Annotated in this window: 54 protein-coding genes and 3 tRNA genes; 38 read left to right on the top strand and 19 right to left on the bottom strand. The window is 70.2% G+C overall.

Going from position 1 to position 49,689, the window contains the following annotated elements; genetic code table 11:
• The coding region (locus C470_RS13470; protein ID WP_008367896.1) for an MATE family efflux transporter at positions 1-1,390 on the bottom strand (1,390 nt) is incomplete at its 3' end.
• Positions 1,391-1,754: 364 nt separating this feature from the next.
• On the opposite strand from C470_RS13470, the gene C470_RS13465 reads away from it, so the two are divergent.
• From C470_RS13465 to C470_RS13445, 5 genes are all read left to right on the top strand, one after another.
• Positions 1,755-2,594, top strand: coding sequence for a COX15/CtaA family protein (locus tag C470_RS13465; protein WP_008367893.1), 840 nt, complete (start codon positions 1,755-1,757; stop codon positions 2,592-2,594).
• 122 nt (positions 2,595-2,716) lie between these two features.
• The gene (locus tag C470_RS13460) at positions 2,717-3,514 is read left to right on the top strand and encodes a basic amino acid ABC transporter substrate-binding protein (RefSeq protein WP_008367891.1); all 798 of its coding nucleotides are present in this window, start codon (positions 2,717-2,719) and stop codon (positions 3,512-3,514) included.
• A 1-nt stretch (position 3,515) separates the two neighbouring features.
• Complete coding sequence (locus C470_RS13455; RefSeq protein WP_008367890.1) at positions 3,516-4,346, top strand: amino acid ABC transporter permease; 831 nt, start codon at positions 3,516-3,518, stop codon at positions 4,344-4,346.
• Positions 4,343-5,089 carry an amino acid ABC transporter ATP-binding protein gene (locus C470_RS13450; RefSeq protein WP_007345895.1) on the top strand — a complete coding sequence of 249 codons (747 nt, stop codon included), beginning with the start codon at positions 4,343-4,345 and terminating at the stop codon, positions 5,087-5,089. The genes C470_RS13455 and C470_RS13450 overlap by 4 nt, the downstream gene beginning before the upstream one ends.
• Positions 5,089-6,015: an amino acid ABC transporter permease gene (locus tag C470_RS13445; protein ID WP_008367887.1), complete on the top strand. Its 927-nt coding sequence runs from the start codon at positions 5,089-5,091 to the stop codon at positions 6,013-6,015. Before C470_RS13450 ends, C470_RS13445 begins: the two co-directional genes overlap by 1 nt.
• 3 nt (positions 6,016-6,018) lie before the next feature.
• Here the strand turns inward: C470_RS13445 and C470_RS13440 are convergent, their stop codons facing one another.
• Positions 6,019-7,098 carry a zinc-dependent alcohol dehydrogenase family protein gene (locus C470_RS13440; protein ID WP_008367885.1) on the bottom strand — a complete coding sequence of 360 codons (1,080 nt, stop codon included), beginning with the start codon at positions 7,096-7,098 and terminating at the stop codon, positions 6,019-6,021.
• A 144-nt stretch (positions 7,099-7,242) separates the two neighbouring features.
• Here C470_RS13440 and C470_RS13435 point away from each other — a divergent pair, with 144 nt between their 5' ends.
• The gene (locus C470_RS13435) at positions 7,243-8,379 is read left to right on the top strand and encodes a sensor histidine kinase (protein WP_008367883.1); all 1,137 of its coding nucleotides are present in this window, start codon (positions 7,243-7,245) and stop codon (positions 8,377-8,379) included.
• Between the two features lie 144 nt (positions 8,380-8,523).
• On the opposite strand, the gene C470_RS13430 is transcribed toward C470_RS13435, so the two are convergent.
• Positions 8,524-10,035, bottom strand: a complete 1,512-nt coding sequence (locus tag C470_RS13430; RefSeq protein ID WP_008367881.1) for a replication factor C large subunit — start codon at positions 10,033-10,035, stop codon at positions 8,524-8,526.
• Positions 10,036-10,341: 306 nt separating this feature from the next.
• Between C470_RS13430 and C470_RS13425 the strand changes: the two genes are divergently transcribed.
• Positions 10,342-10,749 carry a type IV pilin gene (locus tag C470_RS13425; protein ID WP_049908745.1) on the top strand — a complete coding sequence of 136 codons (408 nt, stop codon included), beginning with the start codon at positions 10,342-10,344 and terminating at the stop codon, positions 10,747-10,749.
• Positions 10,750-10,928: 179 nt separating this feature from the next.
• Here C470_RS13425 and C470_RS13420 read toward each other — a convergent pair.
• From C470_RS13420 to C470_RS13395, 6 genes are all read right to left on the bottom strand, one after another.
• Positions 10,929-10,999, bottom strand: a tRNA-Pro gene (locus C470_RS13420).
• A 46-nt stretch (positions 11,000-11,045) separates the two neighbouring features.
• Positions 11,046-12,254 carry a succinylglutamate desuccinylase/aspartoacylase family protein gene (locus C470_RS13415; protein ID WP_008367876.1) on the bottom strand — a complete coding sequence of 403 codons (1,209 nt, stop codon included), beginning with the start codon at positions 12,252-12,254 and terminating at the stop codon, positions 11,046-11,048.
• Positions 12,255-12,277: 23 nt separating this feature from the next.
• Complete coding sequence (locus C470_RS13410) at positions 12,278-13,258, bottom strand: RNA-guided pseudouridylation complex pseudouridine synthase subunit Cbf5 (RefSeq protein ID WP_008367874.1); 981 nt, start codon at positions 13,256-13,258, stop codon at positions 12,278-12,280.
• A 21-nt stretch (positions 13,259-13,279) separates the two neighbouring features.
• Positions 13,280-13,858 (bottom strand): (d)CMP kinase, encoded by a 579-nt coding sequence (gene cmk / locus C470_RS13405; RefSeq protein WP_004595249.1) that lies wholly within the window; start codon positions 13,856-13,858, stop codon positions 13,280-13,282.
• Between the two features lie 84 nt (positions 13,859-13,942).
• Positions 13,943-14,308, bottom strand: coding sequence for a hypothetical protein (locus tag C470_RS13400; RefSeq protein WP_008367872.1), 366 nt, complete (start codon positions 14,306-14,308; stop codon positions 13,943-13,945).
• Positions 14,298-15,338, bottom strand: coding sequence for a zinc-binding dehydrogenase (locus tag C470_RS13395; protein WP_007345846.1), 1,041 nt, complete (start codon positions 15,336-15,338; stop codon positions 14,298-14,300). Before C470_RS13395 ends, C470_RS13400 begins: the two co-directional genes overlap by 11 nt.
• 813 nt (positions 15,339-16,151) lie before the next feature.
• On the opposite strand from C470_RS13395, the gene C470_RS13390 reads away from it, so the two are divergent.
• The 13 genes from C470_RS13390 to rpsB all read left to right on the top strand — a co-directional run bounded on the left by C470_RS13390 (position 16,152) and on the right by rpsB (position 22,389).
• Positions 16,152-16,237 (top strand) — tRNA-Ser (locus tag C470_RS13390).
• 56 nt (positions 16,238-16,293) lie between these two features.
• Positions 16,294-16,815, top strand: a complete 522-nt coding sequence (locus tag C470_RS13385) for a 30S ribosomal protein S13 (protein WP_004595252.1) — start codon at positions 16,294-16,296, stop codon at positions 16,813-16,815.
• Entirely contained in the window at positions 16,812-17,339 is a 528-nt protein-coding gene (locus C470_RS13380) for a 30S ribosomal protein S4 (protein ID WP_004595253.1), read from the top strand. Before C470_RS13385 ends, C470_RS13380 begins: the two co-directional genes overlap by 4 nt.
• A gap of 6 nt (positions 17,340-17,345) precedes the next feature.
• Entirely contained in the window at positions 17,346-17,738 is a 393-nt protein-coding gene (locus tag C470_RS13375; RefSeq protein WP_004595254.1) for a 30S ribosomal protein S11, read from the top strand.
• A gap of 1 nt (position 17,739) precedes the next feature.
• Positions 17,740-18,492: a DNA-directed RNA polymerase subunit D gene (locus C470_RS13370; RefSeq protein ID WP_004595255.1), complete on the top strand. Its 753-nt coding sequence runs from the start codon at positions 17,740-17,742 to the stop codon at positions 18,490-18,492.
• Between the two features lie 149 nt (positions 18,493-18,641).
• A tRNA-Leu gene (locus tag C470_RS13365) sits at positions 18,642-18,726 on the top strand.
• 39 nt (positions 18,727-18,765) lie between these two features.
• Entirely contained in the window at positions 18,766-19,119 is a 354-nt protein-coding gene (locus C470_RS13360) for a 50S ribosomal protein L18e (protein ID WP_004595256.1), read from the top strand.
• Positions 19,116-19,565, top strand: a complete 450-nt coding sequence (locus C470_RS13355; protein ID WP_008367868.1) for a 50S ribosomal protein L13 — start codon at positions 19,116-19,118, stop codon at positions 19,563-19,565. The genes C470_RS13360 and C470_RS13355 overlap by 4 nt, the downstream gene beginning before the upstream one ends.
• Entirely contained in the window at positions 19,559-19,957 is a 399-nt protein-coding gene (locus C470_RS13350; RefSeq protein ID WP_004595258.1) for a 30S ribosomal protein S9, read from the top strand. Before C470_RS13355 ends, C470_RS13350 begins: the two co-directional genes overlap by 7 nt.
• 12 nt (positions 19,958-19,969) lie before the next feature.
• Entirely contained in the window at positions 19,970-20,164 is a 195-nt protein-coding gene (locus C470_RS13345; protein WP_006628058.1) for a DNA-directed RNA polymerase subunit N, read from the top strand.
• 2 nt (positions 20,165-20,166) lie between these two features.
• Positions 20,167-20,343, top strand: a complete 177-nt coding sequence (locus C470_RS13340) for a DNA-directed RNA polymerase subunit K (RefSeq protein ID WP_004595260.1) — start codon at positions 20,167-20,169, stop codon at positions 20,341-20,343.
• Positions 20,343-21,545: a phosphopyruvate hydratase gene (gene eno, locus C470_RS13335; protein WP_004595261.1), complete on the top strand. Its 1,203-nt coding sequence runs from the start codon at positions 20,343-20,345 to the stop codon at positions 21,543-21,545. Before C470_RS13340 ends, eno begins: the two co-directional genes overlap by 1 nt.
• A gap of 16 nt (positions 21,546-21,561) precedes the next feature.
• A complete protein-coding gene (rpsB, locus tag C470_RS13330; protein ID WP_004595262.1) occupies positions 21,562-22,389 on the top strand; it encodes a 30S ribosomal protein S2 in 828 nt (275 codons plus the stop codon).
• Positions 22,390-22,475: 86 nt separating this feature from the next.
• On the opposite strand, the gene C470_RS13325 is transcribed toward rpsB, so the two are convergent.
• The gene (locus C470_RS13325; protein WP_008367865.1) at positions 22,476-22,826 is read right to left on the bottom strand and encodes a DUF4870 domain-containing protein; all 351 of its coding nucleotides are present in this window, start codon (positions 22,824-22,826) and stop codon (positions 22,476-22,478) included.
• A gap of 85 nt (positions 22,827-22,911) precedes the next feature.
• Positions 22,912-23,499, bottom strand: coding sequence for a mechanosensitive ion channel domain-containing protein (locus tag C470_RS13320; protein ID WP_004595264.1), 588 nt, complete (start codon positions 23,497-23,499; stop codon positions 22,912-22,914).
• 126 nt (positions 23,500-23,625) lie between these two features.
• On the opposite strand from C470_RS13320, the gene mvk reads away from it, so the two are divergent.
• From mvk to C470_RS13300, 4 genes are all read left to right on the top strand, one after another.
• Complete coding sequence (gene mvk / locus C470_RS13315; protein WP_008367863.1) at positions 23,626-24,642, top strand: mevalonate kinase; 1,017 nt, start codon at positions 23,626-23,628, stop codon at positions 24,640-24,642.
• Positions 24,639-25,442, top strand: coding sequence for an isopentenyl phosphate kinase (locus tag C470_RS13310; RefSeq protein WP_008367861.1), 804 nt, complete (start codon positions 24,639-24,641; stop codon positions 25,440-25,442). Before mvk ends, C470_RS13310 begins: the two co-directional genes overlap by 4 nt.
• Before the next feature lie 64 nt (positions 25,443-25,506).
• On the top strand, positions 25,507-26,550 hold the full coding sequence (locus C470_RS13305) for an Mrp/NBP35 family ATP-binding protein (protein WP_004595267.1): 1,044 nt from the start codon (positions 25,507-25,509) through the stop codon (positions 26,548-26,550).
• Entirely contained in the window at positions 26,547-26,888 is a 342-nt protein-coding gene (locus tag C470_RS13300) for a hypothetical protein (RefSeq protein WP_008367859.1), read from the top strand. Before C470_RS13305 ends, C470_RS13300 begins: the two co-directional genes overlap by 4 nt.
• 39 nt (positions 26,889-26,927) lie before the next feature.
• On the opposite strand, the gene C470_RS13295 is transcribed toward C470_RS13300, so the two are convergent.
• Entirely contained in the window at positions 26,928-28,829 is a 1,902-nt protein-coding gene (locus tag C470_RS13295; RefSeq protein ID WP_008367857.1) for an aldehyde ferredoxin oxidoreductase family protein, read from the bottom strand.
• Positions 28,830-28,955: 126 nt separating this feature from the next.
• On the opposite strand from C470_RS13295, the gene yqeC reads away from it, so the two are divergent.
• Positions 28,956-29,687, top strand: coding sequence for a selenium cofactor biosynthesis protein YqeC (yqeC, locus tag C470_RS13290; protein ID WP_008367855.1), 732 nt, complete (start codon positions 28,956-28,958; stop codon positions 29,685-29,687).
• A gap of 4 nt (positions 29,688-29,691) precedes the next feature.
• On the opposite strand, the gene C470_RS13285 is transcribed toward yqeC, so the two are convergent.
• On the bottom strand, positions 29,692-30,291 hold the full coding sequence (locus tag C470_RS13285; RefSeq protein ID WP_004595271.1) for a hypothetical protein: 600 nt from the start codon (positions 30,289-30,291) through the stop codon (positions 29,692-29,694).
• Between the two features lie 90 nt (positions 30,292-30,381).
• Between C470_RS13285 and C470_RS13280 the strand changes: the two genes are divergently transcribed.
• The gene (locus C470_RS13280; protein WP_008367853.1) at positions 30,382-31,545 is read left to right on the top strand and encodes a CobW family GTP-binding protein; all 1,164 of its coding nucleotides are present in this window, start codon (positions 30,382-30,384) and stop codon (positions 31,543-31,545) included.
• Between the two features lie 10 nt (positions 31,546-31,555).
• Here C470_RS13280 and C470_RS16180 read toward each other — a convergent pair whose 3' ends face one another.
• The gene (locus tag C470_RS16180; protein WP_008367851.1) at positions 31,556-31,708 is read right to left on the bottom strand and encodes a hypothetical protein; all 153 of its coding nucleotides are present in this window, start codon (positions 31,706-31,708) and stop codon (positions 31,556-31,558) included.
• A gap of 265 nt (positions 31,709-31,973) precedes the next feature.
• Between C470_RS16180 and C470_RS16175 the strand changes: the two genes are divergently transcribed.
• On the top strand, positions 31,974-32,141 hold the full coding sequence (locus C470_RS16175; RefSeq protein ID WP_004595274.1) for a hypothetical protein: 168 nt from the start codon (positions 31,974-31,976) through the stop codon (positions 32,139-32,141).
• Between the two features lie 52 nt (positions 32,142-32,193).
• On the opposite strand, the gene C470_RS13275 is transcribed toward C470_RS16175, so the two are convergent.
• Complete coding sequence (locus C470_RS13275; protein WP_004595275.1) at positions 32,194-33,363, bottom strand: glutathione-independent formaldehyde dehydrogenase; 1,170 nt, start codon at positions 33,361-33,363, stop codon at positions 32,194-32,196.
• Between the two features lie 284 nt (positions 33,364-33,647).
• Between C470_RS13275 and fdhF the strand changes: the two genes are divergently transcribed.
• A complete protein-coding gene (fdhF, locus tag C470_RS13270; protein ID WP_008367849.1) occupies positions 33,648-35,789 on the top strand; it encodes a formate dehydrogenase subunit alpha in 2,142 nt (713 codons plus the stop codon).
• Positions 35,790-35,803: 14 nt separating this feature from the next.
• Here fdhF and C470_RS13265 read toward each other — a convergent pair whose 3' ends face one another.
• Complete coding sequence (locus C470_RS13265; protein WP_008367845.1) at positions 35,804-36,271, bottom strand: hypothetical protein; 468 nt, start codon at positions 36,269-36,271, stop codon at positions 35,804-35,806.
• A gap of 132 nt (positions 36,272-36,403) precedes the next feature.
• On the opposite strand from C470_RS13265, the gene C470_RS13260 reads away from it, so the two are divergent.
• From C470_RS13260 to C470_RS13250, 3 genes are all read left to right on the top strand, one after another.
• Entirely contained in the window at positions 36,404-36,721 is a 318-nt protein-coding gene (locus tag C470_RS13260) for a DUF5785 family protein (protein ID WP_004595278.1), read from the top strand.
• Positions 36,722-37,291: 570 nt separating this feature from the next.
• Positions 37,292-38,350: a DUF1611 domain-containing protein gene (locus tag C470_RS13255; protein ID WP_008367844.1), complete on the top strand. Its 1,059-nt coding sequence runs from the start codon at positions 37,292-37,294 to the stop codon at positions 38,348-38,350.
• Positions 38,347-39,393, top strand: a complete 1,047-nt coding sequence (locus tag C470_RS13250; protein WP_008367841.1) for a dipeptide epimerase — start codon at positions 38,347-38,349, stop codon at positions 39,391-39,393. Before C470_RS13255 ends, C470_RS13250 begins: the two co-directional genes overlap by 4 nt.
• 75 nt (positions 39,394-39,468) lie before the next feature.
• Here the strand turns inward: C470_RS13250 and C470_RS13245 are convergent, their stop codons facing one another.
• Positions 39,469-40,365 (bottom strand): PspA/IM30 family protein, encoded by an 897-nt coding sequence (locus C470_RS13245; protein ID WP_007345079.1) that lies wholly within the window; start codon positions 40,363-40,365, stop codon positions 39,469-39,471.
• Between the two features lie 178 nt (positions 40,366-40,543).
• Between C470_RS13245 and C470_RS13240 the strand changes: the two genes are divergently transcribed.
• Positions 40,544-41,515, top strand: a complete 972-nt coding sequence (locus tag C470_RS13240; RefSeq protein ID WP_008367839.1) for a sugar phosphate isomerase/epimerase family protein — start codon at positions 40,544-40,546, stop codon at positions 41,513-41,515.
• A gap of 26 nt (positions 41,516-41,541) precedes the next feature.
• The gene (locus tag C470_RS13235; protein ID WP_008367837.1) at positions 41,542-42,675 is read left to right on the top strand and encodes a Gfo/Idh/MocA family protein; all 1,134 of its coding nucleotides are present in this window, start codon (positions 41,542-41,544) and stop codon (positions 42,673-42,675) included.
• A 67-nt stretch (positions 42,676-42,742) separates the two neighbouring features.
• Here C470_RS13235 and C470_RS13230 read toward each other — a convergent pair whose 3' ends face one another.
• Positions 42,743-43,207 (bottom strand): type IV pilin, encoded by a 465-nt coding sequence (locus C470_RS13230; protein WP_004595284.1) that lies wholly within the window; start codon positions 43,205-43,207, stop codon positions 42,743-42,745.
• 164 nt (positions 43,208-43,371) lie between these two features.
• Here C470_RS13230 and C470_RS13225 point away from each other — a divergent pair, with 164 nt between their 5' ends.
• From C470_RS13225 to C470_RS13215, 3 genes are all read left to right on the top strand, one after another.
• The gene (locus tag C470_RS13225; protein ID WP_008367835.1) at positions 43,372-43,980 is read left to right on the top strand and encodes a YIP1 family protein; all 609 of its coding nucleotides are present in this window, start codon (positions 43,372-43,374) and stop codon (positions 43,978-43,980) included.
• 107 nt (positions 43,981-44,087) lie between these two features.
• Positions 44,088-46,301, top strand: a complete 2,214-nt coding sequence (locus C470_RS13220) for a DHH family phosphoesterase (protein WP_008367834.1) — start codon at positions 44,088-44,090, stop codon at positions 46,299-46,301.
• A gap of 174 nt (positions 46,302-46,475) precedes the next feature.
• A complete protein-coding gene (locus C470_RS13215) occupies positions 46,476-47,057 on the top strand; it encodes a DoxX family protein (RefSeq protein ID WP_004599582.1) in 582 nt (193 codons plus the stop codon).
• A 57-nt stretch (positions 47,058-47,114) separates the two neighbouring features.
• Here the strand turns inward: C470_RS13215 and fer are convergent, their stop codons facing one another.
• Complete coding sequence (gene fer / locus C470_RS13210) at positions 47,115-47,771, bottom strand: ferredoxin Fer (protein ID WP_008367832.1); 657 nt, start codon at positions 47,769-47,771, stop codon at positions 47,115-47,117.
• Between the two features lie 140 nt (positions 47,772-47,911).
• Here fer and fen point away from each other — a divergent pair, with 140 nt between their 5' ends.
• Both fen and gcvH read left to right on the top strand, forming a co-directional pair.
• Positions 47,912-48,889, top strand: coding sequence for a flap endonuclease-1 (gene fen / locus C470_RS13205; protein WP_008367831.1), 978 nt, complete (start codon positions 47,912-47,914; stop codon positions 48,887-48,889).
• A 128-nt stretch (positions 48,890-49,017) separates the two neighbouring features.
• Positions 49,018-49,401, top strand: a complete 384-nt coding sequence (gcvH, locus tag C470_RS13200; RefSeq protein ID WP_004595290.1) for a glycine cleavage system protein GcvH — start codon at positions 49,018-49,020, stop codon at positions 49,399-49,401.
• Positions 49,402-49,689 lie beyond the last annotated feature (288 nt).

Raw genomic sequence — 49,689 nt, 5'->3', positions numbered from 1 at the left:
CGCCGCCGACGACGTTCGAGACCGGGAAGGCGATCCACAGCCCCATCGCGCCGAGCGACCCGGCGGCGACCCACGCGACCGGCAGGCGGACGAAGCCGAGCGTGATAAGCGAGATGACCGCCGCGATCATCGTGTGGCCGGCGCCGCGAAACCCGCCGGTGTACGCGCGCATGACTCCGATGAACCCGAACGAGAGCCCGCTCACGCGGAGGAACGTCGTCGCGTGGTCGACGACCGCGGGGTCCGGCGAGAAGACGCCGGCGATCGGGCGCGCCCCGAGGACGATGACGCCGCCGCCGACGGTGAGCAGGCCGAGCATGGCACGCGCGCCGAAGTGGTTCGTCTCGGCGGCGCGGTCCAGCTCCTCGGCGCCGATGTTCTGTCCCGTCATCGTCTCGATCCCCTGCGAGACGGCGAGCGCCGGCAGGAAGATCACCGAGAAGATCCGCGTCCCGATGCCGTACGCCCCGCTGACCGCGTTCGGGAAGTTCGCGACCACGACGAGGAGCGCGGTGATCGACACGGAGCGGGCCGCGCCCTCGGCGGAGGCGGGGAGGCCGATGCCGAGGATCGTCTTGCCGAACTCGAGGTCCGGGAGCATCTCCGAGAGCCGGATCCGAACCCCTCGGTCACCGCGGAACATGATCCGAAGCCCGACGAGGAGGGCGAGCGCCCGGGAGCCGACGGTCGCGATGGCGGCGCCGGCGATCCCCCAGCCGGTGAACCCGGTCGCGTCGAGCGCGGCCGCCTCCAGTCCCCCGAGGCCGAGGGCGCCGAACAGGGGGTTCGCGTCGAACCCGAAGATGAAGATCGGGTCGAGGAGGATGTTGAGGACCACCGAGCCAGCCATGACGTACATCGGGGTCACCGTGTCGCCGTAGCCGCGCATCAGCGCCATGAACACCGCGAAGCCGAAGACGGCGAACAGGCCGACCGCGTACACCCGCATGTACTCGACGACGAGCGGCGCCACCGTCTCGTTCACGCCGAGGAGCGCGGTGACGTCGTCGACGAGGACGTAGCCCAGCACGCCCAGCACGACGGAGATGACGGCCGCGTACGCCATCGTCTGCGAGGCGGCGTAGGCGGCGCGCTCCTCGTTGCCGGCACCGGTGTGTTGCGCGACGAGGACGCTCCCCGCGACGGAGACGCCGAGCGCCAGCGAGATCATCAGGAAGACGATCGGGAACGCGAACGTGATCGCGGACAGCGCCTCGGTGCTGTAGCGGCCGAGCCAGAAGGTGTCGGCCAGGTTGTACAGCACCTGAAAGAGGTTCTGGACGACGATCGGTAAAGAGAGGAAGAACAGCGGCCACCCGATGTCGCCCGAGGTGAGGTCCAGCTCGTCGGCCCCCTTGAACAGCGAGCCGATCGAGTCGCGGAGGCCCATCAGCGGGTCACCCCGGAAGGGATCGGATCGTCGCGTTCGCGGAGAGGGCCGTGCGCGGCGTCGGGGATCGGTCGGTCCGTGTGTTCCATTCGGTTCGTACTAATACTGACTGACTGGTCAGTCAAAAACGTTCGGAAGCCGGCGGGCGCGACGCCGCGCTTCCCGGGCGTGGCAGGCGGCCGCATGCGCTCCCCGGGCGTGGCAGGCGACCGCATGCGCTCCCCGGGCGTGGCAGGCGGCCGCATACGCTTCCCGAGCGCGGGGAGCGGCCGAACGGTCTAAGTACGCGCGCGCCCGAATTCGGCCAATGAGTCTTCGGCCCGCGTGGCTAACGTTCAGGCGATACGCGGCGGCGACGACGGGGATGACGCTCGTCCTCTTCTCGCTCGGCGTCTACACCGCGGCGACCGGTTCCGGGCTCGCGTGTCAGGCCCAGTGGCCGCTGTGTTCCGACCAGCTAATTCCGGCACTCACGATCAACCCGGACTTCATCGAGTGGTTCCACCGCGTGTGGGCGATGGTCACCGGCTTCCTCATCGTCGGGGTCGCCGGGTGGACGTGGTTGGGCTCCGGCTTCGAGCGCCGGACGAAACTGGCGGCGACGCTGGCGGTCGCAATCCTCCCGCTTCAGATCACCGTCGGCGCGATCACCGTTACCCTCAGCGGACTCGTCCCCGGCGGGTACACGGTGTCGACTCACGCCGCACACCTGATCGTGGCGCTGGCCATCTTCACCCTGCTCGGGCTGGCGACCATCTGGGGCGGCGGCCGCGGGAACTCGCGGCTGCTCCGCGCGGCCGCAGGGGTCGCGGTCGCGGGCATCGTCGCCAGCGCGGTCTTCTCGCGGGCGGTGCCGTTCCTCACCTACGCGCCGCCCGCGCAGGCCGCCTTTTATATTACCGGGCTCGCCGGACACCTCGGGCTCGTCGCGACGGTCGCGTACGCGACGGAGGCGGTCCGAGGCGGGCACGACGGGCTCGACGCCGGTACCGCCGCCACCGTCCGCGCGCTCGCCGCCGGCTCGATGGCCGCGCTCGTCGCGACGCTGCTTCTCGGCCGCGACCTGGTTCTCTACACCGCGACGTGGCAGGGGATCAACCTCGCCGCGCTGGGAATCGCGGTCGCGCTCGCCGCGGGCGCGGCGTGGACGCTCCGCGGAACGGGCGGGATGCGCGACGGTTCCGTCCCGATCGGCGGCGACTGACCGGCGGCGCGCCGTCGGATTTTTGTTAGCCACCTTGGCAGGGTCGGTGTCGGACCGCCAGAGACGTGTTGATCCTGCCCGAGGGAGGAAAGGTTGAAATCATTCCCCGTACTCGCACAGGTATGACACGCCGCACCCACGCCGACGTGAGCCGTCGGACGTACCTGAAGCTGACCGGCGGATCGGCCGCAGTTGGACTGACCGGCGTCGCCGGCTGCCTCGGCGATGACACCACCACGATCACCCCCGGAACCGCGCCCGGCTTCCCGCCGTTCGAAATGCGGGAGGACGGCGAGCTGGTCGGGTTCGATATCGACCTGCTCGAGGCGGTCGTCGAAGAGACCGACTACGAGCTCGGCGAGTGGGCCACCTTCGACTTCGACGGGCTCATTCCCGCGCTCACGCAGAACGAGGAGATCGACGTCATCGCGGCGGCGATGACGATCAGCGAGGAGCGGCAGGAGACGATCGCCTTCTCGGACCCCTACTGGGAGTCCGACCAGGCGATCCTCGTGCGTGAGGGCGGCGACTTCCAGCCGTCTGGATGGGCGGACTTCGAGGGCACGCGCGTGGGGGCGCAGTCGGGGACGACCGGCGCCGACGAGGTGGAGTCGAACCTCGTCAGCGAGGATATCATCTCGGAGGACAGCTTCTCGACGTACGACAGCTACGTCCTCGCGGTCGAGGATCTCTCGAACGGGAACATCGACGCGGTCGTCGTCGACAACCCCGTCGCGGAGACGTTCGCCGCGAACCGCGACGTGACGATCGCGTTCGTCGAGGAGACGGGCGAGCAGTTCGGCTTCGGGATCCGACAGAACGAGTCCGAGTTCCAGTCCGCGCTCAACGACGGGCTGGCGACCGTCCAAGACGACGGGACGTACCAGGAGATAACGAACACCTGGTTCGGGCAGGAGTAGGATGTCGGTCGCGGGGCCCCTCGCGCTCGACGCGTCCGATAGCCTCGGCGCTCTCGCGTCGAGTACGGCCTCCGGCGAGACGCCGCTACCGGCCGGCGCCGTCGGCTCCGTGAGCGAGTCGATCGACTGGTGGTTGGTCGGCGATCCCGCCGACTGGTGGTTCGTCATCCGGAACGTCGACTACCTGGCCGGCGGCGTCCTGCTGACGGTCGGGCTCACCGTCGCGTCGATCCTGCTCGGGTTCCTCGTCGGCTTCCCCGCCGGCGCGGTGGAGGTGTACGGCGAGGGGCTCCCGAAGCGGCTCGTGAGTACCGCCGGCGTCGTCCTCCGCGGGACGCCGATCGTCGTCATCCTCCTCGTGATGTACTTCGTGATCGGCGTCCCGCAGGTGAACACCGGCGTCGGGTCGATCTCGCCGGCGGTCTCGGCGGGCATCTTAGGGCTGGGGCTGCGGAGCGCGGCGTACCAGTCGCAGATATTCCGGGCGTCCCTGTCGAGCGTCGACGACGGCCAGCTGGAGGCCGGCCGATCCGTCGGGCTCTCGCAGTTCGAAGCGATCCGGTACGTCGTCGTGCCGCAGGCGCTTCGGCGGTCGATCCCGGGGTTCCAAAACGAGTTCACCATCGTGTTGAAGGACACGAGTATCGTCTTCGCGATCGGGCTCGCGGAGCTTCTGACCCGCGGGTACGACCTGTTCACGCAGGAGACGACGGCGGTCCTGGAAGTCATCTTGTTCATCAGTGGCATCTACTTCGTCCTCACGTTCACGACGAACCGCGCGCTCGATTACCTCGGTACCCGCTACGCGATCCCGGAGGGGGAGTCGGCGTGACTGACGGCGACTTCCTCCGGGTGAGCGACGTCTCGAAGTGGTACGGCGACGAGCAGGTGCTCGACGAGGTCTCCTTCGGGATGGACCGGGGCGACGTGACCGTGCTGATCGGCCCGTCCGGCTCCGGGAAGTCGACGATGCTGCGCTGCGTCAACCGGCTCGCGGAGGCCCAAGAGGGCTCGATCACCCTCGACGGCGAGGAGGTCCTCTCGCCCGACACCGACGTCGACGAGCTCCGGCGGGAGGTCGGCATGGTGTTCCAGAGCTTCAACCTGTTCGCACACCTGAGCGCGGTCGGAAACGTCGCGCTCGGGCCCCGCCGCGTCCTCGACCTCTCCGAGGACGAGGCTCGCGAGCGCGCCGCGAACCAGCTGGAGCGCGTCGGCCTCGCAGACCAGCTCGACTCGTATCCGGCCGAGCTGTCCGGCGGCCAACAGCAGCGCGTGGGGATCGCCCGCGCGCTGGCGATGGAGCCGAAGCTCATGCTGTTCGACGAGCCGACGAGCGCGCTCGACCCCGAGCTCATCGGCGAGGTGTTGGAGGTGATGCGGTCCCTGGTCGACGAGGGGATGACGATGCTCGTCGTCACCCACGAGATGAGCTTCGCGCGGGCGGTCGCCGACGAGGTCGTGTTCTTGGACGACGGTCGGGTCGTCGAACGCGGCCCGCCGGAGCAGCTGTTCGAACGCCCCGAGAACGAGCGGACCGGCCGCTTCCTCGAACGCATCGCGAGCCACGACTGATGGCGGGGGCGACGCGACCGCGGACGGTGGGCGAGCGCGTGTCCGACGCGGACCCGTCCGCGGGGAAGGCCCTCCTCGTCGCCGCCGGCGCGCTGTTCTGGGGCTGGCTCGTCGTCAGCTGGGTCAACCGATGGCTCGGCGGCGCCATCGCCCCGGTCGGCGAGCCGTTCGTCGCGCCGGACGCCGTCGAGAGCGCGTTCGCCGCGGTGCCGGGGCTCGCCGCGGTGGCGGCCGACGCCGCGTTCGTGGTCGAACTCTCGCCCGTCCTCGCGCAGGGGACGTGGCTCACGGTCGTCATCACCGGGGTGAGCCTCGTCTGCGGCTTCTTCATCGCCGTGCCGCTGGCGGTCGCGCGGGTGTACGGCCGGTTCTCGGCGTGGCTCTCGCTGGGATACACCGAGCTGTTTCGCGGCACGCCGCTGCTCGCGCAGCTGTTCGTGCTGTACTACGGCCTCAACCTCGCGGCGTCGGTTCCGGCGTCGCTGTCGGGCGTGTTCCCGCGCGACGTGGTCTGGGTCGCGATCCTCGGATTCACGCTCAACGGGGCCGCCTACCAGGCCGAATACATCCGCGGCGCGGTCGAGAGCGTCGACGAGGGGCAGATCACGGCCGGCCGGGCGATCGGGCTCTCGAAGATCGAGTCGATCTACTACGTGGTGCTCCCGCAGGCGCTCCGCTACGCGATCCCCTCGTGGACGAACGAGTTCGTCTACCTGATCAAGTACTCGTCGCTCGCGGGCTTCATCACGGTCCCGGAGCTGTACTACCGGGCCAACCAGGTCGCGACCGACACCTTCCGGTACACGGCCGTCTTCCTCATACTCGGCGCGATGTACCTCGCGCTGGTGCTCACGGCGTCGAAGTTCATGGAGCGCGTCGACGCCCGCGTCGCGATCCCGGGGCTCGGCGCGAACCGCGAGCGGTGACGGTCACCCCTCGAAGTCGGTGACGACCTCGACGCCCGTCGCCTCGTACTCGTCCATCGCGGCGAGCCGGTCGGAGACCTCCGACAGCGACAGCTCGCGGGCGACCAGGTCGCCGGGGTCGATCCCCGTCGCCTCGATCAGCGCGAACAGGTCCGGATAGCTCGTCGGTGGCATCCCGCGCGAGCCGACGAAGGAGATTTCCCACCGCGTCATCCAGTCCGTCGGCAGCGACACCTCGCCGCGCTCGGCGTCCGTCGTGAGCCCGACCTGGACGTGCGTGCCCCGCGGCCGCAGCGACCGGACGGAGTTGCGGCAGGTTTCAGCGATCCCCAAGGCGTCGAGCGAGACGTCGGCGCCGCCGTCGGTGAGGTCCCGGACTCGTTCGGGAACTGAGTCGTCCGCTTCCGGCAGCGACGCCGGGTTCACCGTCTCGGCCGCGCCGAACTCGGTCGCGAGCGCGAGGGCGTCGTCGTCGACGTCGACCGCGATCACGCGCGCGCCGAGCGCCGCCGCGATCTGGACCGCGGAGAGCCCGACGCCGCCGCAGCCGTGGACGGCGACGGCGTCGCCCCCGCCGACGGTCGTCCGCTCCGCGAGCGCGTGATAGGCGGTCATGTACCGACAGCCGAGCGCCGCGGCCGCGGTCGCGCCGAGCCACTCGGGGCGTTCGACGAGGTTGTAGTCGGCGGCCGGGACGGCCACCCGCTCCGCGAACGCGCCCGGCGCGGCGGCCTCGAACCCGAGCGCACGCCCGTCCTCGCAGACGTTGCCGGCCCCGCGGCGGCAGTGCGGACAGGTGCCGTCGCCGAGCGAGAAGGGGACGACCACGCGGTCGCCCGGGCGGAACCGGTCCACCTCGTCGCCGACGTCGACCACCTCGCCGGCCGGTTCGTGTCCGAGGACCTGGCCGCGCGGGACCCGGTCGTCCGCCCACTCGCCGTGGCCGGCCCACGCGTGCCAGTCGCTGCGGCAGACGCCGCAGGCGTCGACGCGGACGACGGCGCCGTCGGGGGCCGGTTCGGGGTCCGGGAGTTCGCGGACCGCGAGCGGCTCGCCGTACGCTCGGAGGATCGCTGCGCGCATACGCCGATCCATCGGCGGCCGCGACAAAGTACCCCCGGCATTCCCCCGTTCCACCGATTATTTCACACGATATTCAGTTGTTCTCAGCGCATGACAAGTGATATCCGAGTAAGGTTTATCATTGCCGAGTAACCTCGTTGACACGTGTCGCGTTCGACGAAACGGCGGCCCGGGATCGCGTACCGTCGCCCCGAGGGCGACCCTTCGCGGTTCGTGATCGAGGCGTCCGGTGAGCCACGGCCCGAGGTCGCGGAACGACCGGACGGCGGTTGGCTCGACCGCGTCGTCGGCGACGACCGGGAGCGGCTCCGCGAGGCGCTCGACTCGGACCCCGTCGACGTGGTGTATCGAGTCACGTCTGATGAGGGGCCGCGGTGGGTCCACGAGCGAGGACGGGCGACGGACGACGGCGCCGTCGTGGGGTACCTCTTTCTGGCGGACGAACGCGTTCAGCGACGGCGACGGCTGGAGCGACAGCGGGAACGGCTCGAGGAGTTCGCGAGCGTCGTCTCACACGACCTTCGGAACCCCCTCTCCGTCGCAGTCGGGAACATCGAACTGGCCGCCGAACTCGACGAGGATGCGTCGCCCGAGCGGCTGGACCGGGCCCTCGACGCGCTCGACCGGATGGACGACCTCATCGGCGAACTGCTGACGCTGGCGCGGGAGGGAGAGACGGTCCAGTCCGCCGAGCCGACGGAACTGCGGCCGGTCGTCGAGAGCGCGTGGGAGACCGTCGGTGAACGCGCAGACGCCGCCCTCGTCGTCGACGGCCCGCTCGGAACGGTCCCGTGCGACGCCGACAGGTTCCGGCAGGCCTTAGAGAACCTCTTCCGGAACGCCCTCGAACACGGGACGCCCGAGGACGTCGACGCGCTGCCCGGCTCGGACCCGGCCGGGAGCGGGTCCGGGGACCGGGCCGCGTCCGGCACGTTCTCGCCGCGCGAGGAGTTGTCGGGGGAGCGCGCCGCGGGAAACGCGGAGGACGCCGCGGTCCGCGTTCGCGTCGGGCGGACGGACGACGGGTTCTACGTCGCGGACGACGGCCCGGGGATCGACCCGGACCAGCGGGAGGCGGTCTTCGAGCCGGGGCACACGACCGCCCCGGGCGGGACCGGCTTCGGATTGGCAATAGTCGAGCGGATCGCGGAGGCTCACGGGTGGACGGTCTCGGCGGCCCGGAGCCGGGAGGGCGGCGCTCGGTTCGAGTTCGTCTGCGACGAGCCGGTCGAGACCGCGGAGCCGTCCGAGGGCGAGGCGAGTCGGACTCGCGGCGTCTGACCGTCCTGCCGGAACGCTCGTCCGGTACCGCGTCGCACCCCGACGGACACGGTGCCGGACGGAAAGCGGGTCGGAGAGAAGGGACCACCTGCGAACTCCGGAGCCGATCAGGAGCCGCTCCGCGGTGCGCGGCCGGGGAGCGACTCACATGAAGTCGTTCAGCCCGGCCTGATCGTCGTCGCCGTCGTCGTCTCCCGCGGCCGCGTCGTCTGAGCTTTCCCCGTCCACGGGGTCGTCGCGACCGGCACCGGCAGCGTCCGCGTCGGATCCGGCCGCGGCGGACCCGTCGTCGCTGTCGGCCGCCGCGTCGTCGCCGTCCGCGCGCCCTGCCGCGTCGAGGGCGAAGGCGCCGTCGGCGTGTTCCTCGATCAGCTCGTCGCGCCGCGCCTGCGCGTCCTCGACGATCGACGCCACCTTGTTCGTCGACTCGCCGGAGCCGGTAACGAAGGCGACGCCCTCTTCGTCGAGGTCGTAGGCGGCCGCCATCGCGACGGTCAGCTCGCGGGGCTTGCAGTGGTGGGTGACGGCCTGGAGGAACGGCAACACCTCGCGGCGAGCGGTCGCGACGCTACAGCCGCTCGCGGCCGCGATCTTCCCGACGACCTCGTCCGCGGTCGCGTCCGACGACGACCAGAACTGCGGGCGGCCGTACCGCGTCCACCCGCCCTTCTCGCCGTCGCGGGCCGCCGCGACGCCCGCGGCCGCGTTGTCGGTCGCGTAGCGCCAGTAGGAGTAGTTCTGCGTGGCGCGCACGCGGCCGAGCCACACGTCCGCGTTCGCGAGGAAGTCGTAGGCGCGGACCGCCTCCGCGGGCTCGTACACGTCGAGGAGGTTGTTCTCGATCCACCGCGCCAGGTCTTCGGGCGTCTCGTCGACGGCGTACGCCGACTGGAGCGCCTCCTCCGCGGACTCCTCCTTGAGGACCGCGTCGAGGAACGGGAACAGCCCCAGCGCCTTGTCGCGGTCGCCCGTTACCACGTCTTCGACCGTGATCGAGTCGCGCCCCTGCGTCGCGGCCTGGAGGTCGTTGATCGCGCCGCGGAGGTCGCCGCGGTTCCCCTCCGCGATCCGCTGGAGCGCGTCCGACTCGAACTCGATCCCCTCCTTGCGGCAGACGTCGCGGAGGACCGGGACGATGGAACGCGCGGAGACGTCGCGGAACTCGATCTCCTGAGTCGCGTTCCGGAGCCCGCGCGACATGTCGTAGAAGTCGTTGGCGATGAGCACGATGGGCTGGCCCGACTCCTTGACCAGCTTCGTGATCGCCGAGGCGCCGCCGCGGTCGTAGTTGCCGTGGATGTTGTCGGCCTCGTCGAGGATGACGAGCTGCCGGGAGGCGGTGTCGCCGCCGGCCGCGCCGCCGCCCGCCGCGCTCCCGCCGAGGGTGGCGTTGCGCGCGGCCCGTCCCGCGAACCGCTCGATGACGTCGGCGGTGCGCTGGTCGGAGGCGTTGAGCTCGACGGTCTCCCACCCCATGTCGTTCGCGAGCGCGTGCGCCGCGCTCGTCTTCCCGACGCCCGGGCTCCCGTGGAGGACGACCGCCTCGCGGTGGTCGTCCCACGAGCGGGCCCACTCCGCGAACGCGTCGCGGGCCTTGTCGTTGCCGCGCACCTCCGAGAGCGTGCTCGGGCGGTACTTCTCCGTCCAGTCGGCCATTATCGAAGCAAGGAGCGAGCCGCGTTTAGTGGTTGCGGAGCGGTGCCCGAGGTGATCGCGCGATCCAGACGCCTCACGCTACTTCCCCGAACCGGCGTCCGAGTCGGCGGTTTCGGGACGGCGTCCCGAGTAGGCGGGGGCTACGCGCTCAACTTTCGGCGCTGATATTCATGCCATTAAGTACATAAGCCCAGTCCTCATCTGTTTAGCTAACCAGCAACCGATCGGAACGGACCTGAGAGCCACTTCGACTATGGCACACGAGTCTCTCACTCCCGTTTCTCGGTGAACCGCTGGGTTCAAACAATGAAACCACAGAACCAATCCAACTCGGACGATCGCGCGGTGAGCCCCGTTATCGGGGTCATCCTGATGGTCGCGATCACAGTCATCCTGGCGGCCGTCATCGGGACGTTCGTCCTCGGACTCGGCGATCAGTTAGGGGACACCGCGCCGCAGGCGACTTTCACGATCGAGGGTAACGATACGACGAATATCACGGTGACCAAGACCGGCGGTCAGGCGATCGAGGGATCGGATCTCGTGGTCTCGGTCGACGGTGAGAGAGGAGGCGACTTCGGTGCGGGCCCCTGGCAGAGTGGAGAGCGGAGGAACGCAACCATCCCAGTTAGTCCCTCCGGAGACGCTACAGTTCGGATAATCCACGACCCGAGCGGGAACGCGATCTTCGAGGACACCTGGGACTTCAGCTAATCGGCTGATACAGCGTCTTTTCCCGCAGTTTTTGCTTGCTTTTGATCGGTGCTGGCGCCAAACCAGTGACAATGGTGAGTCGCAACGGTTTCGTGGATGTTATCGGATCGGTCGTTCCCTCGCGTCTACGAAACGAACAATCCCGGGACTACTAACGCTGGTTTCCGTAGAAATTGAAGTGGGACCGCTGAGAGTCGAACTCAGGTCATACGGACCCCATCCGCATAGGATACCACTACCCCACGGTCCCTGACTACACCCGGAAAAACGACGGTCCGGTAATTAAGGACTTCGCTTCACTCCTCGTCGGCGTCCCGCGGGACCACGAGGTCGCCGTCGTCCCGCACCGCGAGGCTGCCGATCGGGTCCCCCTCGTAGACGGCCAGCCCCTCGCACCGACCGAGGACGTACCCGTCGCTGTCGGCGCGGACCGTCGCGCGCTCCGCGCCCGCAGCGTCGACCACGCTCGCGAGCACGTCGCCCTCGGCGAACGCGTCGCCGGCCGCGACGCGGTGCCGGACGAGGCCGGAGTCGTCAGTCGTCGGCCCGCGGAAGCGCCGCACGGGGAACTCGACCGGAGCGGGATCGACGCCGACGCCGGGCTCGCCGACCGACTCGGGCACGTCGCCGGAGTCCAATAATCCGAGTTCGACCGCGACGCCGAAGGCGCCCGCGACGCCCGCGTCGAGGAGGGCGTCGTCGACGACGCTGTGGGCGCCCAGCTCCGCCGTGAACGCCGGTATCCCGGCCTCGTTGAGCACGGCGCCCGCGGTCGAGCGCTGAAGGTTCTCCTCGACGTACTCCGCGGCGGGGTACTCCCGGACGACCGGGAGGCCGAACGCGTCGACCAGCCGGCCGAGGTCCTCGGAGAGCGCGGCCGCCTCGGACTCGCTCCGGCGGTCGCCGTAGAGGACGCGGTCGCGGATGGCGAAGGGCTCGCTGCCGACGCCGGCGGTGTGGCAGTCGATCAGCGCGTCCGCGGCCGCGTTCGTCCCGACCGTCTCGACGGCGAACTGCCTCGAATCGTCCGCGGACTCGCCCGCGTCGTCGGGCACCTCACCCGTGATCGCGGCGTACAGGCGGGCGTCGATCCGCTCCTGGAGCTTCGGCGGGCGCGCCGACTCCGTGTCGGCGTCGGGGAAGTGACGGTTCGGGTCCTCGTCGGCGTAGTACGTCTCCCGTGCGTTCCGACGGAGTCCCGCGGGGGAGACCGCGGGCACCGCGACGACCGCGCCCGCGAGGTCGGCGAGGTAGTCGCCGAAGGCCGCGACCGCGTCCTGAACGACCGCGACGCCGGTCGCCTCGTCGCCGTGGACGCCGCCCGTGAGCCACAGCGTCGGTCCGGCTTCGGCGCCGTTCGCGACGACGACCGGGAGCCGCTCCGCGCCTCCGGTCGGGAGCTCCGCGACCGGGAGCCGGCCGCGGTCGAGCGTCCCCGGCGCGGCGCTCGCGCTTCCGAGTTCGATCCGTCCGCCCGCTTCCCCGTTCGCGTCCGACTCGTCCATACCCGAACCCGGGGATGGCGGAGTTATAAAAGAACGCGCTCTAGGGCGACGACCGTCCCGCTCTCGGCGTCCGGATCGCCGACGACCCGCCCGAGGCAGACCGCGACGCCGTCGGGCGTGAAACACGCGACGAGCGGCGGATCGTCGTCGCCGTCGCGGTCCGGCCGAGCGGCGGCGTCGTCGACGTCGATCACGCCGGGCGCGTACACGGGCGCGCCGGTCGCGACGCTGCGCGCGGCGGACCGCGCGACCGTCACCGCGGGGAGGTGTGTCAGGGCGTCCTCCGCCGGTCGGACCACCTCGCGGAGGAGCGTGTCGTCGCCGTCCTCGGCCCACGCGAGCGCGTCCACGAGGTCCTGAAGGGTGTGGAGGTCGCGGTCGTCGAACGGGTCGGTGGCGGTCCGGCGGAGGTGGCCCATGTGCGCGCCGACGCCGGTCGCGAGCCCGATGTCGTGGCACAGCTTTCGGACGTACGTCCCCGACTCGCAACGGATCCGGATGAGCGCCTGCCGGTCGTCGACCTCCAGCACGTCGAGGTCGTGGATCGTCCGCGTGCGGAGTCGACGGCTCACGGCGCTCTTCCGCGGCGGCTTCTGGTAGATCTCGCTCTCGAACTCCGCGACCACGTCCTCGAAGTCCGCCGGGGTCGAGCCGTGGATCTCCAGCACCGCGACGTACTCCTTGGTGCCCTCTAAGAACACCTGCGCCATGCGCGTCGCGTCGCCGGTCAGGGTGGGAAGGCAGCCGGTGACCTTCGGATCGAGCGTGCCCGAGTGGGCGACGCCGCCCGTGGGAGGGCCCTCGGAGTCGAGCGCGGCGAGCGTCTCGTCTATGGCGTCGCGAACCCACGCCGACACTTGGTGGGAGGAGGGGCCGGCCGGCTTATCGAGGTTGACGACGCCGAATCGGAGCAGCTCCGGCACCGAGCGCTCGCCGGGCGGCGCTCTGAGGGGCCCCTCGCCGTCGGCGGGAGCGTCGGCGTCGGCGTCGGAGGCGTCTGTCATGAGGTGTGCGGCGGGTGTGGCTCAGAAGTCGTAACTGACGCCCTCGACGGGCGCTTTCCCCTCGTCGTCGTCGGGATCGTACGCCTCGACGGTGGCGACGAGGACGTCGAGGAACCGTTCGGGGCCCCAGCGGGCGGTGTTGTACGCGGCGTCGTAGATCGAGAGGTCATCGATGTCGATGTCGTAGTACTCGCGGTACCGCTTGCGCTCGGAGGCCTCGCGTCGCTCCGTCTCCGTCGCCGCGCGGTCGACGGGCTTCGCCTCGCGCTCCGCGATCCGCTCCGCGCGGACCGACAGCGGCGCGTCGAACCAGAACCGGAAGTCGGCGTGGTCGGCCGCGAGCCACCCGGCGAGCCGCGATTCGAGGACGACGTCGTCGCGCTCGACCGCGATCTCGCGGAGCCGGCGGTCGAGGTCCCGGTCGATCTGGGGGTCCTCCTCGGCGAACTCGTTGAACTCGACGGGCGTCATGTCGCGTTCGGCCGCCATCTCGCGAAAGATGTCGCCGCCGGAGACGTGTCCGAGACCGAGCGCGTCCGCCAGCTGGACGGCGTTGGTGCTCTTCCCGCTCCCAGGCGGGCCGGAGACGGTGATCAACATATCACCACTGCGCGGGTGTCGTTCAAAACGGTTGTCGTTCGACGGCGCGACGGGGCGATCTGACCGGGGCGAAGCCGGCCGCGGTCAGGGCTCGCTATCGGCCGTCGCGGCCGTCATCGACCAGACCGCGACGAGGCCGAGGAGGAGCGCGGGGACGAGCGGGAGCGCGAGGTACGTCGCGAAGAAGGGGAGCCCGAACCAGCCCGCGGCGTACGGGTAGACGTAGATGATCCCCGGGATGACGAGCGCGCAGACGAAAATCGCCGCCGTCAGCGCCCACCCCTCGCGACCGAAACCGTCGGCGGTGGGTTCGTCGGTGGCCGACGCCGACGCTTCGGGGCCGGCGGCCCCCTCGCTCTCGCCGCCGTCGTCCTCCGGGACGTGGACGTAGCCGCCGTCGGTGGTGCCGTCAGCGGTCGCGTCCGCGCCGGCGTCGGTCTCAGAGCTCACTGTCGGGTTTAACCACCACTTTGCCAAAGCCCTCACGGTTCTCGATAATCTCGTGTGCGCGCGCGGCCTCGCTCATCGGCAGCACCTCGCGGACGCGCGGTTCGAAGGTGCCGTCCCAGACGAGGTCCAAGACCTCGTCGACCTCGCCCGGCGTCGCCATCGTCGAGCCGAGGACCGACAGCTGGTTCCAGAAGATGCGGTTGAGCCCGGCGCCCGGGTTCGGGCCGGTGGTCGCGCCGCAGGTGACGAGCCGGCCGCCCTTCGCCATCGACTTCAGTGAGTTCGGATACGTCGCCTCGCCGACGTGGTCGACGACGACGTCGACGCCGCGCTTGCCGGTGAGCGCGTCGATCTCCTCGGCGAAGTCGTTCGCCTCGTAGTCGATGACGTGGTCGGCGCCGCACTCCTCGGCGTGCGAGAGCTTCGCCTCGGTGGAGGCGGTCGCGAACACCTCACAGCCCGCGTGGTCGGCGATCTGGACCGCGGCGTGGCCGACGCCGCCGGAGGCGCCGAGGACGAGCACCTTCTCGCCCGCCTCGATGTCGGCGCGCGTCTGGAGCATGCGCCACGCGGTCTGGAAGACGAGCGACGCGGAGCCGGCGACCTCCCAGTCGACGCCGTCCGGGACCGGGACGAGGTTCTCGGCGGGAACCGCCGCCTTCTCGGCGTGGACGCCGCGGACGTGTTCGCCGATGATGTGGAAGGAGACGCACAGCGACTCCTCGCCGTTGCGGCAGAACTCGCAGTTCCCGCAGGAGACGCCCGCGCTCACGGCGACGTGGTCGCCCGGCTCGAACCGCGTCACGCCCTCGCCGACGGCCTCGACGACGCCCGCCGCGTCGCTGCCCGGGATGTGCGGCATCTCCAGGTCGATGCCGGGCATCCCGCGCCGCGTCCAGATGTCGAGGTGGTTCAAGGCGCCGGCCTTGACGTCGACGAGCACCTCGCCGCGGTCGGGCTCGGGGTCGGGGAACTCGCCGTACTCGATCACGTCGCGGTCGCCGTGGTCGGCGAACTGAACGGCTTGCATACGCGGACCCTCCCGCGGGACCCACTAAACAGTACGCCTCACGGAAACGGACGGCGCGTCTCGAGGGTAGCGGCCAGTTATAAATGACATTGCGGTGGCGCGTGCCGGCGAGCGGCCGGAGCGAAGCGGAGGCCGCGAGTCGCACGCGCGAGGGAGTCGGGCGCGCCGAGGGCGACCGAAGGGAGCCCGACGGACGCGCCCGACGAGGCTGGGGAGGCGTGAGGTGCCGTGCGGTCGCGGTCGGGTGGGACGCAAAGGGGCAGCCGCGAGGGCGAAGGTGCGCGACGTTCGCACCGAGGGAGCGAACGAAGTGAGCGACCGAGGCGCGTGGTTCGAGAGAGTGAAGCTCTCTCGTCATCCCGAAAATCGAAGATTTTCGGGCGACAGCGAGCGCACCGAGCCCTCGCGGCTGGGGCTTAGGCGGTGTTCACCGACGATCTGCGAGCAACCATTTATAAGCAAGCGGCTGGGGCTTAGGCGGTGTTCACCGCGAAGTCACGAGTTGTTTATAAATAACGCCGAAGCGCTCCGGCGCATCTGCTCCCGAAACGATCGAGAAGCGCTACTCGGTGACCAACTGTTTCAGCCGAGACAGCGTTTGAACAACGGGACACCAACAGCTCCACCTCGACGGATCCGACGCGTCCGCCGCGATCTCGTCGGACTCCGATACCACCCAAGCGACGACCGTGCGAGACCGCCACAGCGACCCGGGCGTTTCGTGATGTTTAAGTACCGAAAGCGGGAGCATACGAACGCACGAACTGCAGGGGCGTCGGGCCCCGAGTCCGAGAGGGCGATGATACAACGCGGGTTGCGGTAGCCAAGCCTGGCCCAAGGCGCAGGGTTGCTAACTCTGTGGCGTCACTGCCTCCGGGGTTCGAATCCCCGCCGCAACGCTCGAACGGACGAGTACCGCCGGATTCGCGCCGGTAGGGCTCACCACAACCAACACATGAGCACGGAAGAATCACAGGACGACTCGCCGGAGGAGGAGGAAGACCTCCAGTACTTCGTTCGGATCGGGGGCGCGGACCTCGACGGGACGAAGACGGTCGAGCGAAGCCTGTCCGAACTCGACGGCATCGGCACGCGCACGGCGCGGCTGGTCGCCGAGAAGGCCGACGTGGACCGAAACGCCACGTTCGGGCTCCTCGACGAGGATGACATCGACGCGGTGGTCGACATCGCCGAGAACCTCGAAGACCACGTCCCGTCGTGGATGACGAACCGACAGAACGACTTCTTCAGCGGAGAGACGACGCACCTCGTCGGCACGGACGTCAACGAGAAGCGCCGTCACGACATCAACCGCATGAAGATCATCGAATCGTACAAGGGCGTGCGCCACAAGCGCGGGCAGAAGGTCCGCGGCCAGCGCACCAAGTCCACGGGTCGCTCGGAGGGGACCATCGGGGTCAACGTCGAGGAGATCCGCGAGGAGATGGCGGACGACGAAGCGGGTGACGAGGAATGAGTACCGGCAAGAACACCAAGGGCTACGAGACGCCGAACCACCCGTACCAGGGCGAGCGCATCGCCGAGGAGTCCGACCTCCTCTCGCGGTACGGTCTGAAGAACAAAGAGGAGTTCTGGCGAGCGCAGTCCGAACTGCGTAACATGCGTCGAGAGGCCCGACGGCTCCTCGGCGAGGCGCAGGGCGACGTCGACGCCGCCCAGGACGCCGGCGCGGAGTTCGTCGCACGGCTCCGCCGGATCGGCATCCTCGGCGACAACGACGACATCTCGACGGTCCTGTCGCTCGACGTGACGGACCTCCTGGAGCGCCGGCTCCAGACGATCGTCTACCGCCAGGGATTCGCCTCTTCGACCCAGCAGGCCCGCCAGTTCATCGTCCACGGCCACATCACCGTCAACGGCGCTCGCGTCACGCGCCCGTCGGTGAAGGTGGACGTCGACGACGAGGGCGCCATCGCCTTCGACGAGACGAGCCCGCTCGCGGACGATCTCCACCCCGAGCGCGCGGAGTCACAGGAGTAACCAACCATGAGTGAATCCGAGGACGGAGGAAAGTGGGGCATCGCCCACGTGTACGCGTCGTTCAACAACACGCTCATCACGGTCACCGACGAGACGGGCGCCGAGACGATCGCCAAGTCGTCCGGCGGCACCGTGGTGAAGCAGAACCGCGACGAGGCGTCGCCGTACGCCGCCATGCAGATGGCGGAGGTCGTCGCCGAGCGCGTCAAAGACGCCGGCCTGGAGGGCGTACACGTTCGCGTGCGCGGCCCCGGCGGCAACCTCAACAAGTCCACCGGTCCCGGTGCGCAGGCGACGATCCGCGCGCTCTCGCGTGCGGGCGTCGAGATCGGGCGCATCGAGGACGTCACGCCGATCCCGCACGACGGGACGAAGGCGCCGAAGAACAAGCGAGTCTGACATGACCGAAGACGAATTCGACGTCCAGTACGTCGAACGGGACGATCGCAGCGCGCGGGTGCTGATCCGCGGGCTCACGCCGGCGTTCGCCAACGGCATTCGCCGCGCGATGATCGCCGACGTCCCGACGTTCTCGATCGACACGGTCCGGTTCGTCGAGAACTCCTCGGTCATGTTCGACGAGATGATCGGCCTGCGTCTGGGGCTGGTGCCCCTGACGACGCCGCTCGACGACTTCGAACTCGGCGACGAGGTCACCCTCGCGCTCGACGTCGAAGGCCCGGCGACGGCGTACTCCGGCGACATCGAGAGCAGCGATCCGCTCGTCGAAGTCGCCGACGAGAACGTTCCGATCATCGAGCTGAAGGAGGGACAGCGGTTGGAGTTCGAGGCCGACGCGGTCCTCGACACCGGCAAGGAGCACGCCAAACACCAGGGCGGCGTCTCCGTCGGGTACCGTCACCTCCAGCGCGTCTCGGTCGAGGGCGACCGCGGCGAGTTCGACGACGACGAGCCGAACATCCTCCGCGGCGTCATCGAGACGCCGGACGGAGAGATCGAGCTCACCGACGAGTTCGACAACGACCTCTCGGAACGGTTCCCCGGGAAGGAGGTCGCGGTCGAGGACGTGCCGGGGGCGTTCGTCTTCCACATCGAGACGGACGGCTCGTTCGACGTCGAGGAACTGCTGCTCCGCGCCATCGACTCCATCGAGGAGCGCGCGGACGAACTACAGACGAAAGTCGCAGTATAAGGAAATGACGGCCCTTCGAACCAATCCCCTGACCGTCGCCCCCGCAGACAGCCGCGGCGCCGCTCCGACCGCCGGAGCGCCCGCGACCGACCGCGGGGACGCCGGGACCGAAAGTGGTTTGAAGGGAGCCGGAATACGATGGAGTGCACGCAGGGATAGCCAAGTCAGGCCAACGGCGCAGCGTTCAGGGCGCTGTCCTGTAGAGGTCCGCAGGTTCAAATCCTGCTCCCTGCACTCCGTTTTCCACGAACTCTCCGTTCAGGAGGGACAGCTATGAGTAGCAAGACGAACCCGAAACTACAGAACCTCATTGCCGATCTGAAGTCGGTCTCGCGTGACTCCGGTGCCAACGTGTGGCAGGACGTCGCCGACCGACTGGAGAAGCCACGGCGCACGCACGCTGAGGTCAACCTGGGCCGTATCGAACGATACGCGCAGGAAGACGAGACGGTCGTCGTCCCCGGCAAGGTGCTGGGCAGCGGTGTGCTCGAAACGAACGTTACCGTCGCCGCCGTCGACTTCTCCGGGACCGCCCGGACGAAGATCGACCAGGCCGGCGAAGCGGTGACGCTTGAACAGTACGTCGAACAGAACCCCGAAGGAAGCAACGTGCGGGTGATCCGATGAGCCTCGCGAAGATCGACGCGGACGTCGTCGTCGACGCCCGCGACTGTATCCTCGGTCGCGTCTCCTCCGAGGTCGCGCAGCGCGTCCTCGCCGGGGAGACCGTCGCCGTCGTCAACGCCGAGCGCGCCGTCATCACCGGCAACGAGGAGGCGACGATGGAGACGTATCACAAGCGCGCGGAGCTCGGCTCGGACAGCGGGCCCTACTACCCCAAGCGTCCGGACCGGATCTTCAAGCGCGCCATCCGCGGCATGCTGCCGTACAAGTCGGAGGACGGCCGCGAGGCGTTCTCGAACGTGCGCGTGTACGTCGGGAACCCCTACGAGCGCGACGAGGACGTCGAGAGCGTCGTTCTCGACGGTACCTCGCTCGACCGCCTCTCGAACATCAAATTCACCACGCTCGGGGAGATCTCCGAGTCTCTGGGAGCCAACGTCACATGGTAACGAACACCTCAGGCAAGAAGAAGACGGCCGTCGCCCGCGCCACCGTGCGCGAGGGCGAGGGCCGCGTGCGCATCAACTCCCAGCCAGTCGAGCTGGTCGAACCGGAGCAGGCGCGGCTCAAGATGCTGGAGCCGTTCCGCATCGCGGGCGAGGAGCTCCGCGACGGCGTCGACATCGACATCGACGTCGAGGGCGGCGGCTTCAGCGGGCAGGCGGACGCGACGCGGACCGCCATCGCCCGCGGCCTCGTCCAGCACCTCGGCGACGCCGAGCTGCGCGACGCGTACATGAACTTCGACCGCACCCTGCTGGTCAACGACGTGCGCCAGTCCGAACCCAAGAAGTGGGGCGGACCCGGCGCGCGCGCTCGCTACCAGAAGTCCTACCGCTGAGGTGATCCAGTCATGATGATCCCGGTCCGGTGTTTCACGTGCGGCAACGTCGTGGGTGAGCACTGGGAGGAGTTCAAAGAGCGGGCTCGCGAGGGCGACGAGGACCCCGGCGAGGTGCTCGACGACCTCGGGGTCGACCGGCACTGCTGCCGGCGCATGCTGGTCAGCCACCGCGACCTCGTCGACGTCGTCTCGCCGTACCAGTAACCATGTCAGAACAGCGATACAATCGATACGAGAAGGCACGCATCCTCGGCGCGCGAGCGCTACAGGTGTCCTACGGGGCGCCCGTGCTGATCGACACGGACCAGACGGAGCCGATCCTCGTCGCCGCGGAGGAGTACGACGCGGGCGCGCTCCCGTTCACCGTCCGGAGGGAAAGCTGATGACGCGGATCACCAGCGTCTCGCTCCGCCGCGTGCTCGACTCTCGGGGGAACCCGACGGTCGAGGCCGACGTGCTCACCGAGTCCGGCGGCTTCGGCCGCGGGGCGGCCCCCAGCGGGGCCTCGACGGGCGAGTACGAGGCGATCGAACTGCCCGCGAGCGAGTCGATCGCGAAGGCCCGCGAACACGCGGTGCCGCGCCTCGAAGGCGTCTACGCGGGCGACCAGCGCGCGGTCGACAACGCCTTACGCGCCGCCGACGGGACGGACGACTTCTCCGCCATCGGCGCCAACAGCGCGGTCGCCATCTCGATGGCGGCGGCGAAGGCGGCCGCCGACGTGCTGGGCGCGCCGCTGTACCAGCACCTCGGCGGCGCGTTCCGCGGCGAGAACTTCCCGATTCCGCTCGGCAACGTCGTCGGCGGCGGGGAGCACGCCAAGGAGGCGACCCACATCCAGGAGTTCCTCGCGGCGCCGGTCGGCGCGCCCAGCGTCTCGGAGGCCGTCTTCGCGAACGCCGCGGTCCACGCGGCGGTCGCGGACGTGCTCGACGAGCGCGGCGTCCCCGCGGCGAAGGGCGACGAGGGCGCGTGGGCGCCCCCCATCTCGGACGCGGACGCGTTCGAGGTCGTCGACGAGGCGGTCGACCGCGTCGAAGACGAGGTCGGGTTCGAGATCCGGTTCGGACTCGACATGGCCGCCGCCGAGCTGTACGACGACGACCGAGAGGCGTACGTGTACGGCGACGAGACGAAGTCGGCCGACGAGCAGATCGAGTACGTCGCCGGGCTCGTCGACGAGTACGACCTCGCGTACGTCGAGGACCCGCTCGACGAGAACGACTACGAGGCGTTCGCGGAGCTGACCGACCGGGTCGGCGACCGGACGCTGATCTGCGGCGACGACCTGTTCGTCACCAACGTCGAGCGGCTCCAGGACGGGATCGACGCGGGCGCGGCCAACAGCATCCTGATCAAGCCGAACCAGATCGGGACGCTGTCTGACGCGTTCGACGCCGTCGAGCTCGCCGCCCGCAACGGGTACGAGACGGTCATCTCCCACCGTTCGGGCGAGACCGAGGACACCACCATCGCACACCTCGCCGTGGCGACCGACGCCGGCTACATCAAGACCGGCACGGTCGGCGGCGAGCGCACCGCCAAGCTGAACGAACTGGTCCGCATCGCGGACGACGCGGTATGACGGGCCCACACCACGCATGAGCGAAGACAACGACGCGGTCGAACTCGACGACGACGCGGAGACCGAGGCGGTCGACGCGGCGGTCGAGGAGGAGGCCGACACGACCGAGGAACCGACCGCCGACGCGGGCGCCGAGGAGGCGTCCGCTGACGCCGAAACTGGGGCGTCCGCCGACGCCGAGAGCGAGGCCGCCGAGGCCGCGGAGGAGGCTGACGAAGAGGAGGACGCCTCCCCGTTCGACGACGACGTCATGCCCGACGACGACGTCGACCTGCTGATCCCCGTCGAGGACTACCTCTCCGCCGGTGTCCACATCGGGACCCAGCAGAAGACGGCGGACATGGAGCGGTTCATCCACCGCGTCCGCGACGACGGGCTGTACGTCCTCGACGTGAGCCTGACCGATCAGCGGATCCGCACGGCCGCGGACTTCCTCGCGAACTACGACCCCGAGCAGATCCTCGTCACGTCCTCGCGGCAGTACGGCCGGTTCCCGGCGGAGAAGTTCGCGGACGCCATCGGCGCCCGCGCCCGCACGGGACGGTTCATCCCGGGCACGCTGACGAACCCCGACTACGCCGGCTACATCGAGCCGGACGTCGTCGTGGTCACCGACCCGATCGGCGACGCGCAGGCCGTCAAGGAGGCCATCACCGTCGGCATCCCGGTGATCGCGATGTGCGACTCCAACAACCAGCTGTCGAACGTCGACCTCGTCATCCCGACGAACAACAAGGGGCGGCGCGCGCTGTCGGTCGTCTACTGGCTCCTCGCCAACGAGACGCTCGACCGCCGCGGCGCCGACACGGTGTTCGCCCTCGAAGACTTCGAGGACGAACTGTAGGCCGGTCGCTTTTTGCGTTCACGAACTACGTTTCGCTCGCTCATCCTCCGCGAGCGGCCGGTGTCTCGCTCCGAAAGAGCGCGGGCTCAGACGATGTCCGGCGTGTACGGGTACGAGTAGACCTGTCCGTCGTTGGCTTTCACGGTGGCGATGAGGACCAAGACGAGGTCGACGATCCCGATGATCGGGAACAGCAGGAGCCCGATGAACACGAAGCTCAGGACGCCCGCGATCATGAGGGAGACGAAGACGATTATCTGGAAGTTCAGCGAGTTCTTCGCGTTCTGTTTGACGAGTTCGTCGTCGTCGTCCGCGAGGACCAGGAACAGGATCGGTCCGAGGAAGGAGGCGAAGAGCGCCGACGCGTGCGCCAGCGCCGCCAGCGTCGTGTCGCCCTCGACGCGCTCGCCGCCGGGTTCGGTAGCGGGTGTTGACATAGCGAAAGTTGGGTTTCGTAGCTGATAGATAAGCTTTGGGAGACGGCTCCTCGCCCGGTGAGAGTCCGTCGACCGCCGCTCCCGATCAGTCGGCGGTCGAGGCCCCGTCGTCGGCCGTCGCGTCCTCTGCCGGCTCCTCGGGCACGTCGTGGGTCCAGCGCGGCTCGATCTCGCGGTTCGCCATCACGATCCGGTCGCCGGCGTCCGTGTCGATCCGCGTCTTCCGGAGCTCGATGGCGGCGACGGTGCCGGTGACGCCCTTCGCCTCGACGCGGTAGCCGACGTTGAAGTCCGGGTCGCGGAGGAGGTAGACGCCCGCCACCGTGTCCTCGATCATCTCGGAGAGCGCGTAGGAGACCCCGAGCGCGATGAAGCCGACGGCGGTGCCCAGGCTCGCCGCGATGTCGCCCATGCCGAGCACCTTGAGGAAGGTGAGCGCGACGCCGAACCAGAGGAAGATGGCCACGAGCGTGACGATTAGGTCGCCGACCAGTTCGCGGTCGCCGACGTACACACGCTCGATCGACGAGCGGACGAGCGCGAGGACGACTCGCACCGTCACGTACGCCAACGCGAGGAAGACCAACCCCGAGAGCAGGCGGGGGATCGCGACGGCCAACCCCTCGACGAAGTTCGTGAACGACTGTCGCAGAAGCGACGGAAGCGCGGTCATGGCGCGCACGAGGACGGCCGCCGGTGAAAAGCTGACGGGGGCAGGGCAGTCTCACGTTCCGGATCCCCGCCGCTCGCCCCGCCCACAAGCGCAACGCCTGTAAGCACGCGGGGAGAGGGAGTTCGTATGACCGTCTGTGAAGCGCCGGGGAAGGTGTACCTCTTCGGCGAACACGCCGTCGTCTACGGCGAGCCGGCCGTGCCGGCGGCCATCGAGCGACGCGCGACGGTGACCGCCGAGCCGCGCGAGGACGACCACGTGCGCGTCGAGGCCGAGGACCTCTCCCTGGACGGGTTCACGGTGGAGTACGCCGGCGGCACCGGCGACCGCCCCGACGTCGACGTGCCGACTCCGCTCGTCGAGGCTGCGATGGGATACGTCGACGCGGCCGTCGAGCAGGCGCGAGACGCCGCCGACGCGCCCGACGCGGGCTTCGACATCACCGTCGAGAGCGACATCCCGCTGGGCGCGGGATTGGGGTCGTCCGCGGCCGTGGTCGTCGCCGGTATCGACGCCGCGACCCGGGCGCTCGGCGAGCCGCTGGACCGCCGCGAGCTCGCCGACCGGGCGTACCGGGCCGAGTTCGAGGTCCAGGACGGACAGGCCTCCAGGGCCGACACCTTCTGTTCGACGATGGGCGGCGCGGTGCGGGTCGAGGGCGACGACTGCGAGCCGATCGACGCCCCGAACCTCCCGTTCGTCGTCGGCTTCGACGGCGGCGCGGGCGACACCGGCGAACTCGTCGCCGGCGTCCGCGCGCTGCGCGAAGAACACGAGTTCGCCGCGGACACGGTCGAATCCGTCGGCGACCTCGTCCGGGCCGGCGAGGGGCTGCTCGCCGACGCCGACCCGGAGAGCGACCCGGATCCGGCGCTGCTCGCGGAGCTGGGCGAGCTGATGGACTTCAACCACGGGCTGCTCGCCGCGCTCGGCGTCTCCGCCCGGTCGCTCGACGCGATGGTGTGGGCCGCGCGGGACGCGGGCGCACACGGCGCGAAGCTCACCGGCGCGGGCGGCGGCGGCTGCATCGTCGCGCTCGACGAGAGCGACGCGACGGAGACCGCGCTCTCGTTCACGCAGGGCTGCGAGGAGGCGTTCCGCGCCGAGCTGGCGACCGAGGGCGTCCGGGTGGTGGAGCCGTGACGGGCGGCGCGGCCGATCTCGACGCCGACGCCGCTGACGTCGCCGCACCCCCCGTCGTCCTCAAGCTCGGCGGGAGCCTGATCACGGAGAAGGGCCGCCCCGAGACGCTCGACGACGCGGCGCTCGACGCGGCCTGCGACGCCGTCGCCGGCGCGCTCGCGGCGGGCGACCTCGACCGGCTCGTCGTCGTCCACGGCGGCGGGAGCTTCGGCCACCACCACGCCAGCGAACACGGGGTCTCGACGACCGACGGGACGCGCGACGCGGACGCGGTGGCCGCGGTCCACGGCGCGATGAAGCGGTTGAACGCGCACGTGCTGGAGCGCCTCCGCGAGCGCGGCGTGCCGGTGGTGCCCGTCCACCCGCTGTCGCTCGCGGCGCGGTCACAGGGAGCTGACGGCGGGCTCGACCTCCCGCTCGGGTCGGTTGCGACGCTGCTCGGCGAGGGGTTCGTCCCGGTCCTCCACGGCGACGGGGTGGCGACTGCGCGCGACGGGGTGACGGTCGTCTCGGGCGACGAGCTGGTCGTCGAACTCGCCGCGGGGCTCGGCGCGCGCCGCGTGGGCGTCTGCTCGACGGTCCCCGGCGTCCTCGACGGCGAGGGGGACGTAATCGACGAGATCGACGCGTTCGACGCGGTCGCGGACGCGCTCGGCGCGAGCGACGCCACCGACGTTTCGGGAGGGATGGCCGCGAAGGTGCGGGAGCTGCTCGCGCTCGACGCGCCGGCGTACGTGTTCGGCGCGGAGGGACTGGCGCCGTTCCTGCGCGGCGAGGCCGCCGGGACGCGGATCGACTGACCGCCCACCGGAGGGCGGATCGGGTGACAGAACCCTTATTCGACCCACGGCCCTCCCCCCGAGCATGAACGAAGCGGACGTGCGGGAGCGGCTCGCGGACGTGCGGGACCCCGACCTCGGCGACGACATCGTCTCGCTCGGGCTGGTGAACGACGTCGAGGTCGACGAGGGCGCGGGGACGGTCCGCGTGTCGCTCGCGCTCGGCGCCCCCTTCTCGCCGAACGAGTCGGCCGTCGCGGACGACGTGCGCGAGGCGCTCGCGGACACCGGCCTCGACGTGGAGCTGTCGGCGTCGATCCCGGACGACCTCTCGGCGGACGAGCAGGTCCTTCCCGGCGTCCAGAACGTGATCGCGGTCGCCTCCGGGAAGGGCGGCGTCGGGAAGTCGACCGTGGCGGTGAACCTCGCCGCCGGGCTCTCCCAACTGGGCGCCCGCGTCGGCCTGTTCGACGCCGACGTGTACGGGCCGAACGTGCCCCGGATGGTGTCGGCCGAGGAGCGTCCCGAGACCGACGGCGAGACGATCGTTCCCCCCGAGCGGTTCGGGGTGAAGCTGATGAGCATGGACTTCCTCACCGGCGAGGACGACCCCGTCATCTGGCGCGGCCCGATGGTCCACAAGATCATCACCCAGCTCGTCGAGGACGTCGAGTGGGGCGAGCTCGACTACCTCGTGATGGACCTGCCGCCCGGCACCGGCGACACCCAGCTCACGATCCTCCAGACGCTCCCGCTGACGGGCGCCGTGATCGTCACGACGCCGCAGGACGTGGCGCTCGACGACGCGGTGAAGGGGCTCCGCATGTTCGGCAAACACGACACGAACGTCCTCGGCATCGCCGAGAACATGGCCGGCTTCCGCTGTCCGGACTGCGGCGGCTTCCACGAGATATTCGGCTCCGGCGGCGGGAAGGCGCTCGCGCAGGAGCACGACCTCCCGTTCCTCGGCGGGATCCCGCTCGACCCGGAGGTGCGCACCGGCGGCGACGACGGCGAGCCCGTCGTCTTGGAGGACGGCGAGACCGCGGACGCGTTCAAGGTGCTCGTCGAGAACGTCGCGAACAACGCCGGTGTCGTCCGGCGTCGGGGGGTGAGCGAGGGGCGATGACCGACGCCGGCGACGACGCCCCAGACGCCGAGGGGGGCGCCGAGGCGGGAGGTGCCGCCGCCGACCGCAAGGACCCCCTCGCCGCCGCGGGCGTCGATCCGGTGGTACCGGACGAGGCGTCGGACGCGGAGTTCGCCGCGGACGACGAAGTGCGGGAGTTCCTCCGCGACGTGGCCGAGGACGTTCGGGGAGACAGCTCGGAGAGCAAGCAGCTCTCGGCGGTCCTCTACCGCGTCTCGGACCTGTACGACGACGAGGAGGAGACGTCCCCGGAGGAGATCTATCTCAACGTTCGGCACATCATGCGGATCAAAGCCGAGGGCGGACTGCGACGCTGAGGCGTCCGCGTCGGCCGGAGAGCACGGTTTTTCCGCCCGTCAGTCGTCGGACTCGGCCGCCGCGACGGGGTCGATCGGGCGTTCGTCCAGCGGGGTCGCGTCGTCGACGACGCCGGCGAGTCCGAGCCGGTCGAGCGTCGCTGGCGTCGGGAGCCCGCGGTCTCCCCACCCTCGTGCCGCGTAGTAGCGGTCCAGCAGGCGGTCGAACGCCTCGACGTCGACGCCGGGCGTGCCGTCGGCCGCGGCGGTGCGCAGCGGGGCGGGGAGCGCGTCGTCCGCGCGGTCGAACCCCTCGCGGGCGTTGAACAGCCGCGTGAGCGTCCAGATGCGCTCGCCGGTCGCCGCGAGCGCGTCGACCGGTTCGTCCGGCGTGGCGGGGTCGGTTCCGCTGTCGACGCCGGCGTCGGTCCCGTCCCCGTCGCGGTCGACGTCGGCGACCGCGGGATGGTCGACCGCCGCGAGCCACTCCGCGCCGAGGTCGGTCCAGACCGCCTCGCCGACGAAGTCGTCGACGACGAGGCTCCAGAGGACGGAGCGAGCGTTCTGCTCGCCGACCACGTCGCGGACCCGGTCTGCGGGGGACCGGTCCGGCCGGGCGAGGGGCTCGCTGTCCTGCGGCCGCGCGCGGCGGTGGCACGCGCCGCGGTCGCTCGTCGCGTACGCGAGCGCGACGCCGACCGCCGCGCGGGGGTCGAAGCCCGGCAGCGCCATCGACTTCACCGTCGGCACGAGTCCCGCGCCGCCGAACCGTTCGACCGCGGCGTCGATACCGTCCGCGAGCGCGTCCGGCAGGTCGGGATCGACGTCGAGATCCGGCGGCGCCTCGCGGGCCGCGATCGCCTCCAAGAGGCGCTCGGCGCCGTCGGCGTCGCCGAACGAGACCGGACAGTCGACGATCCCCGCCTCGCCGGCGCGGACCGCCCACGCGACCGCGTTGCCCGCGCCGATCACGTCGAGGCCGAGCCGGTCGCAGACCCCGCAGAGGTCGACGACGCGGTCGAAGTCGTCGATGCCGAGGCCCGCGCCGAGCGTGATCGGCGCCGCGCCGCGGGGGACCACCTCGCCGTCGGCCGTGTCGATCCGGAAGCCGCCGGGGACGTCCGAGCCTTCCCCTTCGCGCCCCGACGAGCGCTCCAGGGCGGCCTCGACGCCGATGTCGTCGGCGCCGTCGAAGCCGGTCCCCGTCCACCCCTCCGCCGCGAGGATCCCGACCTCGTTGGCGTAGTCGACCGTCTCGACCGTCTCGCCGGCCGCCTGCCACTCGCCGGTCGGCTCGTCGCCGTAGGCCGCGACGTCGCGGTCGCGGAGCGCGGCGAGGTCGTCCGGAACCGTCGGCGAGGGGTCGCGAGCGACGACCGATTTGAGGCGCTTCGCGCCCATCACGGCTCCGGCGCCGCCGCGGCCCGCGTGGTGGGCGCCGCCGCCGCTCGCGATCGTCGCGTACGCCGCCTCGCGCTCGCCGGCGGGGCCGACGCAGGCGACCCCGGCGTCAGGGAACCGCTCGGCCGTCTCGGCAGCGTCGTCGCCCCACGCGTCGGTCGGCTCGATCCGGGCGCGGCCGCCCTCGACCTCGATCCGGACCGGTCGGTCGGCGGCGCCCGTCACGAGCAGCCCGAGGCAGTCTGCGAGCGACCCCGCGAGGCGGTCGGCGAAGTCGCCGCCTGCGTAGGAGTCGAGGAAGCCGCCGGTGAGCGGAGACTTCGTCACCGCGGCGTAGCGCGTCTCTCCCGGGAGGTAGCCCGCGAGCGGCCCGACGAAAAGCGCGAGGCAGTTCTCCGGGGCAGTCGGGTCCGTTCCCGGCGACAGCTCCTCGTAGAGGTAGCGCGCTCCGAGCCCCTTCCCGCCGACGTAGTCGCGTCGCCACTCCCGCGGGACGGGCTCGCGGGCGGTCTCGCCCGTCGAGAGGTCGACGCGGAGGACCCGAGTGCGGCGCCGACTCATTCAGCCACTCTGCGCGGCGGAGACGTATCAATCTGTTCGCCGCTGGGGTCGAGTGCCCGCGCGGCGCCCCCTCCGCCCGAGGCTCCGACCGTTAGAGTGAGGCCGGCGGCGGGACAACGTCCGGTCATGGACCTGACGACCGCGCTCGACGCCCGCGACGCGACCGTCTGCGTCGTCGGCGCGGGCGGCAAGAAGTCGACGCTGTTCGCGCTCGCGGACCGGCTCGATCGCTCGGTCGTGACCGCAAGCGTGCGGATACCGATCTTCGACGACCGGGTTGCCGCGGTGCGGGTGACCGAGGACCCGGCGGCCGCGATCGAGGAGGCGGCGGACGGCGACTGGCCGCTCGGGCTGGTCCCCGAGCGCGAGCGCTCGGACCGGTACCTCGGGTACGACGTCGACACCGTCGCCGAGATCGCCGACGCCGCGCCCGGCGCGACCCTCGTGAAGGCCGACGGGGCGCGCCTCCGAGAATTCAAGGCGCCCGGCGACCACGAGCCGCAGATCCCGCCGAGCGCGGACGTCGTCGTCCCGATCGCGAGCGCGCACGTCGTCGGCGAACCCCTCACCGAGGAGCTCGTCCACCGGCCGGAGGAGGTCGCCGCGATCACGGGCCGCGAGATCGGCGACGAGATCCGCCCCGCCGACGTCGCGACGGTCCTCGCGAGCCCCGCGGGCGGGCTGAAGGGCGTCCCCGGCGACGCGACCGCGATCCCCGTCGTGAACAAGGTCGACGACGAGGCGGACGCCGCCGCGGCCCGGGCGGTCGCCGGGGAGATCCTCTTCCGCGCGAACGTGCCGCGCGTCCTCCTCACGCGCCTGGTCGCGGACGACCCGGTCGTCGAGGTCGTGGAGTGAGCCGCTACGAGGTCCCCGCCGGAAGCTCCTCGAACGACCGCCACAGCGCCCGGTACAGCGTCCACGCGTCGACGCCGGTCCGGTCGGTCACGGCCCGGCAGGCGTCGTCGAACCGCCGGTAGTCGGCCGCCGACGGCGGGTCCGGGTAGGGGTCGTCGAGTTCGCCGGCGGCGGCCAGCACCGTCCACGTCCGGCGGTCGATCGCGACGAACCGCGAGGGCGCGAGGAACTGGAGGAACCCGGACGCGACCGCGACGTCGACCCCGTCGAGCGCGGTGAGCGCGTCGAGGGCGGCGGCGACGTTCGCTGAGTCGTCGCTATTCACGCCCACCGCGTCGACGGCGCCGTCGATGGCGTCGATCACGTCGTCGAACTCGTTGTCGCGGAACGCCTCCTCCCGCTCGCGCCGCTCGCGGTCAGGATACTCGCCGAGGTACCGCCGGAAGTACCACCGGACGATCCACTGCGCGTCTCGGCGCCCGTACTCGTCGCCGGCGAACGTCTTCGCGACCGTCTCGACGTGCTGGCGCTCCACGTCGTACAGCGGTTCCGCCGCCGCGTACGCCCGGGCGCGGTCCCGGACGGTCGACTCGCTCAGGTCCATCGGCTCGCGGTACGGCGGTGGGACGGATGAACGTTCGTGCCGATCGTCCCGATCGATCGTTTGATACAACCGTGGGGACTGGTAGCATACATGGCAGACGACCGGATCCCGGTCACGGTCCTCAGCGGCTACCTCGGCGCCGGGAAGACGACCATGGTGAACCACCTCCTCGCGAACCCCGGCGACAGGCGGATCGCGGTCATCTTAAACGACATGGGCGAGGTGAACGTCGACGCCGAGCTCGTCGCCCGCGAGAACGACGAGGAGGGCGTCGTCGACCTCTCGAACGGCTGTATCTGCTGCCGGCTCCAGGACGACCTCCTGTCGGAGGCCGCGGCGCTCGCCGAGTCGCGCGAGTTCGACTACCTCCTCGTGGAGTCGTCGGGCATCTCCGAGCCGATCCCGATCGCGCGGGCGTTCACCGAGGGGACCGATGACAGCGAGGTCGACCCGACCGAGCGCTTCCGGCTCGACACGATGGTGACCGTGCTCGACAGCTACGGGTTCTGGAAGGAGTTCGACGCCGGCGAGAGCCTCCCGGGCGACGGCGAGCCGGCGGCCGACCGTCCCCTCGCGGACGTGCTCGTCGAGGGGATCGAGTTCTGCGACGTGCTCGTGTTGAACAAGACGGACATGGTCCCCGACGACGTGCTCGACGAGATCGAGTCGGTCGCCGACCGGCTGGGGCCGCGAGCGAAGCGGATCCGGACGAGCTACTCCGAAGTCGATCCGGACGACGTGCTCGACACGGGGCGGTTCGACTTCGAGACGGCCAAGCGGTCGCCGGGGTGGAAGCGGGCGATAGCCGAGAGCGAGGGCGACGGAGGAGACGGGGGCGCGGCGGGCGAGGGCGAGGCGGAAGGAGGCGGCCACGCGCACGGCCACGACCACGCCGAGGGGGCCGCCGCGGCCCACGGGGTCGACTCGTTCGTCTACCGCTCGACCGACGCGCTCGACCCGGAGCCGTTCGCGGACTGGCTCGACGACTGGGACGGCGCCATCGTGCGGGCGAAGGGCGTCGCGAACGTCGCGGGCACCGACGAGGTCATCGGCGTGAGCCAGGCCGGCCCGTCGGTACAGGCCGGACCGATCGGCGAGTGGGCCCCCGACGACGACCGCCGGACGCGGCTCGTGTTCATCGGCAGCGAGATGGACGAGGCGAAGATTCGCGGCGAGCTCGACGACCTGGCGACCGCCGAGGTCGACGGGAAGACGGCGACCGGCGAGGAGGCGGCCGAGGCGTTCCCGCTGTGAGGCCGCCGCGTCAGATGCCGAGCTCCGCCTGTAGGTCGTCCCAGTCCTCGTGGAAGCCGTGGGTGGACTCCGTCTCGGCGCTGACCGCCGACTGGTAGACGTCGTCGTACTTCAGCAGCTGACCCCACTCGTCGTGGAACGCCCAGTTACAGTACTTACACATACGGGTCACCACGAGAGGGATCGACATACCGGTTTCGGCGGGAGCGACGAGTCGGGTACGGCGAGCCGGAGCGACGAGTCGGGTACGGCGGGCCGGAGCGACGAGGCAGGTGCGACGAGCCAGATGCGACGAACGGGAGCGACGAGGCGGGTGCGACGGGGCGGGATTCCTGCGGTCGCCGCCGCGCGTCTCCACCGCCGACAGAGTGAACCCTGACCGTGACGTATGATACCTATCGACGCGGGGCGGCCGCGGCGGGAATCCCATGGTCACATACAGACGCGGCGGACACGTTCAGGGCGGCGACGAGGCGGTCGAACGGGGCTGCGACCTCTGCGAGTGGCACTGCGTCGCCGACGGCTATCCGGAGCTGGTCTCGCGGTACCAGTCGCACCTCCGGGCGGAACACCCGAAGGCGTGGCTCCGGGTCTGACGCGCGTCGCGGTTTGGAAAAAACGGAACGCGGGTGAGGGGTAGCTCGGGAGTCAGGGCTCCAGCAGGACCTTCGTGACGCCCTCCTCGCGAGCGTCGAACGCCTCGTACATCTCGGGCGCTTCCTCGAGGTCCACGCGGTGCGAGACGACCCACGTCGGATCGGCTCGGCCCTCGATGATCATGTCCCGCAGGTAGCGGTTGTACTCCTTCACGTTACACTGCCCGGTGCCGCACTTGAGCCCCTTCTCGAAGAACTTCCCGAAGTCGATGCCGAGGCGGCCCTGCGCGGCCATGTCGTCGGGCGCGCCGGGGTCCTCGGGAACGTAGAGTCCGGGAATCCCCAGCTCGCCGGTCGGCCGGACCACGCGGATGAGGTTGTTGATCACGACCGCCGGGTTCTCCTTGGCCGGCTGGTAGGAGTAGTCCTCCGTCTCCGTGTCGACGTCGTCCGGGTCGGTCGCCTGGTAGCCGACCGCGTCGACGCCCTTGTCGACCATCCCGCCGTGTTCCTCGATGATCTGGTCGACCGGGTCGCCCTCGGAGAAGTCGATCGGGTGGGCGTCGCAGTGCTCCTCGGCCAACTCGAGTCGGCTCGGCACCTGGTCGACGACGTAGATCTCGGCCGCGCCCTTGAGCTTCGCGCTGTAGGCGGCCATCAGCCCGACCGGCCCGGCGCCGAAGATGGCGACGGACTCGCCGGACTCGAGGTTCGCCAGCTCGGTGCCGTGCCACCCCGTCGGGAAGATGTCCGCGAGCAGCGCGAACGCGTCCTCGTGTTCGCGGCCCTCCGGCAGCTTCAGCGCGTTGTGGTCGGCGTACGGGACGCGCAGCTTCTCCGCCTGTCCGCCCGGATACGGGCCCATGGCGACGTAGCCGTACGCGCCGCCCGCGAAGCCGGGGTTGACGTTGGTACAGAAGCCGGTGTACCCCTCCTCGCAGTTCTGGCAGAAGCCGCAGGAGACGTTGAACGGCATGACGACGCGGTCGCCCTCCTCCAGCGTCGAGACAGCCTCGCCGACCTCGCTGACGACGCCCATGTTCTCGTGGCCGAAGATGATCCCCTCCTCGGCCGCGGTCCGTCCCTCGTACATGTGGAGGTCCGACCCGCAGATACAGGAAGTCGTGATGTCGACGACGACATCGTTCGGGTGTTCTATCTCCGGTTCGTCTACGTCTTCGACGGCCACGTCGTACGGGCCTTGATAGACAACAGCTTTCATGTTGATCCCGGTTGAAACGTGTTAACAAACCATAGTAAATGTTTTTCCATTATAAATTACCATTAATAACCTGTCAGCCATCGATGCTAATTCGCCGAATGCTTCGTGCCTCATCCGCCCTCCGCTCCGCCCGTCTTCCGGTTCGCTGACCCTCTGCTTCGCCCGCTCTCCGCCCCGCCCGTCTTCCGCTTCGCGCACTCTCTCACCGACGGAAACCACCGGTACACTGATGGACGGCCACGATGGATCATGCGGTATGAGCACACACGGGGGCGGTGAGACCGATGTCCAGTGAGCCGGACGACGCGACGAAGACGATCTGTCCGTACTGCGGCGTCGGCTGCGGGATCCGCGTGCTCGAGGGCGACGAGCCCGGCGAGATGCGGTTCATGCCGTGGGGCGACGCGCCGGTGAACGAGGGGAGCGTCTGTATCAAGGGCGGCGCGGCGACGCAGGTCGTCGACCACGAGGACCGGCTGACGGAGCCGCTGATCAAGGAGGACGGCGAGTTCCGCGAGGCGACTTGGTCGGAGGCGCTCGACCGGGTCGTCGACGAGATGCGGGGAATCCGCGAGGAGCACGGCCCGGACGGGATGGGCTTCTTCGGCTCCTCGAAGACGTTCAACGAGGAGAACTACCTCATCCAGAAGCTGGCGCGGCGGTACGGCACCAACCAGGTCGACAACTGCACGCGGATGTGTCACGCCTCGACCGTCTGGGCGCTGCGGACCAGCCTCGGGATGGGCGCGATGACGAACAGCATGGCCGACCTGGAGGACTCCGCGGACGTGCTGTGGATCCAGGGCGCGAACCCCGGCGAGCAGCACCCGATCGCCAACAGCCAGTACTTCCGGCAGGCCGTGCTGGAGGGCGCGACCGTCATCCAGGTCGACCCGCACGCGAACAAGACCACCCGGTCGTTCGAGATCGACGACACCGACCGGCACATGCACCTCCAGCTGAAGCCGGGTACCGACATTCCGCTCCTGAACGTCGTCCTCAAGACGATTTTAGAGCGTCACGAGGAGGAGCCGGAGGCGGGCTGGATCGACGAGGAGTTCGTCGAGGAGCGCACCAAGGGGATCGACCACCTGAAGGAGACGCTCGCGGACTTCGACAAGGAGGCGGCCGCCGAGGAGTGTGGCGTTCCGCTGGCGGACATCGAGCTCGCCGCCGAGAAGTACGCGATGGCGAACGACGCCGCCATCTTCACCGGGATGGGGATGAGCCAGCACACCTGCGGCGTCGACAACGTTCAAAACGAGATCAACCTCGCGCTGATCACGGGGAACCTCGGCCGGCCCGGCACCGGCGTCAACCCCCTGCGCGGACAGAACAACGTTCAGGGGACCTGCGACGTGGGCGCGATGCCGAACGTCCTCCCGGGGTACCAGCTCGTCGACGACGACGAGGCCCGCGAGTCGGTCGAGGACGTGTGGGGGTTCGAGGTGCCCGCGGAGCCCGGGCTGACGAACGTCGAGATCTCCCACGCGATCGGCGACACCGTCCACGGCCTCTACGTCATGGGCGAGAACCCGATCATGAGCGAGCCGGACGGCAACCGGACCGAGCAGCGGTTCCGCGAGGATCTCGACTTCATGGTGGTCCAGGACATCTTCATGACCGAGACCGCCGAGCTCGCGGACGTCGTCCTCCCCGCGACGACGTGGGCCGAGCGCGACGGCACCGTCACCAACACCGACCGGCGCGTCCAGCGCATGCGCGGGGTCCACAAGGTCCACGAGAACACGCGCCACGACCTCGACATCCTCTGTGAGGTCGGCACGCGGCTGTTCGACGGCGACGAGTTCGACTTCGACGGTCCCGAGGACGTGTTCGAGGAGCTGCGCGAGGTCTGCCCGATCATGCACGGGATGACCTACGACGCGCTCGGCGAGACGGGGCTCCACTGGCCCTGCTACGAGGAGGGCGACGAGGGCGACCCCTTCCTCTACGAAGAGGAGTTCGAGACCGAGGACTGCCTCGGCCGCATCGAGGGCGTCGTCCACCAGGAGCCGAAGGAGGTCCCGGACGAGGAGTACCCGCTCGTGTTGACCACGGCGCGGCTCGAAGAACACTACAACACGGGGACGATGAGCCGGCGCTCGCCCACGCTCTCGAAGCAGCACCCGGAGAACTTCGTCGACGTCCACCCGAACGACGCCGAGCGGTACGGCATCGAGGACGGCGACGACGTCGTGCTGAAGTCCCGCCGCGGCGAGATCACCGTCCGCGCCGACGTCACCGAGGACATCAAGGAGGGCGTCGTCTGGACCACGCCGCACTTCGCGGCCGCCTCCGCGAACCGCCTCACCAACGACGTGCTCGACGAGCGCGCCAAGATTCCGGAGTACAAGGCCGCGTCCGCGGAGATCGAGGTCGACATCGAGGCCGCGGGCGACGACGCGGCGTCCGCGGACGACTGAGCGACGTCGGCTTTTTATACGCGTTCTTCCAGCACCGCCTCATCGCCGTGGCGGACTTCGACGCGCACCGGAACGGGGGCGTCGGCGAACGCGACGGCGACCGAGTACGGGTGGGGTTCGGCGACGTCCGAACAGCGGTCGACGTCCGAGTCGGGGTCGTTCTCGGAGCGGATCCGGAGGCGGAGCGTCCCGTCGTCGAGCGCCGCCTCGAACAGCGCGACGCGTTCACAGCGGCGAGGGCCGTCGAGAAGTGAGCCCGCCACGACCAGCCGCGGCGGGTCGCGATCCAGGCGTCGGCGCACCTCGGCGACGTCGTTCCCGCCGGAGCCCGTGACGTCGAGTTCCCCGTCGTACTCGCGGCGGAACGTCACCTCGGCGCCGTCGATCTCCGTGGGGTCGTCGCCCCACGGTGGCGTCGGACAGCCGGCGAGCGAGGCGGTCGAGACGGCGGCCGCGGACGCGAGGAGGGCTCTGCGGCGCATGTCGCGAGCCACGCGGAGCGCCGTGAAGTGCCTTGTGCGGCGGTCGGCGTGTGATTGAGCAGGTCGCGGGGCGCGGCCGGCCGTCACCGCCGCATCCGAAACCACTATCCCCGATCCGGCGAATTTCCCCATATGGACTGGCCACACGACCCCGACGGCGAGCAGGGGAGCGAGGGCATGCGGCAGTACGGCCACGCCGTGCTCGCGAAGAAGATCGACGAGGAGGAGGACTTCCCGCTGACGGCGGCGGAGTACGTCGAGCAGTACGGCGACCACCCGATCCGGATCGACTTCGAGACGGTCGTCTCCGTCGAGGAAATCTTCGAGAACGTCGAGCAGGAGGAGTTCGCGGACTTCGTCGAGTTCCATCAGGAGCTCGGTCGGGCGATGCGCGAGAACGGCTACTGGTTCTACGAGGGCGCCGACCAGTTCGTCGACGGCAGCGCGTAAGACGCGCGTTCAGGTCGCGAGGTCGTTCTTTTTGAATGGTCCCCAGTCGCTCGTTTATAAATAGGAGACTGTAACTCGGCTGAGAACTCCTCCAAAGCCCCAGCCGCTTACTTATAAATAGCCGCTGGCGGATCGACGGCGAACTCCTCCAAAGCCCCAGCCGCTTATTTATAAATGGCCGCTGGCGGATCGACGGCGAACTCCTCCAAATCCCCAGCCGGGAGGCGGGCGCACGCTCGCTGCGCTCCTCAGTCGCTCACTCCGTTCGCTCCCTGCGGTGCTTGCGTCGCCTGCGCCCGCCTCCCGGCTGCCCCTTTGAGTCCCGCACCGCACGGCACCGCGCCTCACACCTCCCCAGCCTCGTCAGTCGCCTCCGCTTCGCTCCGGCGACTGACTCCCTCGCGCGTGCTGCTCGGCCGCAGGGGCGGCCTCGCAGGCACGCGCCACCGCAGTTCGTTTATAAATGTCGCAGCGATGGTCGGAGTCCCGTCCGATGAAATCGCCGCGGTCGAGTCGGCCCCTCGGCCGACCCTCGACTCTTTTAAGAACTCCCGGGGCGAGCGACCCACCATGGACCACGAGCGGATCGCCGTCCTCGCCCACGAGAAGTTCCCCGACCGCGCGAAGACCGCGCTCGGCGTGATGCGCTACGGCGACCAGGAGGTGTGCGGCGTCCTCGACCGCGACCGCGCCGGCGACCGAGTGACCGACCACGTCCCGGATATCGCGGACGCGCCGATCGTCGAGTCGTTCGCGGACGCGCACGCCGCGGCCGACGGCGACCTCGACGCCCTCTACATCGGAATCGCGCCGATCGGCGGCGGCTTCGACGAGTCGTGGCGGTCGGACGTCGAAGCCGCGATCGAGGCCGGCTGCGACGTGGTGAGCGGCCTCCACTACTTCTTAAACGAGGACGAGGGGCTGGCCGCGCTGGCCGACGAGCACGGCGTCGACCTCGTCGACGTCCGGAAGCCCGACGACGACCTCACGGTCGCGTCGGGGGCCTCGGGCGACGTCGAGGCAGACGTGGTGTGCACGGTCGGCACCGACTGCTCGGTCGGGAAGATGACCGCCTCGCTGGAGATCGTCGCCGCCGCCCGCGAGCGCGGCATCGACGCCGCGTTCGTCCCGACGGGACAGACCGGGATCATGATCGCGGGGTGGGGGAACCCGATCGACCGCGTCGTCTCCGACTTCGCGGCGGGCGCGGTCGAGGAGATGCTCGTCGAGGCCGGCGACGACCACGACCTGCTCGTCGTCGAGGGGCAGGGGAGCATCGTCCACCCCGCCTACTCGGCGGTCACCTGCGGCATCCTCCACGGGTCGATGGCGGACGGTCTCGTCCTCTGTCACGCCGCGGGCCGCGAGGTCGTCCACGGCTACGAGTCGTTCGACCTCCCGCCGCTCGCCGACTACGTCGACCTCTACGAGGACCTCGCGGCGCCGGTCCACGAGACGAGCGTCGTCGCCGGCGCGCTCAACACGAAGGACGTGGCCGACGACGCGGCCGCCGCGGACGCCGTGGCCGACTTCGGCGACGAGGTCGAGGTCCCGGCCGCCGACCCGGTCCGGGACGGCGCGGACCGCATCGTGGACGGAATCGTCGACGCGGGGCTCGGTAGCCAATGAGCCTCGAAACCGAGTTCGAGCGGGTCTCGCTCCCCCTCGAAAACCCGTTCACCATCTCGCGGGGCACCCAGACCGAGGCCGAGAACGTGGTCGTTCGGATCACGGACGACGCGGGGATGACCGGGGTCGGCGGCGCGGCGCCGTCGGCCCACTACGGCGAGACGGCCGACACGGTGGCCGCGGTCATGCCGGACCTGCTCGACGCCGTCGAGCGCGTCGGCGACCCCCACGCGCTCCGCGAGATCGAGGCCGAACTGAAGGGGGTCGTGAACGGCAACCCCGCCGCCCGCTGCGCCGTCTCGATCGCCGTCCACGACCTCGCTGCGAAGCGGCTCGGCGTCCCACTGTACAGGCTCTGGGGGCTCGACCCGAGCGACGCGCCGAAGACCTCGTTCACGATCGGGCTCGACGAGACCGACCGCGTGCGCGAGAAGGCGGCCGACGCCGTCGCGGCCGGCTACGACGTGCTGAAGATCAAGCTCGGTACCGACCGCGACCGGGAGCTGATCGACGCGGTCCGCGAGGCCGCGCCCGACGCGCGACTCCGCGTCGACGCCAACGAGGCGTGGACGCCGAAGGAGGCGGTCGCGAAGAGCGCCTGGCTCGCCGAGCGCGACGTGGAGTTCGTCGAGCAGCCCGTGCCCGCCGAGAACCCGGAGGGGCTCCGCTACGTCTACGAGCGGGCCGAGCTGCCGATCGCCGCCGACGAGTCCTGCGTGACGGCCGCGGACGTGCCCGCGATCGCCGACCGGTGCGACATCGCGAACCTGAAGCTGATGAAGACCGGGAGCCTCTCCGAGGCGCGCCGGCTGATCGCCGCCGCCCGGGCGCACGGGCTGGAAGTGATGTGCGGCTGCATGATCGAGTCGAACGCCTCCATCGCGGCGGCCGCGCAGCTCGCGCCCCTACTGGACTACGCCGACGTCGACGGCTCGCTGCTGCTCGCCGAGGACCCGTACGAGGGCGTCGACCTCGCGGACGGCGAGATCCGACTGGCCGACCGGGACCACGCGGGGACCGGAGCGCGGCCGGCGTCGGAGTGAGCTGATCGGAAGCGGGGAAGAAAGAAGGCGGGGACCGCGATGAGGGCGGGGACCGAACGCTGACCGGGCGCGACCTCAGTTCCGCTGTTCGTCCGCGTCGGACTCCGACTCCTCGAGCTCGACGTCGAGCTCCTCGTCGAGGTCGGCGTTCCCGGAACCGCCGTCACCATCGAGGTCGCTCTCTAAGTCGTCCGAGTCGATCTCGGCCTCGATGTCGGCCAGCTCGTCGTCGACCTCCTCGTCGCTGACGGCGGCGTCGCCGTTCGAGGACTCGCCTTTCCCGAGCTCGCCCTTGAGCGTCTCCAGCTCCGCGTCGACCTCGCTGTTCGTCGAGAGCCCCTCCAGCTCGCGGTCGATGCTGTCCTTGTCCGAGAGCGCGTCCTCGAACGCGCCGGAGTCCTCCAGCTCGTCCATCGCCTCGGCGCGCGCCTCCATCTCCTCGGTGCGCTCCTCGGCGCGCTCGATGGAGCGGCTCACGTCCTCCATCTCGTCGCCGACGCCGGTCATCGCCTCGGAGACGCGGGAGGACGCCTCGGCCGCCTCGTAGCGGGCCTTCATCGTCTCCTTCTTCGTGCGGAACTCCTCGATGCGGTTCTGGAGCTTGTTCTTCTTCTCGACGAGCTGCTCCTGCGTGTTGTTCAGCTCGGCGATCTGGCCCTCCAGCTCCTCGATCTGGGTCATCTTCGACTTCTTCTTTTCCAAGGCCTTGCGCGCGAGGTCGTCGCGGTCCTGCTGGACCGCCTCGCGGGCCTGGCGGTTGTGCTTCTCGACGTTCTCTTCGAGCTTGCGCTTCTGAATCTCCAGGCGCTTCTTCTGGGTCGTCAGGTCGGCGATCCCCTGTTTGACGTCCTGGAGCTCGTCGCGCATCTGTTCGTACGAGTAGTCGAGCGACTCAGTCGGGTCCTCCGCTCGGTTCAGGAGGGCGTTCACCTTCGAGCGGATGACGTAGGAGGCGCGCGAGAGGATTCCCATACCACGTTGTACGCGTTCCACCCGTTAAAACCTCATGCGGTTCGCGGCGCGGAGCGGCCCGGATCGCGGCGGCGGAGCGCGGTCGCGGACGAGCGTCTCGGGTCCGCGGATCGATTCGACCGGCGACCACGCCGACGCTTCCTGAAGGCTTATGCGGGGCCTCGGTGAAGCTCCGCGCATGGACATCGGCGTGCTAACGGTTCCCTTGGGCGACGAACCGCTCGACGACGCGGCCGCGTACCTCGACGGGATCGGCGTCGACGCCGTCGAACTCGGCGTCGGCGGCTGGCCCGGCGAGGACCACGTCGACCGCGAGGCGCTCCTGGACGACGCGGCGGCCCGCGAGGACCTCCGGGCGCTGCTCGACGACCACGACCTCCGGATCTCCGCGCTGGCGACGCACAACAACCCGCTCCATCCCGACGAGGAGCGGGCCGCGGCGGCCGACCGCGAGCTGCGCGAGGCGATCGAGCTGGCGGACCAGCTGGGCGTCGACGCGGTGACCTGCTTCTCCGGGCTCCCCGCCGGGGCGCCCGGCGACTCGACGCCGAACTGGGTCACGGCGCCGTGGCCGACGGAACACGCCGACGCGCTCGACTACCAGTGGGACGAGGTCGCGATCCCCTACTGGCGCGACCTGGCGCAGCACGCCGAGCATCACGGCGTCGACGTGGCGATCGAGATGCACCCGAACATGCTGGTGTACGAGCCGACCGGGCTGCTCGCGCTCCGGGAGGCGACGAACGACCGGATCGGGGCCAACTTCGACCCCTCGCACCTCTACTGGCAGGGGATCGACGTGACGGAGGCGATCCGCTTCCTCGGCGAGCGCGACGCGATCCACCACGTCCACGCGAAGGACACCAAAGTGTACGACGCGAAGGCCCGCGTGAAGGGCGTCCTCGACACGACCGGCTACGCCGAGGAGGCCGACCGCTCGTGGCTGTTCCGCTCGATCGGCTACGGCCACGGCGAGGAACACTGGAAGGACGTCGTCTCGACGCTCCGGATGGTCGGCTACGAGGGCGCGCTGTCGATCGAACACGAGGACTCGCTCACGTCGTCCCGGGAGGGGTTAGAGAAGGCCGTCGACGTGCTCGACCGCGCGGTGTTCGAGACGGAACCGGGCGACGCCTACTGGGCGGAGTGAGGCGGCGACCGCGATAATCCATGACAATGACCGACGAACCACTGAAGATCGGCGTTCTGGGGTATCGATTCATGGGCAAGGCGCACGCGAACGCGATGGCGCGGCTCCCGATGTTCTTCCCGGACGCGCCCGAGATCGAGCGCCACACGCTCGTCGGGCGCGACGAGGCGGCGCTCGCGGACGCGGCCGAGCGGTTCGGCTTCTCGCACACCGCGACCGACTGGGAGGCCGCGCTCGACGAGGTGGACGTCTTCTACAACCTCGGGCCGAACCACGTCCACGCGGAGCCGTCGATCGCGGCCCTCGAAGCGGGGGTCCCCGTCCTCTGCGAGAAGCCGCTCGCGCCGACGATGGCGGAGGCGGCGGCGATGCGCGACGCGGCGGCCGCGACGGGCGTCACGGCCGGGGCCGCGTTCAACTACCGCTTCGTCCCCGCGATCCGCTACGCGAAGGGGCTGATAGAGGACGGGGAACTCGGCGATATCCGGCAGGTCCGCGGGCGGTACCTCCAGGACTGGCTCGTCGATCCCGAGGCGCCGTGGGCGTGGCGGATGGACGCCGAGATGGCCGGATCCGGCGCGCTCGGCGACCTCGGCGCGCACACGATCGACCTCGCGAACTTCCTCGTCGGCGACGCTGTCGGCGGGATCGACCGCGTCTCGGGACAGCTGACGACGTTCGTCGACGAGCGGCCCGTCTACGACGACGAGGGGGAGATAGAGGAGTACCGCGACGTGACGGTCGACGACGCGTACGACGCGCAGGTCGCCTACGAGTCGGGCGCGACCGGGAGCTTCGAGGCGAGCCGCGTCGCCGAGGGGCACAAGAACGACCACACGATCGCGGTCCACGGATCGAAGGGAAGCTTGAGGTTCTCCCTGGAGCGGCTGAACGAACTGGAGGTGCTCCGCGAGGGGAACCGCGGCTACGAGACGGTGCTGGTGACCGAGGAGTCGGACCCGTACGTCGACCGCTGGTGGCCCCCCGGGCACGTGATCGGGTGGGAGCACACGTTCGTGCACGAGAACTACGAGTTCCTCTCGGCGGTCGCCGAGGGCCGGCCGTTCGAGCCGTCGTTCGAAGATGGGTACGAGGTCCAGCGCGCGCTCGCGGCGGTCGAGCGCGCCGACGAGCGCGGGGAGTGGGTCGCGGTCGAGTAGCGTCACGGCCGAGCGAACGCTCGCGAGCGTTCGTGTTCGGTCCCCTCGGTTATCGCCCGGACCGGCCTCAGACGCCGACGGCGCCGCCCGGGCTGCCGCCGCTCTCCTCGCTCCACTCCTGGATGGCGGAGTCCTCGCCGTCGTAGCTCCCGAGCGTCTCGCGGGTGTCGAACGCCACTGGCTCCCAGACGACCTCGAAGTTCTCGTTGCCGGTGGCGTTGGGCACGACGACCTGATCGCCCGGTCTGACGACGCCGTCACCCGGCCACGCGCCGAACTGGACGTTCCCGTCCGGGTCCTCGCCGCGGACGTACAGCTCCTCGGCCGGGACCGGCTCGGGGCCGAGCGCGACGACCACGAGCGAGCCGTTCTCCTGTTGCCCCTCGAACTCGGCGTCCGGCGGGGCGACGCCGTCGATGAGACCGAACACCGCCGCGCCGACGAGCGCGAGCAGCAACACGACGACCCCGACGAGCAGTCCCGTCCCCGCCAGCGGGGTGAACCCTCGCTCGTCGTCTCGGAACGCAGCCATTCGAGCGACACTCAGACGGGACCGATATAAGCGTTTGCGCGCCGCGTATCAGCGCTGATAAGTTTGGAAGGCGAGGCCGAGCGACCGGACCGAGTTCGGCCCTCCGCGTAGCGAACCGGAAACGGGTTATTCCGCGCGGCCGAACTCCGACCGTGACGTCTCGCATGAGCGATTCGGCGGGCGGACGCCTCCGCGGACTCCGCGGCATCGTGCGCACGTGGGGCGAGGTTCTCGTCCGGCCGCGGCGAGCGTTCGCCAACGGGGTCACGCCCGGCGATCAGGCGCCCGCGCTGACGTTCGCGGTCGCGGTCGCCGCGGCGTTCACGCTCGGCTGGATCGGGTCGGACCCCGCGGCGATGCCCGTCGTCGTGCCCTCCTCGCAGCTGCTGTCGGAGGCCGTGGTGTTCCTCGTCGTGGTCGCGCTGGCGGCGCCGGTCGGCCTCCACCTGACCGCCGCGGTCGCGACCGTCTCGGTCGTGCTGGCGAGCGTCGAGTTCGACGGCGGGCTGGGGCTGCGCGACCGCGGCGGCGTGAGTGAGACGGTCCAAGTCGTCGCGTACGCGAGCTCGCCGATGGCGCTCGGCGGGCCGGCGATCCCCGAGCTCCGGGTGCTCTGTGGCGCGTACGCCGCGGTGCTGTTGTTCGTCGGGTTCAGGGAGATCCACGGGCTCGGATCGATCCGGACGGTCGCGGCCGCGCTCCCGCCCGCCGCGCTCGGCTACGGCGTGGGCTACCGCGTCGTGGCCGCGGCGCGGACGCTGCTGGGCGCGTGACGGCCGAGCGTTCGTGGCGTGACGGCCGAGCGTTCGTGGCGTTCTCGTCGAGTCGGCTAGCGGGCTTTCGACAACCGTTTTAGGCCCGAGACTCTCGGTGTATTCAAATGGGATCCTGTATCATCTGTGGCACCGACGTCGGGGGCGGTCGCGTCTGCGACTCGCACCAGGAGGACGTCGTGTTCGACTTCCGCGGCGACGCTCCCGACGATCTGGTTCCGAGCCGGTTCTACCGAGGCGTCGTCGACGGGTACGCCGAGTTCGGCGTGTTCGTCGACCTCTCGCCGGGCGTCACCGGACTGCTCCACCGCTCCGAGCTCGACCGCCGCCTCGACAGCCTCGACTGGGAGCCTGGCGACGACGTGTTCGTCCAGGTGAAGGGCGTCCGCGACAACGGCAACGTCGACCTCGGCTGGTCGATCCGACAGGCGGACCGCGAGTTCCGCGGCGTCCTCGTTCAGGAGTCTTCCGGGGAACACCTCCCCGACGAGGAAACGGATACCGACGCCGCTGACGACGCCGATGGCGCCGACGAACCGACGAGCGAGGAGCCCGCCGAACCCGAAGCGACGGTCGACGCGGACGACGGTGGGGCGGTCGAGGCGTCGGTCGACGAGCCCGCCGAGGGCGAGGCGGAGTCCGCCGCCACGGAGCAGACCGACGAGCCCGAGGCGGACGTGACCGACGACGAGGGTGCGGAGCCCGAGGGAGACGTGGACTCGGCGGCAGCGGAGTCCGCCGAGAGCGGCGGCGAAGCGACCGTCGACGACGCGGAGCCGGCGGAGTCCGGGGCGGCCGACGACGAAGCCGACGCGGAACCCGAGCGGGTGTCCATCGAGACGCTCGGAGACGCAGTCGGCGACGCGGTCCGGATCGAGGGCGAGGTCGTCGGCGTCCGCCAGACCGGCGGCCCGACGGTGTTCGAGGTCAGCGACGAGACGGGCGCGGTCGACGTGGCCGCGTTCGTCGAGCCGGGCGTCCGCGCGCACCCGGACGTCGAGGTCGGCGACGCGGTGCGGGTCGACGGCGAGGTGGAGAGCCACCGCGGCGACGTTCAGGTCGAGTCCGAGGCGCTCGTCCTCCTCGACGGCGAGGGGGCCGAGGCGGTCCGCCGCCGCATCGCCGAGGCGCTCACCGACGAGGCGCGACCCGAGGGCCTCCAGCCGCTCGGCGGCGACGAGACGGTCGCCGAGCTCGCGGACGGCCTCCTCGACGCGGCCGAGGCGGTCCGCCGCGCGGTCCTCGAGTCGCGGCCGATCGTCGTCCGCCACCCGGCGACGGCCGACGGCTACGTCGCCGGCGCCGCGGTCGAGCGCGCCGTCCTCCCGCTGATCCGCGACGAGCACGCGAAGAGCGACGCCGAGTACCACTACTTCACCCGCCGCCCGCTCGACGAGCCGGTGTACGGGATGGACGCGGCCACCAACGACGCGACCCGGATGCTCCAGGACCGCGACCGCCACGACGAGAAGCTCCCCCTCTTCCTGCTCGTCGGCGCCGGCTCGACGACCGAGTCCGCCGACGGCATCGACCTGCTGTCGGTGTACGGGGTCGACGCGGTCGTCGTCGACGCCGCGGTCGCGGACCCCGAGACGCGGGACGCGGTCGACACGCTCGTCTCGCCCGAGCTGGCCGACGTCGACGGCGACGAGACGCTCTCGACGGGCGCGCTCGTCGCCTCGCTGGCGTCCGCGATCAACGGCGAGGTCCGCGACGACCTCCGGCACCTGCCGGCCGTGAGCTACTGGGCGGACGCCCCCGAGCGCTATGTCGACCTCGCGCGCGACGCGGGCTACGACGCCGAGCGCGTCGCGGAGCTCCGCGAGGCGGTCGCCCTGGAGGCGTACTACCAGTCGTACCAGGACAAGCGCGAACTGATCGCCGACCTGCTGTTCTCGGACGGCGGCAACCTCGCGGCGCACGTCTCCGAGCAGTTCCGCGAGAAGCTGGAGACCGAGGTCGAGACGGCGGACGCGAACGTCGTGACCGAGGCGGTCGACGGCGTGGAGTTCGCGCTGCTCGACACCGACGGCTACACCCACCGGTACGACTTCCCGCCGACGCCGCTCCTGCTCGACGACCTCCACCGGCGCCGCGCGGACGGCGAGCCGTTCGCGACGGTCGGCGTCGGCACCGACGAACTGTACGTGCGCACGACCGCGGACGTCTCCGTCCGCGACGTGGCCGAGCGCGCGCGCGAGCTCGCGCCGAACGCGGACATCGCCACCGCGGGCGTCCGCGAGGGCAAGATCGAGTTCCTCTCCGGCGAGCGCGACGCGGTCGAAGACGCCGTCGTCGCCGCGGTCGCCGAGTCGTTCTGACCGGGGCGACCGAGTCGTTCTGTCCGGAGCGACCGGGCCGTCCGCCCTCTGCGGGCGCCCCAGTCGAATATGCGCACGGGTTTTGGCTCACTACAGTTCCAAAACTGCTGAGCATCGGACCCGCCGGTAGATTATTGCTGGTGTGTGAAACTTCCTCACGTGAGGTGTCACACTATGGCAACACAACCGTCGGAACGGACGCTCCGCGCAGACCTGCTCGGCCGCAACGTGGACTTCAACTACTCGGAGACGTGGCTGGCGTACTCGATGCTGGGACTCCGGGTCGTGATGGCGTGGGTGTTCCTCCAAGCGGGACTGGCGAAGCTGTTCGAGGGCGGCCTCGCCGACCCCCTCGCGTGGAGCTCGGTCGGGTTCCTCCAGAACGCCATCGCCGACGCTAATCCGCTCCAGGGACTGTTCCTCTTCTTCGCGGACTTCGCGGCGATCATCGACCCGATGGTAGTGTTCGGACAGATCCTGATCGGGCTGGCGCTGCTGTTCGGCGTCCTCTTCCGGTTCGCCGCGCTGATGGGTGCGATCATGATGTCGATGTTCTGGACCGCCGCGTGGCAGGGCGGACTCATGGACGGGTTCCCGGTCGCGCACGGCTACTTCGTCGACAGCTCGCTCGTGTACATGCTGATCCTGTTCGGGCTCGGCGCGTGGGGCGCGGGTCGGATCGTCGGGATCGACCGGGCGTTAGAGGAGACGGAACTGGTCGAGAACGCTCCGGCGCTGCGGTACCTGCTCGGGTGACGGACGCCGGCGGCGACCCGACGCCGAACGTTTTTGTGCCGACCGAGTACCCGGCGCTCAGCGACGCGTGAACGGGCCGGGCGGGAGGATGAGGTCGTCGAGCTCCGGTCGCTGCTTCACGTTGAACACGACGGACAGCTCGTCGGTCAGCGGGTAGCCGTTACAGGAGAGCCGGAACCCCCGCTCGGCGAGGTCCTCGGGCATGATGTGGTCGGTCGGCTGGGAGAGCTCCCCCTCGGCGAGGTACACCGCGCAGTTCGCGCAGGCGCCGCCGCGACAGGAGAAGGGCCACGCGAAGCCGCTCCGCTCGGCCGCCTCCAGCAGGCTCTCGTCGGGGTGGACGAGCAGGCGACCGTGGGCGTCGGGGCCGAGGTCGGCCTGGCCGGCCTTCCGGAACAGCTCGTCGTCGTCAAGCGACCAGCCGTAGTCGACGACGGCCTCGTAGTCGAGGAACTCGACGCGGGTCGACTTGGGCTCGCGCGCGTCGTCCCCCTCCGAGAGGTCGACGTTAGCGGCGTCGACTCCGTCGCCGCTCCCGTCGCCGTCGCCCGCGCGCTCGGACAGCTCTCGGTAGGCGCGGCGGACCAGCTGGAACTCCTCGATCGAACCGCCCTGGTCGGGATGCGCGCGCTTCACGCGCTCGCGGTAGGCCCGTTCGATCGCCTCGTCGTCGGCGTCCTCGTCGACTTCCAACACCTCGAACGGGGAGACCATTCAGACGGGGACACCTACGCGGGTGACGCACATAAACGGCCCAGAAGTCGGCAGGGGGACCGCGGGGGACTGCCGAGGGCGACCGCCGCCCGCCGCCGGACCCGTGAGCGTTTAAGAGCGGCGCGCCCCTGACTCCGACAATGGGAAACGCCGACCTGCGCGACCTCGCGTCGATCCGCGACGTCCCCTTCGCGGAGCTGGAGGGGAGCGTCGTCGCCGTCGACGCGCACAACTGGCTGTACCGCTACCTCACGACGACGGTCAAGTGGACGAGCGACGAGAAGTACACCACCGCCGACGGCGTCGAGGTCGCCAACCTCATCGGGGTCGTCCAGGGGCTCCCGAAGTTCTTCGAGCACGACCTGATCCCGGTGATGGTGTTCGACGGCGCCGTCACCGACCTGAAGGCCGACGAGGTGGCCGAGCGCCGCGAGAAGCGCGAGCAGGCCGAGGAGCGGCGGGCGGCCGCCGAGGAGCGCGGCGACGCCGTCGAGGCCGCGCGGCTGGAGGCGCGCACGCAGCGGCTCACCGACACGATCCAAGAAACGACCCGCGAGCTCCTGGAACTGCTCGACGTGCCGATCGTGGAGGCGCCCGCCGAGGGGGAGGCACAGTGCGCGCACATGGCCGCGACCGGCGCCGTCGACCACGCGGGCAGCGAGGACTACGACACCCTGCTGTTCGGCGCGCCGACGACGCTCCGCCAGCTGACGAGCAAGGGCGACCCGGAGCTGATGGACCTCGCGGCGACGCTTTCGGACCTCGACCTCGACCGGCAGGAGCTCGTCGACGTCGCGATGCTCTGCGGCACCGACTTCAACGAGGGGGTCCGCGGGATCGGGCCGAAGACGGCGGTGACGGCGGTGAAGGAACACGGCGACCTGTGGGGCGTTCTGGAGGCCCGCGACGCGGAGGTCCCGAACGCCGAGGCGATCCGCGAGCTGTTCATGGACCCCCCGGCCGAGGACGTCGCGGTCGACGCCGACGTGAACCCCGACGTCGAGGCCGCCCGCGCGTACGTCGTCGACGAGTGGGGCGTCGACGCCGACGAGGTCGAGCGGGGGTTCGAGCGCATCGCGGAGTCGCAGGTCCAGACCGGGCTCGACCGGTGGACCTGACGGGGCGCGCCGAACGGTCTTCCCCCGCCGCGACCGCCGCGAACACACCTTTTATTTCCTCGTCGTCAGAAGGGTCAATCACACGTGTCGCGGGCCGGACCCCGAGCGGACCGCGGCGACCCTGACCAATGAGCTTCGACGTTCCCGACGACAGACGGTACCTGGAATCGCACGAGTGGGCGACGACCGGCGGCGACACCGTTCGGATCGGCGTCTCCGACTTCGCGCAGGACGAGCTCGGCGACGTGGTGTTCGTCGAGCTCCCCGAGGTCGGCGACGAGGTAGCCGCCGGCGAGTCGTTCGGCGTCGTCGAGTCGATCAAGGCCGTCTCGGACCTGTACGCGCCCGTCTCGGGCGAGGTCGTCGCGGTCAACGAGGACCTCTTCGAGCGTCCGGAGCTCGTCAACGAGGACCCGTACGGCGACGGCTGGATGCTCGAGGTCGAGCCCGCCGACGGCGGCGACGCCGAAGGGCTCCTCGACGCCGACGCGTACGACGACCAGATCGCTTGATCCCCGGACCGACGCCGAGGACGGCCCGCGGCCCCCGGACGACACACCCACCCGACACACGACCATGACCACGCCACCTTCCGACGCCACTTCACCCGCGAACCGACGAGCCGCGAACCGACGAGCCGCGAACCGACGAGCCGCGAACGGACGGGCCACAGACGAGCGGTCGACCGACCGCGGACGAGGCGAGGCGCACCGATGAGCCGGGCGAACGGCACGCCGTACGCGCCCCACACCGACGACGAGACCGCGGCGATGCTGGCGGCTGTCTCTTATACACATCTC

Source organism: Halorubrum distributum JCM 13561 (assembly GCF_000337395.1).
GTDB lineage: Archaea > Halobacteriota > Halobacteria > Halobacteriales > Haloferacaceae > Halorubrum > Halorubrum distributum.
This window is presented reverse-complemented; position numbering and strand designations above follow the sequence as displayed.

Excerpts from the sequence above, each read along its gene's own strand:
- C470_RS13465 (WP_008367893.1), top strand. The coding sequence starts at position 1,755 with ATGACGCTCGTCCTCTTCTCGCTCGGCGTCTACACCGCGGCGACCGGT.
- C470_RS13460 (WP_008367891.1), top strand. The coding sequence starts at position 2,717 with ATGACACGCCGCACCCACGCCGACGTGAGCCGTCGGACGTACCTGAAG.
- C470_RS13455 (WP_008367890.1), top strand. The coding sequence starts at position 3,516 with ATGTCGGTCGCGGGGCCCCTCGCGCTCGACGCGTCCGATAGCCTCGGC.
- C470_RS13445 (WP_008367887.1), top strand. The coding sequence starts at position 5,089 with ATGGCGGGGGCGACGCGACCGCGGACGGTGGGCGAGCGCGTGTCCGAC.
- C470_RS13440 (WP_008367885.1), bottom strand. The coding sequence starts at position 7,098 with ATGCGCGCAGCGATCCTCCGAGCGTACGGCGAGCCGCTCGCGGTCCGC.
- C470_RS13430 (WP_008367881.1), bottom strand. The coding sequence starts at position 10,035 with ATGGCCGACTGGACGGAGAAGTACCGCCCGAGCACGCTCTCGGAGGTG.
- C470_RS13425 (WP_049908745.1), top strand. The coding sequence starts at position 10,342 with ATGAAACCACAGAACCAATCCAACTCGGACGATCGCGCGGTGAGCCCC.
- C470_RS13415 (WP_008367876.1), bottom strand. The coding sequence starts at position 12,254 with ATGGACGAGTCGGACGCGAACGGGGAAGCGGGCGGACGGATCGAACTC.
- C470_RS13410 (WP_008367874.1), bottom strand. The coding sequence starts at position 13,258 with ATGACAGACGCCTCCGACGCCGACGCCGACGCTCCCGCCGACGGCGAG.
- cmk (WP_004595249.1), bottom strand. The coding sequence starts at position 13,858 with ATGTTGATCACCGTCTCCGGCCCGCCTGGGAGCGGGAAGAGCACCAAC.
- C470_RS13395 (WP_007345846.1), bottom strand. The coding sequence starts at position 15,338 with ATGCAAGCCGTTCAGTTCGCCGACCACGGCGACCGCGACGTGATCGAG.
- C470_RS13385 (WP_004595252.1), top strand. The coding sequence starts at position 16,294 with ATGAGCACGGAAGAATCACAGGACGACTCGCCGGAGGAGGAGGAAGAC.
- C470_RS13380 (WP_004595253.1), top strand. The coding sequence starts at position 16,812 with ATGAGTACCGGCAAGAACACCAAGGGCTACGAGACGCCGAACCACCCG.
- C470_RS13375 (WP_004595254.1), top strand. The coding sequence starts at position 17,346 with ATGAGTGAATCCGAGGACGGAGGAAAGTGGGGCATCGCCCACGTGTAC.
- C470_RS13370 (WP_004595255.1), top strand. The coding sequence starts at position 17,740 with ATGACCGAAGACGAATTCGACGTCCAGTACGTCGAACGGGACGATCGC.
- C470_RS13360 (WP_004595256.1), top strand. The coding sequence starts at position 18,766 with ATGAGTAGCAAGACGAACCCGAAACTACAGAACCTCATTGCCGATCTG.
- C470_RS13355 (WP_008367868.1), top strand. The coding sequence starts at position 19,116 with ATGAGCCTCGCGAAGATCGACGCGGACGTCGTCGTCGACGCCCGCGAC.
- C470_RS13350 (WP_004595258.1), top strand. The coding sequence starts at position 19,559 with ATGGTAACGAACACCTCAGGCAAGAAGAAGACGGCCGTCGCCCGCGCC.
- C470_RS13345 (WP_006628058.1), top strand. The coding sequence starts at position 19,970 with ATGATGATCCCGGTCCGGTGTTTCACGTGCGGCAACGTCGTGGGTGAG.
- C470_RS13340 (WP_004595260.1), top strand. The coding sequence starts at position 20,167 with ATGTCAGAACAGCGATACAATCGATACGAGAAGGCACGCATCCTCGGC.
- eno (WP_004595261.1), top strand. The coding sequence starts at position 20,343 with ATGACGCGGATCACCAGCGTCTCGCTCCGCCGCGTGCTCGACTCTCGG.
- rpsB (WP_004595262.1), top strand. The coding sequence starts at position 21,562 with ATGAGCGAAGACAACGACGCGGTCGAACTCGACGACGACGCGGAGACC.
- C470_RS13325 (WP_008367865.1), bottom strand. The coding sequence starts at position 22,826 with ATGTCAACACCCGCTACCGAACCCGGCGGCGAGCGCGTCGAGGGCGAC.
- C470_RS13320 (WP_004595264.1), bottom strand. The coding sequence starts at position 23,499 with ATGACCGCGCTTCCGTCGCTTCTGCGACAGTCGTTCACGAACTTCGTC.
- mvk (WP_008367863.1), top strand. The coding sequence starts at position 23,626 with ATGACCGTCTGTGAAGCGCCGGGGAAGGTGTACCTCTTCGGCGAACAC.
- C470_RS13305 (WP_004595267.1), top strand. The coding sequence starts at position 25,507 with ATGAACGAAGCGGACGTGCGGGAGCGGCTCGCGGACGTGCGGGACCCC.
- C470_RS13300 (WP_008367859.1), top strand. The coding sequence starts at position 26,547 with ATGACCGACGCCGGCGACGACGCCCCAGACGCCGAGGGGGGCGCCGAG.
- C470_RS13295 (WP_008367857.1), bottom strand. The coding sequence starts at position 28,829 with ATGAGTCGGCGCCGCACTCGGGTCCTCCGCGTCGACCTCTCGACGGGC.
- yqeC (WP_008367855.1), top strand. The coding sequence starts at position 28,956 with ATGGACCTGACGACCGCGCTCGACGCCCGCGACGCGACCGTCTGCGTC.
- C470_RS13285 (WP_004595271.1), bottom strand. The coding sequence starts at position 30,291 with ATGGACCTGAGCGAGTCGACCGTCCGGGACCGCGCCCGGGCGTACGCG.
- C470_RS13280 (WP_008367853.1), top strand. The coding sequence starts at position 30,382 with ATGGCAGACGACCGGATCCCGGTCACGGTCCTCAGCGGCTACCTCGGC.
- C470_RS16180 (WP_008367851.1), bottom strand. The coding sequence starts at position 31,708 with ATGTGTAAGTACTGTAACTGGGCGTTCCACGACGAGTGGGGTCAGCTG.
- C470_RS16175 (WP_004595274.1), top strand. The coding sequence starts at position 31,974 with ATGGTCACATACAGACGCGGCGGACACGTTCAGGGCGGCGACGAGGCG.
- C470_RS13275 (WP_004595275.1), bottom strand. The coding sequence starts at position 33,363 with ATGAAAGCTGTTGTCTATCAAGGCCCGTACGACGTGGCCGTCGAAGAC.
- fdhF (WP_008367849.1), top strand. The coding sequence starts at position 33,648 with ATGTCCAGTGAGCCGGACGACGCGACGAAGACGATCTGTCCGTACTGC.
- C470_RS13265 (WP_008367845.1), bottom strand. The coding sequence starts at position 36,271 with ATGCGCCGCAGAGCCCTCCTCGCGTCCGCGGCCGCCGTCTCGACCGCC.
- C470_RS13260 (WP_004595278.1), top strand. The coding sequence starts at position 36,404 with ATGGACTGGCCACACGACCCCGACGGCGAGCAGGGGAGCGAGGGCATG.
- C470_RS13255 (WP_008367844.1), top strand. The coding sequence starts at position 37,292 with ATGGACCACGAGCGGATCGCCGTCCTCGCCCACGAGAAGTTCCCCGAC.
- C470_RS13250 (WP_008367841.1), top strand. The coding sequence starts at position 38,347 with ATGAGCCTCGAAACCGAGTTCGAGCGGGTCTCGCTCCCCCTCGAAAAC.
- C470_RS13245 (WP_007345079.1), bottom strand. The coding sequence starts at position 40,365 with ATGGGAATCCTCTCGCGCGCCTCCTACGTCATCCGCTCGAAGGTGAAC.
- C470_RS13240 (WP_008367839.1), top strand. The coding sequence starts at position 40,544 with ATGGACATCGGCGTGCTAACGGTTCCCTTGGGCGACGAACCGCTCGAC.
- C470_RS13235 (WP_008367837.1), top strand. The coding sequence starts at position 41,542 with ATGACCGACGAACCACTGAAGATCGGCGTTCTGGGGTATCGATTCATG.
- C470_RS13230 (WP_004595284.1), bottom strand. The coding sequence starts at position 43,207 with ATGGCTGCGTTCCGAGACGACGAGCGAGGGTTCACCCCGCTGGCGGGG.
- C470_RS13225 (WP_008367835.1), top strand. The coding sequence starts at position 43,372 with ATGAGCGATTCGGCGGGCGGACGCCTCCGCGGACTCCGCGGCATCGTG.
- C470_RS13220 (WP_008367834.1), top strand. The coding sequence starts at position 44,088 with ATGGGATCCTGTATCATCTGTGGCACCGACGTCGGGGGCGGTCGCGTC.
- C470_RS13215 (WP_004599582.1), top strand. The coding sequence starts at position 46,476 with ATGGCAACACAACCGTCGGAACGGACGCTCCGCGCAGACCTGCTCGGC.
- fer (WP_008367832.1), bottom strand. The coding sequence starts at position 47,771 with ATGGTCTCCCCGTTCGAGGTGTTGGAAGTCGACGAGGACGCCGACGAC.
- fen (WP_008367831.1), top strand. The coding sequence starts at position 47,912 with ATGGGAAACGCCGACCTGCGCGACCTCGCGTCGATCCGCGACGTCCCC.
- gcvH (WP_004595290.1), top strand. The coding sequence starts at position 49,018 with ATGAGCTTCGACGTTCCCGACGACAGACGGTACCTGGAATCGCACGAG.